Source organism: Leifsonia sp. 2MCAF36, assembly GCF_052115525.1.
Classification (GTDB): Bacteria; Actinomycetota; Actinomycetes; order Actinomycetales; family Microbacteriaceae; genus Leifsonia.
This window is the reverse complement of sequence record NZ_JBFRGV010000001.1, coordinates 1-55,619: the sequence shown is the minus strand read 5'-3', so window position 1 is coordinate 55,619 and position 55,619 is coordinate 1. Positions and strand designations below refer to the sequence as shown.

General features: G+C 69.2%; 54 protein-coding genes, 1 tRNA gene and 1 pseudogene. 36 read left to right on the top strand and 20 right to left on the bottom strand.

All coding sequences use genetic code 11. The features are described 5' to 3' along the window. Positions 1 to 205 precede the first annotated feature (205 nt). The gene (locus AB4079_RS00280) at positions 206 to 538 is read right to left on the bottom strand and encodes an SDR family oxidoreductase (protein WP_441785272.1); all 333 of its coding nucleotides are present in this window, start codon (positions 536 to 538) and stop codon (positions 206 to 208) included. Positions 539 to 903: 365 nt separating this feature from the next. Here AB4079_RS00280 and AB4079_RS00275 point away from each other — a divergent pair, with 365 nt between their 5' ends. From AB4079_RS00275 to AB4079_RS00245, 7 genes are all read left to right on the top strand, one after another. After that, positions 904 to 1,920, top strand: a complete 1,017-nt coding sequence (locus AB4079_RS00275) for a LacI family DNA-binding transcriptional regulator (RefSeq protein ID WP_441785271.1) — start codon at positions 904 to 906, stop codon at positions 1,918 to 1,920. A 210-nt stretch (positions 1,921 to 2,130) separates the two neighbouring features. Further along, positions 2,131 to 3,138 (top strand): LacI family DNA-binding transcriptional regulator, encoded by a 1,008-nt coding sequence (locus tag AB4079_RS00270; protein ID WP_441785270.1) that lies wholly within the window; start codon positions 2,131 to 2,133, stop codon positions 3,136 to 3,138. Between the two features lie 71 nt (positions 3,139 to 3,209). After that, positions 3,210 to 4,460 (top strand): sugar ABC transporter substrate-binding protein, encoded by a 1,251-nt coding sequence (locus AB4079_RS00265; RefSeq protein ID WP_441785269.1) that lies wholly within the window; start codon positions 3,210 to 3,212, stop codon positions 4,458 to 4,460. Between the two features lie 190 nt (positions 4,461 to 4,650). Then, entirely contained in the window at positions 4,651 to 5,487 is an 837-nt protein-coding gene (locus AB4079_RS00260; protein ID WP_441785268.1) for a carbohydrate ABC transporter permease, read from the top strand. Beyond that, entirely contained in the window at positions 5,484 to 6,302 is an 819-nt protein-coding gene (locus tag AB4079_RS00255; RefSeq protein WP_441785267.1) for a carbohydrate ABC transporter permease, read from the top strand. Before AB4079_RS00260 ends, AB4079_RS00255 begins: the two co-directional genes overlap by 4 nt. Before the next feature lie 6 nt (positions 6,303 to 6,308). After that, positions 6,309 to 8,042 (top strand): amylo-alpha-1,6-glucosidase, encoded by a 1,734-nt coding sequence (locus AB4079_RS00250; protein ID WP_441785266.1) that lies wholly within the window; start codon positions 6,309 to 6,311, stop codon positions 8,040 to 8,042. Then, positions 8,039 to 9,949, top strand: coding sequence for a glycoside hydrolase family 127 protein (locus AB4079_RS00245; RefSeq protein WP_441785265.1), 1,911 nt, complete (start codon positions 8,039 to 8,041; stop codon positions 9,947 to 9,949). Before AB4079_RS00250 ends, AB4079_RS00245 begins: the two co-directional genes overlap by 4 nt. Before the next feature lie 45 nt (positions 9,950 to 9,994). On the opposite strand, the gene AB4079_RS00240 is transcribed toward AB4079_RS00245, so the two are convergent. Continuing rightward, entirely contained in the window at positions 9,995 to 10,795 is an 801-nt protein-coding gene (locus tag AB4079_RS00240; RefSeq protein WP_441785264.1) for a LysM peptidoglycan-binding domain-containing protein, read from the bottom strand. Positions 10,796 to 11,223: 428 nt separating this feature from the next. Here AB4079_RS00240 and AB4079_RS00235 point away from each other — a divergent pair, with 428 nt between their 5' ends. From AB4079_RS00235 to AB4079_RS00220, 4 genes are all read left to right on the top strand, one after another. Further along, positions 11,224 to 11,670: an FAS1-like dehydratase domain-containing protein gene (locus tag AB4079_RS00235; RefSeq protein WP_441785263.1), complete on the top strand. Its 447-nt coding sequence runs from the start codon at positions 11,224 to 11,226 to the stop codon at positions 11,668 to 11,670. Then, complete coding sequence (locus AB4079_RS00230; RefSeq protein ID WP_441785262.1) at positions 11,670 to 12,095, top strand: MaoC family dehydratase; 426 nt, start codon at positions 11,670 to 11,672, stop codon at positions 12,093 to 12,095. Before AB4079_RS00235 ends, AB4079_RS00230 begins: the two co-directional genes overlap by 1 nt. After that, positions 12,092 to 13,231, top strand: a complete 1,140-nt coding sequence (locus tag AB4079_RS00225) for a UDP-N-acetylmuramate dehydrogenase (RefSeq protein ID WP_441785261.1) — start codon at positions 12,092 to 12,094, stop codon at positions 13,229 to 13,231. Before AB4079_RS00230 ends, AB4079_RS00225 begins: the two co-directional genes overlap by 4 nt. 122 nt (positions 13,232 to 13,353) lie before the next feature. Further along, positions 13,354 to 14,175, top strand: coding sequence for a hypothetical protein (locus AB4079_RS00220; protein WP_441785260.1), 822 nt, complete (start codon positions 13,354 to 13,356; stop codon positions 14,173 to 14,175). Positions 14,176 to 14,210: 35 nt separating this feature from the next. Here AB4079_RS00220 and AB4079_RS00215 read toward each other — a convergent pair whose 3' ends face one another. From AB4079_RS00215 to AB4079_RS00205, 3 genes are all read right to left on the bottom strand, one after another. Continuing rightward, on the bottom strand, positions 14,211 to 16,301 hold the full coding sequence (locus AB4079_RS00215; RefSeq protein WP_441785259.1) for a RecQ family ATP-dependent DNA helicase: 2,091 nt from the start codon (positions 16,299 to 16,301) through the stop codon (positions 14,211 to 14,213). A 396-nt stretch (positions 16,302 to 16,697) separates the two neighbouring features. Continuing rightward, entirely contained in the window at positions 16,698 to 17,000 is a 303-nt protein-coding gene (locus AB4079_RS00210; protein WP_441785258.1) for a hypothetical protein, read from the bottom strand. Between the two features lie 22 nt (positions 17,001 to 17,022). Then, on the bottom strand, positions 17,023 to 18,297 hold the full coding sequence (locus AB4079_RS00205) for a PspC domain-containing protein (protein ID WP_441785257.1): 1,275 nt from the start codon (positions 18,295 to 18,297) through the stop codon (positions 17,023 to 17,025). Between the two features lie 114 nt (positions 18,298 to 18,411). On the opposite strand from AB4079_RS00205, the gene AB4079_RS00200 reads away from it, so the two are divergent. The 9 genes from AB4079_RS00200 to AB4079_RS00160 all read left to right on the top strand — a co-directional run bounded on the left by AB4079_RS00200 (position 18,412) and on the right by AB4079_RS00160 (position 26,084). Then, positions 18,412 to 19,629, top strand: a complete 1,218-nt coding sequence (locus tag AB4079_RS00200; protein ID WP_441785256.1) for a PspC domain-containing protein — start codon at positions 18,412 to 18,414, stop codon at positions 19,627 to 19,629. After that, positions 19,626 to 20,315 carry a LuxR C-terminal-related transcriptional regulator gene (locus tag AB4079_RS00195; RefSeq protein WP_441785255.1) on the top strand — a complete coding sequence of 230 codons (690 nt, stop codon included), beginning with the start codon at positions 19,626 to 19,628 and terminating at the stop codon, positions 20,313 to 20,315. The genes AB4079_RS00200 and AB4079_RS00195 overlap by 4 nt, the downstream gene beginning before the upstream one ends. 196 nt (positions 20,316 to 20,511) lie before the next feature. Beyond that, positions 20,512 to 20,584 (top strand) — tRNA-Trp (locus tag AB4079_RS00190). A gap of 42 nt (positions 20,585 to 20,626) precedes the next feature. Then, complete coding sequence (secE, locus tag AB4079_RS00185) at positions 20,627 to 20,899, top strand: preprotein translocase subunit SecE (RefSeq protein WP_441785254.1); 273 nt, start codon at positions 20,627 to 20,629, stop codon at positions 20,897 to 20,899. Positions 20,900 to 20,972: 73 nt separating this feature from the next. Beyond that, a complete protein-coding gene (gene nusG, locus AB4079_RS00180) occupies positions 20,973 to 21,896 on the top strand; it encodes a transcription termination/antitermination protein NusG (RefSeq protein ID WP_441785253.1) in 924 nt (307 codons plus the stop codon). A gap of 139 nt (positions 21,897 to 22,035) precedes the next feature. Further along, the gene (rplK, locus tag AB4079_RS00175; protein WP_441785252.1) at positions 22,036 to 22,467 is read left to right on the top strand and encodes a 50S ribosomal protein L11; all 432 of its coding nucleotides are present in this window, start codon (positions 22,036 to 22,038) and stop codon (positions 22,465 to 22,467) included. A gap of 73 nt (positions 22,468 to 22,540) precedes the next feature. Then, positions 22,541 to 23,230 carry a 50S ribosomal protein L1 gene (rplA, locus tag AB4079_RS00170; RefSeq protein ID WP_441785251.1) on the top strand — a complete coding sequence of 230 codons (690 nt, stop codon included), beginning with the start codon at positions 22,541 to 22,543 and terminating at the stop codon, positions 23,228 to 23,230. A 236-nt stretch (positions 23,231 to 23,466) separates the two neighbouring features. Further along, a complete protein-coding gene (locus tag AB4079_RS00165) occupies positions 23,467 to 25,470 on the top strand; it encodes a S53 family peptidase (protein ID WP_441785250.1) in 2,004 nt (667 codons plus the stop codon). Between the two features lie 77 nt (positions 25,471 to 25,547). After that, complete coding sequence (locus tag AB4079_RS00160) at positions 25,548 to 26,084, top strand: GNAT family N-acetyltransferase (RefSeq protein ID WP_441785249.1); 537 nt, start codon at positions 25,548 to 25,550, stop codon at positions 26,082 to 26,084. A gap of 12 nt (positions 26,085 to 26,096) precedes the next feature. Here AB4079_RS00160 and AB4079_RS00155 read toward each other — a convergent pair whose 3' ends face one another. Next, the gene (locus AB4079_RS00155; protein ID WP_441785248.1) at positions 26,097 to 27,065 is read right to left on the bottom strand and encodes an NADP-dependent oxidoreductase; all 969 of its coding nucleotides are present in this window, start codon (positions 27,063 to 27,065) and stop codon (positions 26,097 to 26,099) included. A 204-nt stretch (positions 27,066 to 27,269) separates the two neighbouring features. On the opposite strand from AB4079_RS00155, the pseudogene AB4079_RS00150 reads away from it, so the two are divergent. After that, positions 27,270 to 27,827: pseudogene (locus tag AB4079_RS00150) on the top strand (DUF998 domain-containing protein); the annotation flags it as partial. Positions 27,828 to 27,877: 50 nt separating this feature from the next. Here the strand turns inward: AB4079_RS00150 and AB4079_RS00145 are convergent. The 5 genes from AB4079_RS00145 to AB4079_RS00125 all read right to left on the bottom strand — a co-directional run bounded on the left by AB4079_RS00145 (position 27,878) and on the right by AB4079_RS00125 (position 32,937). Further along, positions 27,878 to 28,711 carry a YqaJ viral recombinase family protein gene (locus AB4079_RS00145; RefSeq protein WP_441785247.1) on the bottom strand — a complete coding sequence of 278 codons (834 nt, stop codon included), beginning with the start codon at positions 28,709 to 28,711 and terminating at the stop codon, positions 27,878 to 27,880. Beyond that, a complete protein-coding gene (locus tag AB4079_RS00140) occupies positions 28,708 to 29,751 on the bottom strand; it encodes a Gfo/Idh/MocA family protein (RefSeq protein WP_441785246.1) in 1,044 nt (347 codons plus the stop codon). The genes AB4079_RS00145 and AB4079_RS00140 overlap by 4 nt, the downstream gene beginning before the upstream one ends. Positions 29,752 to 29,795: 44 nt before the next feature. Further along, on the bottom strand, positions 29,796 to 30,530 hold the full coding sequence (locus AB4079_RS00135; RefSeq protein WP_441785245.1) for a ThuA domain-containing protein: 735 nt from the start codon (positions 30,528 to 30,530) through the stop codon (positions 29,796 to 29,798). Next, positions 30,527 to 31,672, bottom strand: coding sequence for a Gfo/Idh/MocA family protein (locus AB4079_RS00130; RefSeq protein ID WP_441785244.1), 1,146 nt, complete (start codon positions 31,670 to 31,672; stop codon positions 30,527 to 30,529). The genes AB4079_RS00135 and AB4079_RS00130 overlap by 4 nt, the downstream gene beginning before the upstream one ends. A gap of 74 nt (positions 31,673 to 31,746) precedes the next feature. Continuing rightward, entirely contained in the window at positions 31,747 to 32,937 is a 1,191-nt protein-coding gene (locus tag AB4079_RS00125; RefSeq protein ID WP_441785243.1) for an ROK family transcriptional regulator, read from the bottom strand. Between the two features lie 166 nt (positions 32,938 to 33,103). Between AB4079_RS00125 and AB4079_RS00120 the strand changes: the two genes are divergently transcribed. Genes AB4079_RS00120 through AB4079_RS00105 form a run of 4 tightly spaced genes read left to right on the top strand, consistent with a single transcriptional unit; the run spans position 33,104 to position 37,113 of the window. Then, positions 33,104 to 33,826, top strand: a complete 723-nt coding sequence (locus tag AB4079_RS00120; protein ID WP_441785891.1) for a sugar phosphate isomerase/epimerase family protein — start codon at positions 33,104 to 33,106, stop codon at positions 33,824 to 33,826. Continuing rightward, positions 33,823 to 34,920, top strand: a complete 1,098-nt coding sequence (locus AB4079_RS00115) for a Gfo/Idh/MocA family protein (protein ID WP_441785242.1) — start codon at positions 33,823 to 33,825, stop codon at positions 34,918 to 34,920. Before AB4079_RS00120 ends, AB4079_RS00115 begins: the two co-directional genes overlap by 4 nt. 10 nt (positions 34,921 to 34,930) lie before the next feature. Continuing rightward, positions 34,931 to 36,085, top strand: a complete 1,155-nt coding sequence (locus AB4079_RS00110; RefSeq protein ID WP_441785241.1) for a Gfo/Idh/MocA family protein — start codon at positions 34,931 to 34,933, stop codon at positions 36,083 to 36,085. Continuing rightward, complete coding sequence (locus AB4079_RS00105) at positions 36,082 to 37,113, top strand: sugar phosphate isomerase/epimerase family protein (RefSeq protein WP_441785240.1); 1,032 nt, start codon at positions 36,082 to 36,084, stop codon at positions 37,111 to 37,113. Before AB4079_RS00110 ends, AB4079_RS00105 begins: the two co-directional genes overlap by 4 nt. A 3-nt stretch (positions 37,114 to 37,116) precedes the next feature. Here AB4079_RS00105 and AB4079_RS00100 read toward each other — a convergent pair whose 3' ends face one another. Together AB4079_RS00100 and AB4079_RS00095 are read right to left on the bottom strand one after the other, a co-directional pair. Continuing rightward, a complete protein-coding gene (locus AB4079_RS00100) occupies positions 37,117 to 38,118 on the bottom strand; it encodes a nitrilase family protein (protein ID WP_441785239.1) in 1,002 nt (333 codons plus the stop codon). 34 nt (positions 38,119 to 38,152) lie between these two features. After that, complete coding sequence (locus AB4079_RS00095) at positions 38,153 to 38,704, bottom strand: isochorismatase family protein (protein WP_441785238.1); 552 nt, start codon at positions 38,702 to 38,704, stop codon at positions 38,153 to 38,155. Positions 38,705 to 38,768: 64 nt separating this feature from the next. On the opposite strand from AB4079_RS00095, the gene AB4079_RS00090 reads away from it, so the two are divergent. After that, positions 38,769 to 39,365: a pentapeptide repeat-containing protein gene (locus AB4079_RS00090; RefSeq protein ID WP_441785237.1), complete on the top strand. Its 597-nt coding sequence runs from the start codon at positions 38,769 to 38,771 to the stop codon at positions 39,363 to 39,365. A gap of 72 nt (positions 39,366 to 39,437) precedes the next feature. Here AB4079_RS00090 and AB4079_RS00085 read toward each other — a convergent pair whose 3' ends face one another. Together AB4079_RS00085 and AB4079_RS00080 are read right to left on the bottom strand one after the other, a co-directional pair. Next, positions 39,438 to 40,109 carry an ABC transporter ATP-binding protein gene (locus AB4079_RS00085; RefSeq protein ID WP_441785236.1) on the bottom strand — a complete coding sequence of 224 codons (672 nt, stop codon included), beginning with the start codon at positions 40,107 to 40,109 and terminating at the stop codon, positions 39,438 to 39,440. Between the two features lie 29 nt (positions 40,110 to 40,138). After that, positions 40,139 to 41,689 carry an ABC transporter permease gene (locus tag AB4079_RS00080; protein ID WP_441785235.1) on the bottom strand — a complete coding sequence of 517 codons (1,551 nt, stop codon included), beginning with the start codon at positions 41,687 to 41,689 and terminating at the stop codon, positions 40,139 to 40,141. Positions 41,690 to 41,863: 174 nt separating this feature from the next. Here AB4079_RS00080 and AB4079_RS00075 point away from each other — a divergent pair, with 174 nt between their 5' ends. From AB4079_RS00075 to AB4079_RS00045, 7 genes are all read left to right on the top strand, one after another. Further along, positions 41,864 to 43,123 carry an NAD(P)/FAD-dependent oxidoreductase gene (locus tag AB4079_RS00075; RefSeq protein ID WP_441785234.1) on the top strand — a complete coding sequence of 420 codons (1,260 nt, stop codon included), beginning with the start codon at positions 41,864 to 41,866 and terminating at the stop codon, positions 43,121 to 43,123. After that, positions 43,120 to 44,016: an RNA polymerase sigma-70 factor gene (locus AB4079_RS00070; RefSeq protein ID WP_441785233.1), complete on the top strand. Its 897-nt coding sequence runs from the start codon at positions 43,120 to 43,122 to the stop codon at positions 44,014 to 44,016. Before AB4079_RS00075 ends, AB4079_RS00070 begins: the two co-directional genes overlap by 4 nt. An 86-nt stretch (positions 44,017 to 44,102) precedes the next feature. After that, positions 44,103 to 44,858 carry a response regulator transcription factor gene (locus AB4079_RS00065; RefSeq protein ID WP_441785890.1) on the top strand — a complete coding sequence of 252 codons (756 nt, stop codon included), beginning with the start codon at positions 44,103 to 44,105 and terminating at the stop codon, positions 44,856 to 44,858. After that, positions 44,855 to 46,462: a sensor histidine kinase gene (locus AB4079_RS00060; RefSeq protein WP_441785232.1), complete on the top strand. Its 1,608-nt coding sequence runs from the start codon at positions 44,855 to 44,857 to the stop codon at positions 46,460 to 46,462. Before AB4079_RS00065 ends, AB4079_RS00060 begins: the two co-directional genes overlap by 4 nt. Positions 46,463 to 46,728: 266 nt before the next feature. Next, a complete protein-coding gene (gene rplJ, locus AB4079_RS00055) occupies positions 46,729 to 47,244 on the top strand; it encodes a 50S ribosomal protein L10 (RefSeq protein ID WP_441785231.1) in 516 nt (171 codons plus the stop codon). Positions 47,245 to 47,311: 67 nt separating this feature from the next. Continuing rightward, a complete protein-coding gene (rplL, locus tag AB4079_RS00050) occupies positions 47,312 to 47,698 on the top strand; it encodes a 50S ribosomal protein L7/L12 (RefSeq protein ID WP_441785230.1) in 387 nt (128 codons plus the stop codon). A gap of 665 nt (positions 47,699 to 48,363) precedes the next feature. Further along, positions 48,364 to 49,011 carry a class I SAM-dependent DNA methyltransferase gene (locus AB4079_RS00045; RefSeq protein ID WP_441785229.1) on the top strand — a complete coding sequence of 216 codons (648 nt, stop codon included), beginning with the start codon at positions 48,364 to 48,366 and terminating at the stop codon, positions 49,009 to 49,011. A gap of 6 nt (positions 49,012 to 49,017) precedes the next feature. Here AB4079_RS00045 and AB4079_RS00040 read toward each other — a convergent pair whose 3' ends face one another. Then, on the bottom strand, positions 49,018 to 49,476 hold the full coding sequence (locus AB4079_RS00040) for an SRPBCC family protein (protein ID WP_441785228.1): 459 nt from the start codon (positions 49,474 to 49,476) through the stop codon (positions 49,018 to 49,020). Between the two features lie 86 nt (positions 49,477 to 49,562). Between AB4079_RS00040 and AB4079_RS00035 the strand changes: the two genes are divergently transcribed. From AB4079_RS00035 to AB4079_RS00025, 3 genes are read left to right on the top strand one after another with little or no spacing between them, the layout of a single operon-like run. Beyond that, positions 49,563 to 50,375 (top strand): metalloregulator ArsR/SmtB family transcription factor, encoded by an 813-nt coding sequence (locus tag AB4079_RS00035; protein ID WP_441785227.1) that lies wholly within the window; start codon positions 49,563 to 49,565, stop codon positions 50,373 to 50,375. Between the two features lie 36 nt (positions 50,376 to 50,411). Continuing rightward, positions 50,412 to 50,876, top strand: a complete 465-nt coding sequence (locus tag AB4079_RS00030; protein WP_441785226.1) for a MarR family winged helix-turn-helix transcriptional regulator — start codon at positions 50,412 to 50,414, stop codon at positions 50,874 to 50,876. A 58-nt stretch (positions 50,877 to 50,934) separates the two neighbouring features. Then, entirely contained in the window at positions 50,935 to 52,173 is a 1,239-nt protein-coding gene (locus tag AB4079_RS00025) for an MFS transporter (protein ID WP_441785225.1), read from the top strand. Positions 52,174 to 52,391: 218 nt separating this feature from the next. Here the strand turns inward: AB4079_RS00025 and AB4079_RS00020 are convergent, their stop codons facing one another. From AB4079_RS00020 to AB4079_RS00005, 4 genes are read right to left on the bottom strand one after another with little or no spacing between them, the layout of a single operon-like run. After that, complete coding sequence (locus tag AB4079_RS00020) at positions 52,392 to 53,399, bottom strand: LacI family DNA-binding transcriptional regulator (protein ID WP_441785889.1); 1,008 nt, start codon at positions 53,397 to 53,399, stop codon at positions 52,392 to 52,394. Between the two features lie 15 nt (positions 53,400 to 53,414). Beyond that, positions 53,415 to 53,654: a hypothetical protein gene (locus AB4079_RS00015; protein ID WP_441785224.1), complete on the bottom strand. Its 240-nt coding sequence runs from the start codon at positions 53,652 to 53,654 to the stop codon at positions 53,415 to 53,417. A 4-nt stretch (positions 53,655 to 53,658) separates the two neighbouring features. Beyond that, entirely contained in the window at positions 53,659 to 54,576 is a 918-nt protein-coding gene (locus tag AB4079_RS00010) for a carbohydrate ABC transporter permease (protein WP_441785223.1), read from the bottom strand. Beyond that, positions 54,576 to 55,616, bottom strand: a complete 1,041-nt coding sequence (locus AB4079_RS00005; RefSeq protein ID WP_441785888.1) for a carbohydrate ABC transporter permease — start codon at positions 55,614 to 55,616, stop codon at positions 54,576 to 54,578. The genes AB4079_RS00010 and AB4079_RS00005 overlap by 1 nt, the downstream gene beginning before the upstream one ends. Positions 55,617 to 55,619: the final 3 nt, after the last annotated feature.

The following is a 55,619-nucleotide window of genomic DNA, read 5'->3' as shown; positions in this document are numbered from 1 at the left end:
CCGGCCGCGGTGGGTCGGAAAATTCGGCGCGCTTCTCCGACCGTGGCGGCCGCGTCGCGCCGACCTCCTTGCGTCGGAGATTCGCGGGCTTGTGTCGGAGATGTGGATGCGGTGGGGCAGGTTTCTCCGACCGGCCGCGGTGGGTCGGAAAATTCGGCACGGTCGTCCGACGATGCTTCGGGAGATGGTCACGTCTGCCGGATGATCACCGCCTCGGGCGCAACGAGTACATGCCGCCGTCGACCGGCAGGATGACGCCATTGCTGGAGCCCGACGTCGGCGACGCGAGATACGCGACAGCTTCGGCGACCTCCTGCGGCCGCACGAGCCGACCGCTCGGCTGCCGCGCCTCCAGGGCCGTCCGCTCGGCATCCGGGTCGGTGGACGATTCGAGCTCGACCTCCCAGTCGGTGGTCGTCGAGCCGGGTCGCGGGATGTCGTCCTGCGGCCCGACCACCGTGCTCGGGTGCTTGTAGAAGACGACGATGTCGGTCGGCGGCTCGGACCCGGACTCGCGGGCGTGGGCTGCGTAGTTCATCCCGATGCAGATGACCGCCTGCGGGCGGCCGATCGGTGGGCCGATGCGGAGGCCGGACGGGTCCAGTTCGGGAAGCTCGCCGGCCCGGGCGGCGGCCTCGGCGCGGGCCAGGCCATCGGAGGAGGGAAGGCGCCGTCGACGTCGGCGGTGAGCGGGCGGAGGTCCCAGGTGGTGGTTCCGTCGCTGACCACGCCAACTTCCACCCCCGGCCGGCCGAGTCGCATGAAGCGCATCGAGGGTCCTTTCGCTCGCCTTCGGCCGAGCCTGCACATCGAACCGGTTCGACGAACGATAGAGCGAGGATCGTAAGAACTCAAGAGCGAGCCGGGTGCCCGTGCGACAATGGTCACGGCGAACGGAGGGCGATGGCGGCGACGATCCGGGATGTCGCGCGGGCAGCTGGCGTCACCGTGAGCACCGTGTCCTACGCCCTCTCCGGCAAGCGCGCCATCTCTGAGGAGACGCGGGAGCGAATCCAGCGCGCCATCGCCGAACTCGATTTCACGCCGAACGCCGGAGCCCGGGCGCTCGCCCTGTCGCAGACCAATGTCCTCGGGCTGTTCCTGCAGTTCGAGGAGGACGAGTTCGCACCCGCGATGCTCCAGTACGTGCTCCCCGTCTCGACGACGGCACGCACCCACGGCTTCGATCTGCTGATGGTCACCGACCCCGACGTCGACGCGGCCGTTCGGCGGACCACGTCCTCGTCGATGGTCGACGGCGTCGTGCTCTTGGACGTGACGTACGACGATCCGCGGCTGGAGCCGCTGCGGCAGACCCGCCAGCCGGTCGCCCTGATCGGCTACGCGCGCAATGCCGAGGGCTTCGATGCTGTCGATCTGGACTTCGGCGAGGCTGCGCGGATCGCCGTGGACCATCTGGTCGAGCTCGGCCACCGGGAGATCCTGCTGATCACGCCACCCCGGCACGTCTTCGAGCGCGGCGGCTCGTACGCCTGGCGGTTCCGTGATGCCGCAGCGGAGCGCGCCGCTCGCCACGGTGTCCAGCTGCATCCTGTCGAGGGCGACTCCCGCCAGCCGGCGCTCGGCGAGGCGCTGGCATCCGCCCTCGACCGCTTCCCCGACGTGACGGCCATGGTGGTGCACAACGACGCGACGATCGCCGCCCTCCCATCCCTCCTCCACGAGCGAGGGCTCTCGGTACCAGACGACCTGTCTGTCGTCGGCATGTTCTCGGCCGAGTTCGGAACGGCATTCTCACTGCCCTACACCTCGGTCGACACGCGACCCGAAGTGCTGGGGGAGTGGGCGGTCAACCGGTTGGTCGACCGCATCACGGACCCGGCAAGCGCCCAGGCGCCGCAGGTGCGGTTGATCGCGCCCGGCTTCGTCGACCGCGGAAGCACACAGCGCTTGTCCTGATGTGGCGCGGACCGTCGAAGCGGTTCGTTCGCGCCTCTTCGCGACCTTGAGAACCCTGGATCGCGGGCCAGGGGGCGCCGATCCGGGGTACAAAACCCGGGATTTTGGCAGAAGCGAAGCGGTTCGACTTGTTTTCGGGTTTCCGCTGCGCTAACTTCATCGAAGCGGTTCGACTTCGAGCCGCCTTCCCGACGGAGTGGAGGTGGGGCGATGGCCGTGACCATCACCGACGTGGCCCGTGCCGCCGGCGTCTCCACGAGCACCGTCTCGTACGCCCTGTCGGGAAAACGATCCATCTCCAGCGAGACCCGAAACCGGATCGACGAGGCCATCGCCTCCCTCGGCTTCATCGCCAACGCAGGGGCCCGCGCGCTCGCCACCGCTCAGACGATGGTCATCGGGCTGTTCACCCAGTTCCACGCCGACGAATTCGCTCCGGCGATGTTCGAGTACATCCTGCCGGTGTCCGACACCGCACGGGAGTTCGGCTACGACATCCTGCTGGTCACGGAGTTCGACAGCGTCCAGGCGCTGCGTCGGGTGACCAGTTCCGGGATGGTCGACGGCGTCGTGCTGCTCGATGTGGTCCACGAAGACCCCCGCCTCCCCGCCCTGCGACAAGCGGCACAGCCCGGTGCTCTCGTCGGCCTGCCCAAGCGCACGGAGGGCTTGGACGTGTTCGATCTCGACTTCGGGGAGTCGGCCCGGATGCTCGTGGACCATCTGCACGCACGCGGCCACCGCGAGATCATCGTCGTCTCCCCGCCACTGCACGTGTTCGAGCGCGGTGGAGCATACGGCTGGCGCTTCCGCGACGCCGCCCTCGAACGCGCGGCGCGCTACGGGCTGCAAATGCATCCCTACTACGGAGAGTCGCGCCAGCCCGAGATCGGCCGCAGCATCAACGCGATTCTCGACGCCCGCCCGAACGCCACCGCGATCATCGTCCACAACGACGCCACCATCGCCGCGCTGCCGTCGGTCCTCACCGCACGCGGCGTGCGGGTGCCGGACGACCTCTCGGTCGTCAGCCTCTATGCCACGAACTTCGGTCGGGCGTTCTCGCTGCCCTACACGGCAGTGGAGAGCTCACCGAACGAACTGGGCCGCAGCGCGGTCCGGCAACTCGTCCAGCGGATCGGCTCACCCGATCTCGCCGGCCCCGCGGTGACGAGGTTCGTCGCCCCGGAAATCACCGACCGTGGGAGCACCCGATGAAAACGTCCCACGCAGCTTACTCAGCGCTCACGGCCGCACACTCAGCAATGCACGATTCAAGGAGGAATACTGTGATCACCAAGAAAGCCACGCGCCTCGTCGGCGCGGTCGTCGTCGCCGCGGCGGTCGTCGGTGGCGTCGCCGCCTGCTCGAGCTCGGGTTCCGGCTCCAGCAGCAGCGCAGGCGGCACCTACACGTTCTGGGACCCGTACCCCCAGTTCGACGCCTCTGCCGACTGGACCAAGCTCGTCGAGCAGTGCGGCACCGACGCCGGCGTCACCATCAAGCGCACGGGCTACGACACCAGCGACCTGACCAACAAGGCACTGCTCGCCGGGCAGCAGGGAAGCTCGCCCGACCTGCTCCTCGTCGACAACCCGGTCGTCTCCACGCTCGCCGAGGCGGGCATCCTGACCAGCACCGCCGACAACAAGCTGGACACCTCCGAGATCCAGAAGAACATCCTGGCGGCGGGCGAGCTCGACGGAAAGACCTATGGCGTCCCGATCGGCGCCAACACGCTGGCCCTCTACTACAACAAGACCGTCCTGAACGGGGCCGGCGTCGACATCGCCACCGTGAAGGACTGGAGCAGCCTCACCGACGCGCTCGCCAAGGTCACCGCCGCGGGCAAGAAGGGCATCACCTTCTCCGCGATCGGCACCGAGGAAGGCAGCTTCCAGTTCCTGCCCTGGTTCTGGGGCTCCGGCGCCAACCTCAAGCAGCTCGACTCCGCGAAGGCACAGCAGGCGCTGAGCCTCTGGACGGACTGGGTGAAGAAGGGCTACGCCCCCAACTCGGTCATCAACAACACCCAGACCACCAGCTGGCAGGAGTTCGCCACCGGCGACTTCGCCTTCGGTGAGAACGGCACCTGGCAGCTCGGCAACGTCAAGAAGGCCGGGATCGACTACGGCATCCTCTCCATCCCCGGCGTGGACGGCGGAGCCGCCGCCGCACCGACCGGTGGAGAGTTCATGACGATCCCCGTCCAGAAGGACACCGCCCGCTACGCCACCTCCAAGAAGATCGCCGAGTGCCTGACCAGCACGAAGAACTTCGTGAAGACGGACACCACCCTCTCCTACATCGCGCCGACCGCGGCCGCGCAGAAGGAGCAGGTCGCCGCGAGCCCGGAGCTGAAGCCGTGGGTGGATGCGGTCGCCGCCGCAAAGGGACGCACCAGCGACAACCTGGGCACCAAGTACCCGAAGATCTCGCAGCAGCTGTGGGGTGCGGTGCAGAATGCCCTGAGCGGTGCTCAGACGCCGGAGGCCGCCCTCAAGACGGCGCAGTCGGCAGCGGCAGCAGCAACCAAGTAACCGAACCAAAGCACTGAAGGTACAACCGATGACAACCACCCGAACAGTGCCGCAGGGTTCTGTCGGACCCCGTGATGGGGCGGCGGCCACCGCCGCCCCATCACGGGCAAGGCCGCACCCCGGGCCGGGCTCCAAGACCCGGTCCAGAAGGTCGCCGCAGTGGGCCGCCTGGGCGTTTCTCGCTCCGGTCGTGATCTACCTGGCCGTCTTCTACGCCTACCCCCTCTACCGCAACCTCGAGCTCAGCCTGCGCGACTACACCGTCCGGTCCTTCGTGCAGGGCGGAGCGCCGTTCGTCGGATTCGACAACTACATCAAGGTGTTCCAGAACCCCACCTTCGGGCCGGCGTTCCTGCACACCGCGCTGTTCACGATCATCTCGATCATCTTCCAGTTCACGATCGGCATGGCCCTTGCGGTGTTCTTCTACCAGAACTTCCGCCTCTCGGCGACGCTGCGGGCGCTCTTCCTCGTCCCGTGGCTCCTCCCGCTGATCGTGTCGGCCTCCACCTGGTCCTGGATGCTGAACAGCGACTCCGGCGTCGTGAACGCGGCGCTCAACGCCTTCGGGCTGCCGGGGATCAACTGGCTCACCTCGCCGGACTGGGCGCTCACCAGCGTGATCATCGCCAACATCTGGATCGGCATCCCGTTCAACCTGGTGATCATCTACTCGGGACTGCAGAACATCCCCACCGAGCTGTACGAGGCAGCTTCGCTGGACGGCGCCAACGGCTGGCAGAAGTTCTGGCGGATCACCTTCCCCCTCCTCAAGCCGGTGTCGGCGATCACCATCCTGCTCGGCCTGATCTACACACTGAAGGTCTTCGACATCATCTGGATCATGACTCGCGGCGGCCCCGGCACGTCGTCGACGACGTTCGCGACCTGGTCCTACCAGCTCGGGTTCGCGTCCACGCTGCCGGACTTCAGCCCGGCGGCCGCGGTGGGCAACGTGCTCATCGTCATCGCGCTGATCTTCGGCTTCATCTACATCCGCACCCAGCGAAAGCAGGACATCGCATGATCGGGAAGCGACCGTGGTGGAAGACCGTCGTCGGGGTCGTGCTGACCCTGATCATGCTCTTCCCCGTCTACTGGATGATCAACGTCTCCCTCACCCCGGCCACCGAGATGCGGAAGAGCCCGCCGAACCTGTTCCCGATCCACGCGACGTTCGAGGGCTACCAGGCCGTCCTGAGCCAGCAGCTCCCGTACCTCGGCACCAGCCTGCTGATCGGCCTGGGCACGGTGATCCTGACCGTCGCCCTCGCCGCGCCGGCCGCGTACTCACTGGCCAAGCTGCGGCCCAAGGGTCGGGGCGCGCTGAATTTCGTGCTGCTGATCGCGCAGATGATCCCCGGGATCATCATGGCGATGGGGTTCTACGCGATCTACCTGAACGCCGGCATCCTCAACACGCTGTGGGGTCTGATCATCGCCGACTCCACCCTCGCCGTGCCGTTCGGCGTCCTGATCTTCTCCGCGTTCATGGCGGGAATCCCCGACGAACTGATGAGCGCGGCCAAGATCGACGGCGCTGGCCCGTGGCGCACCTTCCGCTCCATCGTGCTGCCGGTCAGTCGCAACTCGATCGTCACCGTCTCGCTGTTCGCGTTCCTGTGGGCGTGGTCGGACTTCATCTTCTCGTCCACGCTGAACAGCGGCGGGAGCCTGCAGACCATCACCCTCGGCATCTACAAGTACATCGGCAACAACAACCAGGAGTGGAACGCCATCATGGCCACCGCCGTCGTCGCCTCCATCCCCGCAGCCGTGCTGCTGGTCGTCGCCCAGCGGTACGTCGCCGCCGGTGTGACCGCCGGCGCTGTGAAGGACTGATCCGGGGTGCAGCCGACCGAACTGGAACTCGACATCGACGAGGTCCCCTTCTCCGTCCGCGGCGCCTGGATCGACCTGTCCCGCATCGTAGGTCTCCACCGGCGCGCCGATGAGGTGCACCTGGTGACCCACCAGACGGGGATGCATCCGATCTTCGCTCTCGTCCCGCACGCGGGCGGCGAGGCGGTCAACACCCGCACAGTCGCCAAGCCGCACATCCTCTCGTGGATCGCGGAGGAGGGAACGGTCGAGGCGGTCTTCGACGGAACACGGGCCATCCGCGTCCGCGGCAGCGGTCTCGGGATGCGCTTCGAGGCTTCCTCGGAGCTGACCCCGTTCTCCGGCGGTTACCTGTTCCGGGACCCGTTGGACGGGTCCATCGTGCTCACCAGCTATGAGTCCGGGCGGCGCTACCGGCTGACGGTGCTGGACGGCGACGTCTCCGTCGCCGGCGCGGGCGTGGTCGGAGCGGCCGAACGAGCGGTCTCCCTGGACGGCGCGGCGCCGTGGGAGGTGGCGGTGGAGGAACTGGGAACGGCGGCTGTGCCCTACGACGCCGGCACCCCCTTCGACGAGCTGGTGTCCCGCCGTGAGACGGAGTTCCGCGACTATGCGCGCGCGATCGCCGGAGACGCTGACGGAGATGTGCGGGCCGATGCGGCGGCCCTCAAAGCCGCGTACGTGCTGTGGTCCGCGACGGTGTCGCCCTCCGGGTTCGTCGGGCGGGAGGCCATCCTCATGTCCAAGCACTGGATGGACAAGGTGTGGAGCTGGGACCACTGCTTCAACGCACTGGCGCTGGCCGAAGCCGACCCGGACGCGGCTCTGGCGCAGTTCCTCCTCCCGTTCGACCACCAGGATGCGTCCGGCGCCCTGCCCGACTCGGTGACGCACTCGGAAGTGCTCTACAACTTCGTCAAACCGCCGATCCACGGCTGGGCCTTCGCCCGGCTGCGGGCGCGGTCGTCGCGCACCTTCAGCACCGCCGAACTCCGGGAGGTGTACGAGCGGATGGCCGCGTGGACCCGGTTCTGGCTGGACTTCCGTCGCGCGCCAGGGCAGCCGTTGCCCTACTACCAGCACGGGAACGACAGCGGGTGGGACAACGCGACCATGTTCGACACCTCCCGTGTGGTCGTCGCGCCGGACCTCGCGGCGTTCCTCCTGCTGCAGCTGCGAGAGCTGCGCGACCTGGCCGACCTCCTCGGCGAGTCCGGCCAGCAATGGGACACCGAAGCCGCCGCGCTGGAGGCCGCCCTGTTCGCGCGGCTGTGGGCCGGCGACCACTTCACGGCCGTCGACGCGACCACCGGGCAGCCCGCACCGGCGACCAGCCTGCTGAACTCCCTCCCGATCGTCCTGGGGGAGCGGCTTCCGGACGACGTCGCCTCCGCGCTCGCCGCCACGATCGCGGAACACCTGACCGAGTGGGGTCCGGCCACGGAGCCTGTCGACTCACCCCTCTACGAGAGCGACGGCTACTGGCGTGGACCGATCTGGGCCCCGTCAACCGTGCTGATCGAGGACGGACTACGTCGAGCAGGACACCACGACCTGGCCGACCGCGTGAGCGCGAGCTTCCGTGCCGCCTGCGAGCGCTCCGGATTCGCGGAGAACTTCGACGCCGTCACCGGCGAGGGGCTCCGCGACCGCGCCTACACCTGGACGGCGAGCAGCTACCTTATCCTCAGCATCGACGCCGCCCGGCGCAGCCGAGCCGACTCTTCAGGAGAACGATGACCGACACCCTCGACGCCACCAGTACGGGAGGCCCGGTGCGGCCTTCGCGGTCCCGTCTCCGCCCGCTCGGACCCGACGAAGTGCGCATCGTCGGCGGCTTCTGGGAGGCCAAGCAGACACTGAACGCCACCGCGATCATCGACCACTGCCTGACGTGGATGGAGCGGATCGGCTGGATCGGAAACTTCGACCGCGCCGCCGCCGGAACGGTGGCCGAGCACCACGACGGCATCGAGTTCGTCGACTCGGAGGTGTACAAGCTGCTGGAGGCCATGGCCTGGGAGCTCGGCCGCACCCAGGATCCGGACCTCGAGTCGACCTACCGCTCTCTGGTCGCCCGGGTCGCCTCCGCCCAGGAACCCGACGGCTACCTCCACACGTCCTTCGGTCGGGAGGGGCAGCGACCGCGCTTCTCCGGCCTCGAGTGGGGTCACGAGCTGTACTGCTTCGGCCACCTGTTCCAGGCCGCCGTCGCCCGCGTGCGCACCGGACACCTCGACCTCATCGTCGATGTCGCGCGCCGGCTCGCCGACCTCGTCTACACCGAGTTCGGGCCGGACGGGCGTGACGCCATCTGCGGGCACCCCGAGATCGAGCCGGCACTCGCCGAACTGGGACGCGCACTGTCGGAGCCGCGGTACCTGGAGCTGGCCAGGATCTTCGTCGAGCGCCGCGGTCGCAAACGCCTGAAGACGAACCTGTTCCAGTCGAGCGAGTACTTCCTGGACGACGTCCCGGTTCGGGATGCGGACGTCCTGCGCGGCCACGCGGTGCGAGCAGAGTACCTCGCTGCAGGCGCCGTGGACGTGGCCACCGAGTTCGGCGACACCGGCCTGCTGGACGCGGTGAAACGTCAGTGGACGAACACCCTGGCGGCGCGGACCTACCTGACCGGCGGGGTCGGCTCCCACCACCAGAACGAGGAGTTCGGAAGCGACTACGAGCTGCCGGCCGACCGTGCCTACGCGGAGACGTGCGCCGCCATCGGCTCGGTCATGCTGAGCTGGCGGCTGCTGCTGGAGAGCGGCGAGGCGAAGTACGCCGACCTCATCGAGCGCACCCTGCTCAACGCAGTCCTCGTCTCGCCGAGCGAGGAGGGCACGGCGTTCTACTACGCCAACACCCTCCACCAGCGCACGCTCGGGTCCGTCCCGGCCGCGGACGAACTCAGCGAGCGGGCGGAGGCGAGTCTCCGGGCGCCCTGGTTCGAGGTCTCCTGCTGCCCGACGAACGTTGCCCGCACCCTGGCCAGCGTCCAGTCCTACTTCGCGACCGCGTCGACGGACGGCATCCAGATACACCAGTTCGGTGACCTGGACATCGCAACCACCGTGAGCGGTGCGCCGGTCCGCGTGCGCGTCCGGAGCGGCGGCTATCCGTTCGACGGCCGCATCTCGATCACGGTCGAGGCGGACGACGAGCTGGAGTTGAGCGTCCGCATCCCCTCCTGGGCGGACGGTGCCGTCGCGTCGATCGGCGACGAAACGCTGCAGCCTGAGGATGGCAACGTCCGGTGGCGAGGAACCTTCGCCCCGGACGAACCCCTCCTGCTGGACCTGCCGATGGCGCCGCGGGTCACCTACCCGGACCCCCGGATCGATGCGCTGCGCGGTACCGCGGCCGTCGAGCGCGGTCCGCTCGTGCTGTGCGCCGAATCCACCGACCTCCCGGACGGCACGCACGTGGATGCGATCCGCCTCGACCCGGCGAACCCGCCGACTGCGACCGCCACCGGGTCATCGGCGTCGGTCTCCATCGTGGCGCCGCCGTCAAGCGGTTGGCCGTACGGCTCGGCTCCGGATGCAGACGTCCGGTCGTCGACCGTCGTCGAGCTGCGTCCCTACTTCCGGTGGGCGAACAGGGGGCCGAGCACCATGCGGGTGTTCATCCCGCTGGACGGCGAATGACCCCTGGCCGCCACCGAAGTCATCGGCGGTGGCGGCCAGGCACCCTCACTGTCTCCAGCTGGGAGCCGCGCCCCGATCGGCCGGGGAGAGGTTGTAGACCGTCCCGTACCGCAGGTCGGGTGTCTCAACGGCGCCGTCGTACGGATTGAGATAGCCGAACTGTTCTCGCGTGAGTGCGAAGCGCGCCAGGATGGCCTCGACGGTGTCGCCGGGTGCCACAGTGTAGGTCGAGGGATGGCCGCCCGTGGTCGTCACGGCGCCCTCGGCGTGCGCGCGCCGGCCGTGGTCGCTGACGGTCAGCTCCGCGTGCGTCGGCGGAATGCTCCAGTTGAGCGTTGCCGCCGCCAGCACGGGGTAGACGCACCCGTCGTCGTTCGGTTTTCCGGCATCCGCATCTACGCGGAGTACGGCTGTGTGCAGGTAGGTCGGGTCGACCTCGAACGGGCCGCCGGCGACCCCGATCGGCAGCGACCAGGCATCCTGCTCGCCCTCGACGGCGTTCATCACGAACGACCAGGAGTCGGCGGCGCACTTCGCCGTGACCGGGTTGGGGCTCAGCTGCAGGTCGAGCTGACCGGTGGCGCTGGAGTGGAAGTCCGTCAGCGTCGCTCTCACCCTGTTGCCCGTGGCGGTCAGGGTGATCCGACCTGTGGCTTCGCCGGTGGCCGACGGGAGGGTGCCCGTCGCGATGACGCCGTCAAGCATGGGTTGATCGGCCGTGGCGTCCACTGTGGTGCTCGAGGGTGAGGGCGTTGCCTGCGCTCGGTGACCGGGGCTGGTACATGCTGTGAGACCGAGTGCGAGCAGGGCCGCTGCGAACATCGCGACGACGGGGTGGGATCTCACAGCCAGAGCCTACTGGGGGCTGTCATTCAGGCGAGTCGATCTGCGACGGGATGGTCGGTCGGGGGCGCGACACGCCGGTGAGTCGCAGCACGTGCGAACTCAAAATGTCGGTGGTCGCCCGTAATCTCGGGGCAGAGAGAAAAAACTCCAAAACACAACATGTAGTGGAATGACAATCGTGTCATTCGGGTTATATAGTGGGTGAACACCGCAGGACGCGGTAACCAAGACTTCTAGGGGAGGCCATCATGGACTACGAAAACGACAGCGTTGGCGGCTACTCGGTTCCCGTCGACCCCATGGACCTGCTGCAGTGTGACAGCTGCCAGTAAGGCGCTAGCACCGAGCACGAAGACCCCGGAGGCCACTGGCCTCCGGGGTCTTCCGCCGTCCGGGCGGCGTGCAGCGCCGATCGTTAGAATCGACGGGTGCCAGTGAATCCAGAGCTGCAGGGGCGGGAGTTCCCGCCCACCCGGCCGTACCTCGTGGGGCGCGAGAAGGTGCGCGAGTTCGCGCGGGCCGTCTTCGCGACCGACCCCACCAACCTCGACGTTGACGCGGCCCGGGAGGCCGGCCACCCCGACCTGGTCGCGCCGCCGACCTTCCCGGTGGTGGTGCAGGAGGCGACCCTCGCGCAGCTCCTCGCCGAGCCGGATGCGGGCATCGACTTCAGCCGCGTCGTCCACGGCGACCAGCGCTTCACCTTCAGCCGCCCGGTGTTCGCCGGCGACGAGCTGACGGCGACGCTGCGCGTCAGCTCGGTCAAGTCGCTGGGCCCCCACTCGATGGTTACGGCCGAGTCGACCATCGTCGACGCGGACGGTGCCCACGTGGTGACCGCCACATCCACCCTGGTCGTGCGAGGAGACGAGTGATGGCCGCGCCGGACTTCGACAGCCTGAGTGTCGGCGATGTGGTCGCCGAGCGGTCGTTCGAGCTGAGCCGCGACTCCCTGGTCCGCTATGCCGGAGCCTCGGGCGACTTCAACCCGATCCACTACCGCGACGACGTGGCCACCTCGGTCGGCCTCCCCGGCGTGATCGCCCACGGGATGCTGACCATGGGTCTCGCCGTGCAGCCGGTCGTCGACTGGGTCGGCGACCCGGCGCTCGTCGCCGACTACCAGGTGCGCTTCACCCGACCCGTTGTCGTCGACCCGTCCGACGGTGCCACCGTCTCGGTCTCTGCCAAGGTCGGTCAGCTGGACCCGGAGGCTCGCGTCGCCCGCATCGACCTGACGACCACCTTCGGCGGCGAGACGGTGCTGGGTAAGGCGCAGGTTCGCGTCCGTTTCGCATGACCGGCGACATCCCGGCGCTGGCCGAGCTCACCACGATCCGTGTCGGCGGTGTCCCGGCGGACTTCGTGGCCGCGGATGACCGCGGTGCCCTCATCGAGGCCGTCCGGACCGCGCGCGCCTCGGGCGAGGGCTGGCTGCTGCTCGGCGGCGGCTCGAATACGGTCGCGAGCGACGAGGGCTTCGACGGGACGGTGATCCACGTCCGGACGCGGGGCGTCGACCGTCTGCCTTCTGCCGAGGGCCGCATCCGCATCCGGGTGCAGGCCGGCGAGCCGTGGGACGAGTTGGTCGCGCTCACCGTGCGCAACGGCTGGTCGGGTGTCGAGGCGCTCTCCGGTATCCCCGGTTCCACCGGCGCCGCTCCCGTGCAGAACATCGGGGCGTACGGCCAGGAGTTGGAGTCCGCGCTCGTCGGGGTCGAATTCCTCGACGACGGCTCGGGCGAGGTGGTGTACCTCACGCGGGACGAGTTGGGCCTCGGGTACCGGACGTCCGTGCTCAAGCGCGGCCGACTGGGCGTTGTGCTCTCCGTCGATCTGGAACTGTCCGACGGCACCGTCCCCGGTGATGTGGGCGCACCCCTGAGTGCACCGGTGGCGTACGCGCAGCTCGCCGACGCGCTCGGCGTCTCGCTCGGGTCGCGCGTTCCCGTGGCTGAGCTCCGGCGTGCGGTGCTCGCCCTGCGCTCCTCGAAGGGCATGGTGCTGGACCCGGGCGACCCCGACTCGGTCAGCTCGGGATCGTTCTTCACCAACCCGATCGTCTCGGAGAGCTTCGCCCGGTCGCTGCCGGCGAATGCGCCGCGATGGGCCCAGGAGCCCCCGGAGCCGGACGCCGTGATCAGCATTCCGCCCGGCGGCGTGCACCCGCTCGACGTGCCGCCGCTCGCCGCGAGCGAGTACACGGTGAAGCTCAGTGCCGCGTGGCTGATCGAGAACGCGGGGATCCGCCGCGGGTTCGCGCTGCCGGGATCCGGCGCCGGGATCTCGTCGAAGCACACGCTCGCGATCGTGAACCGCGGGGGAGCGACGGCGGCGGACGTGGTGCAGTTGGCCGACTTCATCCAGTCGCGGGTCCAGGCCGAGTTCGGTGTGATGCTGCAGGCGGAGCCGGTGCTCGTCGGACTGTCGCTCTGACGGCTGCCGTCCACCGTTCGTGAGGGTGACACCCGGCCGACTCTGAGAGTATTCACACGCTGGTATCCATAGGCTGAAGGCACCGCGGCGCGCTCGTGCCGATACGGAGCAAAGGGGACGACATGGGATTCCTTGACCGCCTGCTGGGACGCGAGGAGCCGCGCCCGAACGGCTCTCAGACGCAGAACCCCACCTATCCGCCATCCGACGCCGGCGCCAGTGCTGGCGCGCAGACTGCTGGACACGCGCGCAGCGCGGACGAGATAGCGGTCGAACGGTATCGTTACCTGCTGCGCACCGCTCCGCCCGAGACGATCGAGCAGGTCCATGAGGAGGCGTTCGCGAAGCTGTCGCCGGACCAGCGCCGCTTGCTGTTCCAGCAGCTCAGCGCGGCCGCGCCGGCGGGGGAGCAGCCGCGCGGCGACGACCCGCGTTCGCTCGCGCAATCGGCCACCCGGTCGGAGCTGCGCCAGCCCGGGACCCTCGAGCGTGCCCTCGGCGGCGGTCCTCGGGGCGGCGGCTACGGCGGGATGGGCTTCGGCAGCATGTTCGCCAGCTCCCTCCTGGGGAGTGTCGTGGGCTACGTGATCGGGTCTGCTCTGGTCGGCGCGTTCCTTCCCGGTCCGGGCGACAACCAGGCGGATGGCGGCTCCGGCGACCAGAACGGCGATAACCAGAACGCCAACGACCAGAACGGTGACAACCAGAACGCCAACGACCAGAACGGTGATGGTGGCTCCGGTGATGGCGGCCAAGGCGGTGATTCCGGCGTGGAGAACGCCTCCGGCAACGACGGATCCGTGGACGCGGCCGGCTGGGACGGCGGCGGTGACCCCTCCGGTGGTGGCGATGCGGGAGGCTGGGGCGGCGGCGACTGGGGCGGATTCGGTGGTGGCGGCGACTTCGGTGGTGGCGGCGACTTCGGCGGCGGCGACTTCATCTGACGGCTGCGGCGGGCGGCGCATGGTCGCTGCCCTGCCTAGCTGCGGAGCGCGGCGGCGAAGGGCAGCACCGATGACGCACCGGCGCGAAGCAGCTCCTGCCCGGCGACGGTGAGCGTCCAGCGGCTGTCGACGAGATCGTCCACGAGCAGCACCGGAGCGCCGGCAGGCACCTCCAGTCCGTCCGCGGAGAAGTGGTCCCAGACGGACCCGAGTCGGAAGGCGCTGTTCCCTCCGGGCTCGCCGGACGGCGGGCCACCGCGCCATGCCAGCGTCCCGACGAACGGCAACCGGCCGACCGTGGCAAGTCCTTGTGCGAGCGACTCCACGAACAACGGCCGGCGTCGTGACGGCATCGCCGCGATCGCGCCAGGGCGCGTGACCCAGTCCCAGTCGGCCAGGACCCGGATGCACGCATCGAGCACGGCCGGCGGGATCGGCTGGTCCGGCGCACCGTCTGCCAGCAACTCACGGAGCCGTCCGCCCCAGCCGAGATCGGTGAGGCGCGCCAACGCACGGCCGGGCTGCAGCTGCTGCTCCGGACGCAACTTGCCCTTGACCGCCACACCGAGCCGGTCGGCCCCGGTCGGCCACAGCTTGCGCGGCTCGATCTCCACACCCACGCGATCGAGCAGCGAGCCGACCTCGCCAGCGGTCGCACCATCCACCTCGGAGGGGTACCAGACGCCCGCGCAGTTGTCGCAGCGGCCGCAAGGCCCCGCAGCTGGGTCGTCGAGCGCCCGCTGCAGAAACTCCATGCGGCAGCCGGTCGTCGATTCGTACTCCAGCATCGAGCGCTGTTCGGCTTCCCGGGCAGTGGCGATCCGGGCGTAGCGTTCCTCGTCGTACTGCCAGGCAGCGCCGGTCGCGACCCAGCCTCCGCTCACCCGCCGCACGGCGCCGTCGACGTCGAGCACCTTCAGCAACAGTTCGAGCGTGGACGCCCTGAGGTCCACCCTGCTCTCCAGGACACGGGTCGATTGCGCCTGGCTGCCGAGCGCCTCCAACACCGCTGCAGCCTTCTCCCGTGACGGCATCGACGCTGTCGCGAAGTACTGCCAGATAGCGCGGTCCTCCGGCCCGGGCAGGAGCAGCACATCCGCGTTCTCGGTCGCTCGCCCCGCTCGCCCGACTTGCTGGTAGTACGCCACCGGTGACGATGGTGCACCCAGGTGCACGACGAACCCGAGGTCCGGCTTGTCGAAACCCATGCCGAGAGCGCTGGTCGCGACCAGCGCCTTGACCTCGTTGCGCTTCAGCCGACCCTCCAGGTCTTCCCGCTCGGCGGTGTCCGTCTGTCCGGTGTAGGCGTGCGCCTCATGGCCGGCGCGCCGGAGCACCCGCGCGGTGTCCTCCGCCGCCGATACCGTCAAGGTGTAGACGATGCCGCTCCCGGGAAGGTCGGCCAGGTGCCCGGCCAGCCACGCCAGCCGGGTGGTGGCGTCGGGCAGCGGCAGTACGCCGAGTCGCAGCGAGCGCCGGGCGAGCGGTCCCCGGATCGTCAGCACCTCGCCGTCGCGACCGGAGCCCAGCTGCTCCACCACGTCGGCGACGACGCGCTCGTTGGCGGTCGCGGTGGTGGCGAGCACGGGAACGCCCTCCGGGAGGAGCGCGATCAGGTCGCGCAGCCGCCGGTAGTCGGGGCGGAAATCGTGGCCCCAGTCAGAGATGCAGTGCGCCTCGTCGACGACCAGCAGGCCACTGCGCTCTACGAGCGCGGGAAGTTGGGTATCGCGGAACTCCGGGTTGTTGAGCCGTTCCGGAGAGACGAGCAGGACATCCACCGAGTCGTCTCGCAGGCGAGCGGCTACATCGTCCCATTCGTGCCGGTTGGCGGAGTTGATGGTGACGGCTCGGACGCCCGCGCGTTCGGCGGCCGATACCTGATCGCGCATCAAGGCCAGCAACGGTGACACGAGGATGGTCGGGCCGGCCCCACGCGCCCGGAGCAGCATGGTGGCGACGAAGTACACGGCCGACTTGCCCCACCCCGTCCGCTGCACGACCAGAGCACGTCGGTGATCGTCGACCATAGCGGTAATCGCCTCGAACTGCCCATCGTGGAATTCCGCATCCGGTCGCCCGACGAGGGCGCGGAGGCGGACGAGGGCGTCGGTTGCTGTGGTCATAGAGCCATCGTCTCAGGGACGCCCGACGCCCAGCCCGCTGCGGCGGAAATCAGTGGACAACCCCCACCTGGCCGAGGTTGTGGACGGTCGTCTCGGGGGCGTGGCGAGCGCGTCGGAGATCTGGGCCCGGATCTCCGACTGGCCGCGGCCCGTMGGACGCCGCCGCCGGGCCACGGCCGAATCTCCGACACAAGCGCCGGAATCTCCGACCCAACCGCCCCCGCCGAGCTGCCTGCCCGCCGCGCCCATCCGCACCCCGTCGGCCCGCCGCTCCCATCCGCCCGTCCGCCCGTCCGCGAGTCGTGACTACATGTCGCAACTCGTCAATCTTTAGGGCAACGAGTCACGACTCGCGCGCCGTGCGGCTAGCGCCGACGGGGCGGTCGGGAGGTACTGCTACCGGACGCGGCGACGCTGCGACGCGCGGATGCCGCCGAGAAGCGCCGACACCACGATGATCAGCCCCAGCAGGGCCGCCCCGAGCGCCCAGGCCGAACCGGGCTCCAGGGAGGCTATCCACGCCCGGGTTCCGGCCGCGCGCTCCGGCGACGACACGATGGAGAGCGTCACGGCGGCGAAGGCGATGAGGACCACTCCCCACACCACGCCTCCCCAGCGGATGGCAGCGTGCGCCACCGACGGGGCAGTCGAAATACGTGTGGTGGATGCTGGGTCGGTCGTGTTCTGCGGTTCGGTCATTTCCGTGGCTCCTTGTCGGATCTCAGTACTGGAGGAGGGCGGGGACGCCCTCCGTGGTGATGCGGAGCCCGGCGAAACCGTCGCCCGTCAGGAACAGGGCCACCCCGGTAAGCACGGCGAGCAGGATCCCGAGGAAGATGAGGAAGCCGCTGCGGCGACGGGCGAGCCCGGCGATCAGCACGACCACCCCGACGATCAGGGTCGCCGCCGCGAAACCGGCGGCCGTGGTGTAGCGGGCGACGCCCTCCAGCTGCGGCCAGACGATGGCCACGACGGAGCCGGCGACAAGCGCAAGGCCGACGGTGAGCCAGCCGATGGCGGCACCCAACCGCGGGTTCGCCGCACGGTACGCTTCCCGGCGGGCGGCCGCCTCTGCGGTGGCGACTGCGACCTGGCTGCGGAGCTCGGCGGACCGCTGAGCCTTCACCGCCCGCATGTCGGCGGCGAGGCGCTGCTTCCAGGCCGCATGGTCCGCCCGCCATTGCGCCTGACGCTGCCGCCAGTCCGCGAGCTCATCCGTCGAGGCGCCCTGCGGCGGCGCGGGCGGCGCTGTCGGCTCGGCCGCGACGTCGAGCTGCACCGTATCCGCGGGCTCCGCCGCATCCGGAGCCGCTGTCGCCGGCACGGTCGAGGCGCCGGCAGCCGAGGCGCTGGCGGCCGACGCGCCGGCAGCTGAGGTCCCGGGAGCCGAGGCCCCGGCAGGAGATGCCTCCGCAGTCGCGCCGCCCGGCGCTGACCCCATCGCCCATGCTCCCTGCCCGCTGCGCGACGCCGCTGCCCGGGCTTCGGAGTTGCGCACCGCGACGACGATGAGCGCGATCACCGCACCGATCACCACGAGAGTCCACACCACCCGGCCGATGACGTCGCCCCAGGCGGAGGCGTCCCAAAATGCTCCGTGCGCCCACCAGAGTCCGCTCGTCCACGGCAGCAGCGACAGCAGCACCATCACACCGATGGCCACGATCGGCGGCTCGAAGTCGTTCTCGAACAGGTTCTGCAGGTGGATGCGGCCGTCGCGGTCCGGGAGGAGGGCCCATGCCGCCGCGTACAGCAGCAGCACCGGGGCGCCCAGGACGCCGGCGACGAGGACGATGCCGCGCACGATGAGCGGATCGATGCCGAGCCGGTACGCGATCCCGGCGCACACTCCGCCGAGCCAGCCGTCGGCGCGCACGACGCCGAGCCCGCGCATCCAGTCGAAGAACCGGGTCCCGCGGCCGGCGAAACCGGACTGCGGGCCCCCGTAGGGGTTGCCGGGTGTCCCCACCGGCCGGGTCGATTCGTTCTGTGACATGCTCCCCATCGTGGCGGCGCGCCGGTTCGGCCGGTATCGGGTGAACCCCTGACCGAACCCTGATTCCGGACGCCTCCTGGTGCGGGCCGGTTCGGGGTCTGCTTGGATGCTGGCATGGCCTCCACAGTGCCCGCCGGGCCGCACGCGACGCACGAGCGCGCTTCGCACCCGCCGCTGGCGCGCCCGCGGTCGTGCGTGGTCAGCGGAGTGTCCGTCGCGCTGGCCGATCACCTGGGCTGGCCGGTCGCCGCGGTTCGCTGGGCTTTCGTCGGTGCCACCTTCCTGGGCGGGGGCGGCATCCTGCTGTACCTCTGGCTCTGGGCGCTGACGCCGTTGCGCGCGCCGGAGGCGGACGACCCGCCGGAGGGTGTCCGCCGTCGCGTGAACGTGCCGTGGGTGCTCGCCGGAGCGGGGGCGGCCGCGGGGATCGCGGCGGTCGTGCTGGCAGCGGGCGGCGCCTTGGGAGCCGGTTTCGGGGCGCTCATCGCCGCGGCCGGGCTGGTGGTGGTCGCGGTCGCCTGGGAGCAGCTGGCGGACGAGGAGCCGGCCGCCTTCGCCCCGCTCACCCCGACCGTCTTCCGCATCGCGTGCGGTGCCTTCCTGGTGGTGGTCGCGCTGGCGCTCGCTCTGACGCAGGATGCCGGTGGTCCGGGGATCCTGTGGCTGGGCATCCTGATCACCACGTTCGCCGGCGCTGCCGTGCTGGTGGCCCCGTGGGGACTCCGGCTGTGGCGTGAGCTCATCTCCGAGCGGACCGCACGAATCAAAGAGGAGCAGCGTGCCGAGATGGCCGCGCATCTGCACGACTCCGTGCTGCAGACCCTCGCGCTCATCCAGAATCGTGCGGGTGCGTCCAGCGAGGTGGGGAGGATCGCGCGGGCGCAGGAGCGGGAACTGCGCGACTGGCTCTACGCCGACGCCGCCGCGGTTTCCCGGCAGGAGGAGCGGGACCTGGCCGGCGAGCTGCGCGAGATCGCTGCGGCCCTGGAGGTGGACCACGCGGTGCACTTCGAGGTGGTCTCCGTCGGCGAGCCGGTGCGGGGGGCGCCGTCCGAGCTGGGGTCGGCCGCTCGGGAGGCGATGCTGAACGCGGCGCGGCATGCGGGCGGAGAGGTCTCGGTCTACATCGAGCACACGGCGGAGCGCGCCGATGTGTTCGTCCGCGACCGCGGGCCGGGTTTCGACGTGCGGGCGCTTCCCGACGGGCGGCTCGGCGTCCGAGAATCGATCATCGGGCGGATGCGGCGCGCCGGCGGCCAGGCGACGGTCACCGCGCGCGACAGTGGCACCGAGATCCACCTGAGTATCGAGATTCCGAGTGAGGCGACATGAGTGAACCGACCGGCACCTCCGGGACCGTCACCGTCGTGGTGGTCGACGACCACTCCATCTTCCGATCCGGCCTCCGCGCCGACCTCGATCAGCGGCTGGATGTGGTGGGCGAGGCCGCCGACGTGGATGCTGCGGTCGCGGTCATCCTCGAGACGCGGCCGGAGGTGGTGCTCCTCGATGTGCACCTGCCGGGCGGCGCGGGCGGCGGGGGAGCCGAGGTGATCCGGCGCGTCGGCGCCGACACCAACGCCCCAGAGGCCGCGGCCACCCGGTTCCTGGCGCTGAGCGTGTCGGATGCCGCGGACGATGTGGTCGGGGTCATCCGCGCCGGTGCCCGCGGCTACCTGACGAAGGGGAGCTCAGGACGGCAGGTGAGCGACGCGGTACTGGCCGTCGCGGGCGGCGACGCCGTGTTCTCGCCGCGGCTCGCCGGCTTCGTCCTCGACGCTTTCGGCGCCGCGTCCGGGGAGCAGGCGGAGTCGACCGACGAGTTGGACCGCCTGTCGGCACGCGAGCGCGAGGTAATGCGGCTGATCGCCCGCGGCTATGCGTACAAAGAAGTGGCCTCCGAACTGTTCATCTCGATCAAGACCGTCGAGACGCACGTCTCGGCCGTGCTCCGCAAGCTGCAGCTGTCGTCCCGGCACGAATTGACCGCATGGGCACTGGAGCGGAAGCTCCTCTGAACGGCCGCTTTGCGGGTGACCGTCGGCGTCCCGTACACTTGACGCGGTGGTTGAATCTGCCAAGCTTTTCTGCGCCCTTTTTTGAGGTCGGCGACGGCAGCCCTACTGCCCTCGGCCGGGCATCCGCAGCACGTTCGGATGTTCGATCGGCTAGCCTTGAGACCGGAAGCAGAGAGCTATGACGGTTCGCTTTCCTAGGGCGGTAGCTCAATTGGCAGAGCAGCGGTCTCCAAAACCGCAGGTTGCAGGTTCGATTCCTGTCCGCCCTGCAAGTCGGCATTCCGATGTCGATCCACGAAAGGTGTAACGAGGTGGCCCGAAAGGTAATCGACGAGCCGAGCGAGGAGATCGTCGCCAACGCGAAGAAGGACAGCGCCGCGCGGCGCAACCCCTTCGCGCGGATCGCCCTGTTCATCAGGCAGGTCATCGGCGAACTCAAGAAGGTCGTCACGCCGACCCGCAAAGAGCTCTTCAGCTACACCGGCGTCGTGCTCGTATTCGTGATCATCATGATGGCTCTCGTGTCACTCCTTGACTGGGTGTTCGGCATGGGTGTCGTCTGGGTCTTCGGAAACCCGAAGTAGACGACGTCGACCGGGCCGCGCTGGACCTTCCGGCAAACATCTGGCCCTCCCGACAAGAAATGGAATGAATTCAGTGTCTGAGACGAATCGCGACGACGTGGACTGGGCTCCTGCTGCGGAGCAGTCCTCCGAAGACGACGAGGCGCAGACCGGCAACGTCCTCGCGAGCGAGGACGAGGCGTCCGACGCCGCCGAGCACGAAGCGCTGCACGTCGTCGCCGACGACGGCACCGAGATCGACCTCGACGCCGTGCTGGACGCGATGGCGGAAGCGGTCGACCCCGAGGCCGACCGTGCCGTCGATGAGGCCCTCGAGGTCGACGACGAGGACGAGGCAGAGGCTGCCCAGCTCGCCGTCGAGGACGAGGAGGACGAGGCCGTCGCCGACCCGTACGAGGCGTTCCGCACGGAGCTCCGCTCCAAGCTGGGCAAGTGGTACGTCATCCACTCCTACGCAGGCTTCGAGCGTCGGGTGAAGTCCAACATCGAGAACCGCATGGTCTCGATGAACATGGAGGACTTCATCTACGAGGTCCAGGTCCCCATGGAGGACGTGGTCGAGATCAAGAACGGCCAGCGCAAGATGGTCAACCGCGTGCGCATCCCGGGCTACGTGCTCGTGCGCATGGATCTCAACGAGGACAGCTGGTCGGTCGTCCGCCACACGCCGGGCGTCACCGGCTTCGTCGGCAACGCGCACAACCCGACGCCGCTGCGTTTCGAAGAGGCCTTCTCGATGCTGAAGAGCCTCGTACAGGTCGAGGCGGCGCCGGCCAAGGGTGCAGCGAAGGGTCAGAAGTCCACCGCACGCGTCATCCCCGCCGAGGTCGACTTCGAGATCGGCGAGACGATCACCATCAAGGAGGGCTCGTTCGCGGGCCTGCCGGGGTCGATCAGCGAGATCAAGCCGGAGAGCGGCAAGCTCACCGTCCTCGTCTCCCTGTTCGAGCGCGAGACGCCGGTCGAGCTCAGCTTCGACCAGGTCACCAAGCTCTAGGGAACATCCAGAGCCTCCCCGCTGTTTTCCAACAGATCCCCACAGATTTCACTATCACCGGGTCTCGGAAGGGCCGAGAAACCGGGAGAGCGCCAGGGCTGCGGCCTGAACCGCTCGAATACATAAAGAAGGAAGAGACATGGCACCGAAGAAGAAGGTCACCGGTCTGATCAAGCTTCAGATCAACGCCGGCGCTGCCAACCCGGCCCCGCCGATCGGCCCGGCCCTGGGTCAGCACGGCGTGAACATCATGGAGTTCTGCAAGGCGTACAACGCGGCCACCGAGTCGCAGCGCGGCAACGTCATCCCGGTCGAGATCACCGTCTACGAGGACCGCTCGTTCACGTTCGTCCTGAAGACGCCGCCGGCCGCCGAGCTGATCAAGAAGGCCGCAGGCGTGCCCAAGGGCTCCGGCGTCCCGCACACCAACAAGGTCGGCAAGCTGACCCAGGAGCAGGTGCGCGCCATCGCCGAGCAGAAGATGGTCGACCTCAACGCCAACGACATCGACGCGGCGTCGAAGATCATCGCAGGCACCGCCCGTTCGATGGGCATCACGGTCGAGGCCTGAGGCCCCGACTCCACCAGACACTTCGTGGAAGAGCCGGCCAGGCTCGCACCACATTCTCGTTAGGAGAAATCACATGGCACAGAAGTCAAAGGCCTACCGCGCCGCGGCCGACAAGATCGAGGCCGGAAAGTTCTACACCCCGGAGGAGGCTGTCGCCCTCGCCCGGGAGACCGGCTCCGCCAAGTTCAACTCGACCGTCGAGGTCGCGCTGAAGCTCGGTGTCGACCCCCGCAAGGCGGACCAGATGGTCCGCGGCACCGTCATCCTCCCTCACGGTACGGGGAAGACCGCCCGCGTCATCGTGTTCGCGACCGGCCCCGCGGCCGACGCGGCCATCGCGGCCGGTGCGGACGAGGTCGGCGGCGCCGAGCTGATCGAGAAGGTCGCCGGTGGCTACACCGACTTCGACTCGGCCGTCTCCACTCCGGAGCTCATGGGTCAGGTCGGACGTCTCGGTAAGGTGCTGGGCCCGCGCGGCCTCATGCCGAACCCGAAGACCGGCACCGTCACCCCGGATGTGGCCAAGGCCGTCTCCGACATCAAGGGCGGAAAGATCGAGTTCCGCGTCGACAAGCACGCCAACGTCCACTTCGTCGTGGGCAAGGCCGGCTTCACCGCCGAGCAGCTGAACGACAACATCACGACCGCCCTCGAAGAGGTCGTGCGTCTCAAGCCGTCCGCCTCCAAAGGCCGCTACATCCAGAAGGGCGCCGTGTCGACCACGTTCGGCCCGGGCATCCCGCTGGACGTCAACGCCATCTGAGTTCGTTTCACGAACATCCCGACGGGGTCGGGGCCGCCTGCCGGCCCCGGCCCCGTCGGCGTTTTCCCGGGCGGGGCGGGGGCTTGCGCAGTGAGAAATCTTCATCCGAGCAACGAACGCAACAGCGGTGTCTACCCCCTCTTGTGGTGGTAGAACGCCCTGGTCTAGGGTCGCTCCTGTCGCGCAAAGCGCGGCGGCTCAGGGTTGAGCCCGTCCGATTCGAAGGATGACACTTCATGGCATTTCGCACCACTCGAACCTTCCACAAGAGGGCTCTCGGGATCATCGCCACCACCTCCGCCGTGGTGGCTTTGTCATTGGCGGGAGCGTCCGCTGCCGGCGCCGCGGACCGCGTGACCTACGCCGGCTCCGTCCCCGCCTGGGCCACCGCCGCCAACGACGCAGGCGCCGCCCCGGCCACCGCCACCGTGCAGGGTGAGATCTACCTGCCCCTCCGCGACCAGAAGGGCGCTGAAGCCCTCGCCAAGGCCGTCTCCGATCCGTTCGACCACAGCTACCGCAAGGCCCTGTCGCCGCAGCAGTGGATCAACCGCTTCTCGCCGACGAAGGCCGACTTCCAATCGGTCGTCAACTTCATCACGGCTGCGGGACTGACCATCCAGGGCGTCCCGGACAGCCGCCAGTACGTCGTCTTCCGCGGAACGCCGGACCAGCTCGGTTCCGTCTTCGGCACCTCGCTGCACAGCTTCACGCACGGCGACCGCACGCTCATCGCCCCGGCCTCCGCACCGTCGGTCCCCGCCTCCATCGCCGCGAATGTCTCGGCCATCAGCGTGGAGCAGTCGCGGACGACGACGCGTCCGGACTCGATCAAGCAGGGCGACCTCGGCCCGACCGGTGACCCGCAGACGTCGCGGAAGATGGCGGCTGCAGCGCCGGTCATCGACGCTCCGTGCTCGCACTACATCGGCGAGAACACCGTCACGGTGCCGCCCGCGTACAACGGTCAGACGCAGTACAGCACCAACAACTGCGGCTACACCCCGCAGCAGCTGCGCAGCGCTTATGGCCTGAACGACCTCGCCGCGAAGGGTGTCAACGGAACCGGCCAGACCGTCGCGATCATCGACGCGTACGCCAGCCCGAGCATCCTGAAGGACGTCAACTCGTACTCGCAGCAGAACGGCGAGCCGGGCCTCACCAACTCCAGCTACCAGCAGCTGGTGCCGAAGCCGGGCGAGTTCACCGACCAGGACCTCTGCCAGCAGCCGAGTGGATGGCAGGGCGAGCAGACGCTCGACGTCGAGTCGGTCCACGGCATCGCTCCGGGGGCGCGCATCCTCTACGTCGGTGGGACGGACTGCTCCGGCGGCCTGGACATCGCGATGTCGAAGATCCTCGACAACAAGCTCGCCAACATCGTCAGCAACAGCTACGGCAACGTGGGCGAGGCTGTTCCCGCCGACGTGATCCAGGGTGAGGTGAACCTGCAGCTCCAGGCCGCGGGCGAGGGCATCGGCCTGTACTTCTCGAGCGGCGACAACGGCGACGAGGCAGCCCCCACGCAGCTGGGCTACGCTTCGCCTGACTTCCCGGCGTCCTCCCCCTGGGTGACCTCGGTCGGCGGCACTAGCACCGCAATCGACAAGAACGGCAAGATCGCGTGGGAGACCGGTTGGGGCGACCAGTTCGACCAGATCCTCAAGAACGGCAACGGCACCCTGAGCTACATGCTGCCGCTGCCGGGTACCCGGTTCGTCGGCGGGGCGGGTGGCGGCGTCAGCGCTGTCTTCGCCCAGCCGGACTACCAGCGGGGCATCGTTCCGGCGGCGCTCGCCCAGGGCAAGCGCGTCTCGCCTGACGTCGCCGCGCTGGCCGACCCGTACACCGGCTTCCAGATCGGGATCCGGCCCATCGTCGACGACAGCACGCTGGCCACCGGTGACTATATCAACGAGACCTACGGCGGTACGTCGCTGGCCTCGCCGATCGTCGCCGCGCAGATCGCGATCGTGCAGCAGGCCACACACTCGACGATCGGGTTCGCCAACCCGACGCTCTACGGCGTGAAGCGCATCCTGCCGAACGCGTTCCGCGACGTTCAGCCGCAGAACCCGCCGCAGGCGTTGGTCTACACGAGCAAGATCAGCGGCAACAGCTACCTCGTGACGATGGATCAGGACACCTCGCTGAAGACCGCGAAGGGCTACGACGATGTCACCGGCCTCGGCGGCGTCTCCTTCGACGTGCTCGGCTGGGTCGCCCAGGGCCGGCACTAGCCGCACCAGAACACGGACCGGCCGTCTTCCTGCGGGGAGGCGGCCGGTCCGCTGTGCGCGGGCCCTAGGCTGGATGGATGACCGTCACCATCCGCCGGGCCGCCGCCGGCGACGCGGCCGCACTGGCCGCCGTCGCGGCCGCGACTTTCCCGCTCGCCTGCCCTCCGCACACGACCGAGGACGCGAAAGCGGCCTTCATCGCCACGGTGCTGTCGGAGCAACGGTTCGTGGAGTACCTCGCCGACGACTCGCGTCGCCTGCTGGTTGCGGAGGAGGGCGAGGGCTTCGTGATCGGCTACACCATGGTGAACCTGGGGGAGCCGGCGGATGAGGATGTACGCGGCTGCATCGGCATCCGTCCGACTGCCGAGCTGAGCAAGTGCTACGTCCTCCCGGGCCACCAGGGTGCCGGTGTGGCGGGGCGGCTGATGGAGGAGAGTCTGCGTGTCGCCACGGACGCCGGGGCGAGAGGGATGTGGCTCGGCGTCAATGAGCAGAACTCCCACGCCCAGCGCTTCTACGGCAGGCACGGGTTCGAGCGCGTCGGCGCGAAACACTTCCTGGTCGGCGACCGGTACGAGGACGACTGGGTGATGGAGCGACCGCTCGCCTAGGGGCCGACCGGGCTAGCCCTCCGCCACCTTCACCACGATCTTCCCCCGGGTGTGGCCGCCCTCGATCGCCGCATGAGCGTCGCCGATCCGCTCCAGAGGGAAGATCTCGTCGACGTGCACCCGCACATTCCCCGCTTCGAGAAGTCGGGCGATGACGGCAAGCGTGTTGCCGTCGGGCGCCACCTTGTAGTCCGTCCCGCGCAGGCCGGCGGCCGCGACGTCGTCCGCGAAGCTCGGCCAGCTGCCCGTGGGCGCATTGACGATCAAGCCGCCCGGACGAAGCACGGAGAGCGAGCGCGTTCCCGTCTCGTCGTGGACGTTGCCGATCAGGTCGATGACCACGTCGGCGCCGTGCACCACCTCCTCGAACCGTGTGGTGGTGTAGTCGATGACTTCGGCCGCCCCGAGGGAGCGCAGCCACGACGTCTTCGCGCCGGAGGCGGTCGCGATGACATGGGCGCCGAAGTACGAGGCGAACTGCACCGCGAAGTGCCCGACTCCTCCGCTGCCGGCATGGATGAGCATCCGCTGCCCCTCGTGGGCCTTGGCGACGTCGACCACCATGCCCCACGCGGTCAACGCTGCGAGCGGTGCGGCCGCCGCCTCGATGTGCGAGAGGGTCGCCGGCTTGCGTACGACGCTCAGGGCCGGCACCGAGATGTACTCGGCGTAGCTCCCGCCGTATCGCGGAACGGGCACCATCCCGAAGACCTCGTCGCCTGGCCGGAGGGGATGCGCGCTGTACGGCGACTCGACCACCACGCCGCTGAAATCGTGACCCAGCACCACGGGGAAGGAGTGGACGGCCCCGAAGACGCCCCGGCCGGCGCGGGTCTTCGCGTCGATCGGGTTGACGCTGGAGGCGACCACCTTGACCACGAACTCGGCGTTGACCCTGTCCGGGCGCGCCGTCTCACCGATGCGCAGGGCTTCGGGTCCACCCGCGGCGTCCAGAAGCGCGGCCCGCATCGTCTTCGGCATCCGTGATCCCCTCGTCGGTGGCCGTCGCGGCAGGCGCGGCCGTGCTCGGTCGGTTCCGTTAGTCAATCCTGCCCGTGAGTCCCCGGTGTTACGGTCGGGTCACCACATGTGAACAGTCTGTTTCCGATACCCCCAGGTCGTTCCCAGCGACAGGCCGGTTAGGATGCTGCGACCCGGATCGACCTCGCCCGAGGGGCCGGAGCCATGACGGGACGATCCGAGGAGCGACAGGTGCGACGACTGCTGCTGGCCACCGGTACGCTCTGTGTGCTCGGCGGTCTCGCGGTCATCTGGGCGGCCCGGCTGACCGTGCCGTACCCGGTGTACGTGAGCGAGCTCGGTGCGCTCGGCGCACCGACCGCGGGGGCATTCGCGGTCGCGCTGCTGCTGATCGCCGCCGGAGGCCTCGCCATCGCGATCGCCAGCGGTCATGTCCGCTCGTCCGCGCCGCTGCTCGGCCGCTGGGCGCCCGCGCTGACACTCGGCTTCGCGTCGATCTGCTTCGTGCTCGCCTCGCAGGTGACCTGCTCGGCGTACTGCCCCGTGCCCCTGGTGAACCCGAAGTCGACGCCGCAGGACCTCATCCATACGGTCTCGGCCGTACTCGGCTTCGCGGCGGCCTGCTTCGCGATGCTGCAGGTCGGCTTCAGCCGGGGCCTCCCGCGGGTGTCTCGACTGTCGCGGCTGAGCTGCGCAGCGGTGGCGGTCATCACGATCGTCGGCGGCCTGCTGGCCATCGTGCGCGTCGGATCGGACGTCGGCGCCTGGCTGGAACTGGTCGGAACGACCGTCGCGGTCGGTTGGATCGCCGTCTACGCGGTCGCGCTGACGCGCATCCCACCGGGGACCGCCGTCACCGTGACCGATGCGCCCGTGGATGCCGGAGCAGGCGTCGTCGTGCCGGATGCCGGCCCGGCGGCCGAGGTCGCCTGACGCAGCAGCTCGATCAGGTCGGTCGCGAGGGCGACCAGCTTGCTGATCTCCGCGTCGTCGCGGTCGACCCAGCGGCACTCCGGCTCGTCGCGCATCGGGACGAAACCGTCGTGCTGCTCCCAGACGAACAGGGTGCGCTCTGCACCGAGCACGTACTGCTGCCACCAGATCTGGCGGAGGTACTGGCGCGGGATGCTGCGGAACGGCTTGTTCGTGGTCTTGATCTCCGCCAGCTCGATCCGTCCGCCGGTCCGCAGGATGAGACCGTCCGGCGTCGCGAGGTGGCGCCGATCCCGCTCCGCGTGGAAGAGCAAATCAGAGGGCTCGATGCCATGGGTGGCGGCCACCCAGGCCGCGATTTCGGGCTCCCGCGAGCGGCCGTGCTGCGTGAACACGTTGCCGCTGAATCCCGTGCCGTGCAGCTTGTCGTAGGCCGCAGCCCGGACGGATCGGGGGGTGGACAGCTTGGCCACGTCCGTCGCCGTGATGCCGCGACTGCGGGCGCGCAGCCAGCCCGCCCGGTCGGCCGAACTGGCGACCACACGGGCCAGGTGTCCGGTCTGGCCGGGAACCGCAGGGATGACGGGCACCGGCGCTGGGCGAGCCGGGCTCAGATCCGCGAGGACACCCGGCCGGTAGAGGTCGGCCGTGCGGTACGGAGCGGAGTCGAGCACCTCTCCATTGTGCCGCGTCCGGCCGACGCTGGCCGTCACTCCACGCGCGTCGCCCCGAGTTGCCTGCGCGCCTCGTCGATCGTCGCGAGCGTGTCGACTGCCTCGGCCAGGGGATGGAGCGGCGACTCGGTCCGTCCCTCGCCGACATAGCGGGCGAGGGCTGCTGCCTCGTACGCCATGCCGTCGCGGTGCGGACGGCCGTAGGGGTCGCGCCAGTGTGCGGCGAGGGTGCCGTCGGACCGGAACACGCGCAGGCCGCTCGGGCCCCAGAACGGGCTGTCGGTCTCGATGCGGGCCGCGCTGCCGCTGATGGTGGCGAGGGACGGCGTCCCGGCCAGGAGGCTCGTGCTCAGCAACGCTTGCGCGCCGCCGGCGGAGGACAGCAGGAGCGCGGCCTGTTCGTCCACGCCGCTCGGCGCGAGCGTTCCGGCGGCGATGATGCCGGCCGGGGCGCCCAGGGCGAACGACGCCCAGGACACCGTGTAGACGCCGAGGTCGAGCAGCGCGCCTCCGGCCAGCGCCGGGTTCCAGAGCCGGCTCTCCGGCTGGTAGGGCACGTGGCCGCCGAAGTCGGCCGTGACGACACGCAGTTCGCCGAGCGCCTCCCGCTCGAGCAGCTGCCGGATGATGTCGGTCTGCGGCAGGTAGCGGGTCCACATGGCCTCCATCGCGAAGACTCCCGCCTCGCGTGCCGCCGCCACGATCCGCCGCGCCTGCTCGGCGGTCACCGCCATCGGCTTCTCGATGAGGATGTGCTTCCCGGCCGCGATCGCGAGCAGCGCGTGCTCGAGGTGCTCACTGTGCGGGGTCGCGATGTAGACGACGTCCACGTCCGGGTCGGAGACGAGTGCCTCGTAGGAGCCGTGGGAGCGCTCCACCCCGTGCGCCGCTGCGAACGCAGCGGCGCGCTCGGCCGACCTCGACCCCGCGGCGACCACCCGCTGGCCGGTGTGGCGGTGCAGGGCGTCGGTGAAGTCGGCCGCGATCCCGCCCGGGCCGAGCACGCCCCAGCGGAGCGCCGGCGCATCGGCGGGATCGGGATGGCGCGGTGCGGGCAGCGTCGCGAGGGCGTCGGTCATTGTGTCTCCTTGGGAGGCGGTGGGTCGGTGTTGCTCAGTGTTGCTCAGACGGGCTGCGGGTTGGAGACCTCAGGCTCCTGACGGACTCCTGCGACCGGCGCCGCCCAGCGGACGCCATTGGCCAGCACCTGCCGGATCTGCGGGTGGAAGTACACCGGATACTCCTGGTCGCCCGGGCTGAAGTAGAAGATCTTGCCGCGGCCGCGCGTGAACGTCACGCCGGAGCGGAACACCTCGCCACCGGTGAACGAGCTGATGAACACCAGGTCGTCCGGCGTGGGGATGTCGAAGAACTCGCCGTACATCTCCTGGGCCTCGATCACGATCGGCTGCTCCACGCCCGCGGCGATCGGGTGCGTCGGGTTGACGTTCCAGACCAGTTCGCGCTCGCCGCCCTCCGGGTTGCGCCAGCGGAGGGAGCAGGTCGTGCCCAGCATCCTGATGAAGATCTTCGAGAAGTGACCGGAGTGCAGCACGATGAGTCCCATTCCACCGAGCACGTGGTGGCGCACCCGCTCCACCACTTCGTCCGACACCCGGTCGTGGGCGATGTGCCCCCACCAGAGCAGCACGTCGGTCTCGGCGAGCGCCTGCTCGCTGAGGCCGTGCTCCGGGTCGTCGAGCGTTGCGGTGCGGACGCTGACATCGTCGCCGAGAAGGTCGCGCAGTCCCTCAGCGATGGCTCCGTGGATGCCGTGAGGGTAGATCGCGGCGATCTCGAGCTGGGTCGCCTCATGGACGCCCTCGTTCCAGACAGTGACGCGCAGGGTCATGGTCATGCTCCTTTCGTGGCGGTCGACCCGACGACGGACGCCGAATCGGTCACAGCGTCCAGACGGACCTCTGCGCCGATGCGGGCTGATTCGTAGGCCGCGTCGATGATGCGGGCCCGGTCGAGCGCGAGCGCACCGTCCCAGTTCGACCAGTCCGCGGGCTCGGCGACGTGCTCGAGGAACGTCTCGACGACCGCGAGGTGGCCCCGGCCGGGGTCGGCGGTGACCGTGATGTCCTGGCTCTGCTCGCCGTCGCCGGTGAAGATGGTCAGCTCGCCCGACGGCGCGTAGTCGACGACCCGCAGGTCCGCTCCGCCCTCTGTGCCGTACAGGGTGATGCCGAACTCGTCGCCGGCCGGCCGGTAGGCCGCCCAGCTCGTCTCGATGACGATCGAGCCGCCGCCCTCCAGGCGCAGCAGCAGGCTGGCCAGATCCTCGACCTCGTAGTCGGAGCCGACATTCTGCTTGGCCGCGGTCGCCCCACCACGACCCCGGATCCCGAGCTCTGCGTGCGTGACTGCGGAGACAGCCTCGACGCGCGGCTCACCGAAGAGGTGGAGGGCGTAGTCGAGCACGTGCACGCCGATGTCGATCAGCGGCCCGCCTCCCGCCATCTCGCGGTTGGTGAACCAGCTGCCGAGCGCGGGGATGCCCGCGCGGCGCAGCCAGATCGCCCTGGCGTGATACGGACGACCGATCTGCCCCTCGTCGATGGCCGCCTTGAGCGCCTGGATGTCGCCGCGCCGCCGGTGGTTGAACGCCACCTCCAGCACCCGGCCCGCTCGGTGCGCCGCCTCCACCATGGTCTGCGCCTCCGCGGCCGTGCGGGCGATCGGCTTCTCGCTGAGCACATGGATGCCCGCGTCCAGCGCGCCGACGGCGATCGGCGCGTGCAGGAACGTGGGAACGGCGACGCTGACCACGTCGAGGCCGCCCTCGGCGATCAGCTCCTGCCAGTCGCGGTGGAGGCGGTCGATGCCGTACTTCTCGCCGAGTTCGGCACGCGGGACGTCCTCCATTCCGGCGATGGCGACCAACTCGACACCGGGGAGGGCGTCGTACGCGGCCATGTGCTGCTGGCCGGCCCAGCCCAGGCCGATCACTCCGGCGCGCAGGGGGCGCCCGAGGGGTTCGCTGTTCGTGCTCACGGCATTCCTTTCAGGGGATTCGAATCGATTCGAGTTTATTCAGGATGTGATGGTGTTGGGACGTATCGGACGGTCTAGCGGAACAGGGAGCGCGGCGTTCCGGACTCCGGATCGAGCGCGCGGTGCACCACCATGATGGCGGCCCCGATCACGCCGCCGGTCTCACCGGAACGCGACTGGGTGATCGTCAGATGCTGCGTCGCGAGCGGCGTCGACCGCTGGTAGACGACCTCGCGCATTCCGGCGAGGAGTTGCTCGCCGACGCGGGAGAGGCTGCCGCCGACGACGATCATCGACGGGTTCAGGAGGTTGACGCAGGTGGCGACCACCGCCCCGAGGTCGCGGCCCGCCTGGCGGATGGCTCCGTGCACGTGCGGGTTGCCGCTCCGGGCCAGGGCCACCACGTCGTCGCTCGTCTCGGCCGGGAATCCGGCGGCGCTCAGCGCCCGCGCGATGGCGGGGCCGCTCACGAGGGACTCCAGGTCGGCATCCTGCTCGCCGTGACTCGGCGTGTCGGATCCGAACGGAACGCGGACGTGCCCGAGGTCGCCGGCCGAGCCGAGCGCGCCGCGCTGAAGGCGGCCACCGCTGATGATGCCGGCGCCGACGCCGGTCGCCACCTTGATGAACAGCAGATCGGTCTCGTCCGGCCACATCAACGCCTGCTCCCCGAGCGCGAGCAGATTGACGTCGTTGTCGACCAGCACGGGCACGTCGAACACGCGGCGGATGTAGGCGGGGATGTCGAAGCGGTCCCAGCCGGGCATGATCGGCGGGTTGACCGGGAGACCGGTGGAATGCTCGACCGGCCCGGGGACGCCGACGCCCACGCCGATGAGCTCCTCCGGCTGGCGCCCGGACGCGATGTAGAGCTCGCTCGCGACGTCGAGCGCCCAGTCCAGAATCAGCTCGGGGCCGTCGGCGATGCTGAGGCGCCGGGACTGGCTCGCCGTGATGTTGCCCGCCAGGTCCGCGAGGGCGACCACGCCGTGCGTGGCGCCCAGATCGATCGCAACGACCACGCGCGAGTCCGGGTTGAAGCGGATGCGTGCGGGAGGTCGCCCCCCGGAGGACACATCGTCCCCGGCGGGAGTGACGAGGCCGGCGCCCATGAGGATGTCGATACGGCTCGCGATGGTCGAGCGGGCCATGCCGGTCAGCTCGGCGAGCTGCGCGCGTGTGCGGGGGATGCCGTCGCGCAGGATCGCCAGCAGTTCCGCGGCGTCTGCGGCGACGAGCACCGAGTCTCGCACGCTGTCGGTCATGAGGGTATTGAACCACAGTGTCGTGTCCGCGTTCAAAGATATGCAGGCATCAGTCGACTTTTGTTTGACATCCGGCAGAAGCGTCTATTGAATAGAGCTACGCCACCCGGCGACCACAACCCCAATGAACTCGACGAGGAGAACAGTGTCGACGTCAAAAGTCTCCGTGCAGCTGTACACGGTCCGGGAACTCCTGACCGAAGACACGGTCGGAACCCTCAAGCGAATCGCCGACATCGGCTTCACCCAGGTCGAGCCGTTCGCCTTCCTCAGCTTCGGTGATGCGCTGCGACAGGGCCTCGCCGAGGCCGGCCTCTCGGCCCCCACCACCCATCAGGGCTTCCTCGGGGGCGACCTGGACGAAGTGTTCGGAGCCGCGAAAGAACTGGGCGTCCAGACGGTGATCGACCCGTTCGTCGCCCCTGACCGCTGGCAGACGGCGGACGATGTGGCGCAGACGGCCGAGCAGCTGAATGCGGCGGCCGAGGTCGCCGCCCGCCACGGCATCCGGGTCGGCTACCACAACCACGACCACGAGATCTCGAGCACCATCGAGGGCGTCACCGCGCTGGAGTTCCTCGCGGGCAAGCTCGCCCCGGAGGTCGTCCTCGAGGTCGACACCTACTGGGTGGCGGTCGGCGGCGCCGACCCGGTGACCTTCCTCCCGAAGCTCGGCGACCGCGTCGTCGCGCTCCACGTCAAGGACGGCCCGGGCACCCACGACAACAAGGACCAGGTCGCTGTCGGCCAGGGCTCGCTGCCGATCGAGCAGATCATCGCCGCCGCGCCGGATGCGCTGCGCGTCATCGAGCTCGACGACTCGCGCGGGGACCGCTTCCAGGCGGTCGCCGACAGCTTCGCCTTCCTCACCTCCAAGGGTCTGGCATGAGCGGCGGTCCGGTCGGCGTCGGCGTCATCGGTGCCGGAGTCATCAGCAACCAGTACCTCGAGAACCTGACGGCGTTTCCCGACCTCGACGTACGCTTCGTCGCCGACATCGACCTGGAGCGTGCGAAGGCGCAGGCCGACAAGTTCGGCGTCGCGAACTCCGGCACGGTCGAGGAGCTGCTGGCTGACGAGGGCGTCGAGATCGTCGTCAACCTCACCATCCCGAAGGTGCACGTCGAGGTGGCGCTTCAGGCGCTGGCCGCGGGCAAGAACGTCTGGAGCGAGAAGCCCTTCGCCCTCGACCGCGCCAGCGGCCGCGAGCTGCTCGAGGCGGCACAGTCCAAGGGCCTGCGCGTTGCGACCGCTCCCGACACGTTCCTCGGCTCGGGCATCCAGTCGGCTCGTCGCCTCATCGAGAACGGCGACATCGGCGCTCCGCTGACCGCGCTGACCCTCATGCAGAGCCCCGGGCCGGAGTCGTGGCACCCCAACCCGGACTTCCTGTTCCAAGAGGGTGCCGGCCCGTTGTTCGACATCGGCCCGTACTACCTGACGGCGCTGGTGCAGATCTTCGGACCGGTGGCCCGCGTCAGCGCGAGCGCTTCCAAAGCCCGGGAGAGCCGCGTCATCGGCTCCGGCCCGCGCGAGGGCGAGGAGTTCGTGGTGACCGTGCCGACGCACGTCAGCGCCCTCTACGAGTTCGAGACGGGCCAGACGGCGCAGGCCGTCTTCAGCTTCGACTCGAAGCTCAAGCGCACCCAATTCGAGGTCGCCGGAGTGGAGGGCACCCTCGAGGTGCCAGACCCCAACATGTTCGAGGGTGACCTGCAGGTCCACGGCGCCGACGGCATCGAGACCTTCCCGTCCACCGGGACCACGGACGGTCGTGGCATCGGCGTGGTGGAGCTGGCCCGTGCCATCCGTGCCGGGGTGCCCGAGCGGGCGTCCGGCGAGCAGGCGTATCACGTGCTCGACATCATGGTGTCGACCATCGAGGCCGGCGAGTCCAAGACCCCGGTCGAGGTCGAGAGCACGGTCGAGGTGGCACCGGCGCTGCCGGAGGACTGGGACCCGCGCGCGGCGACCCTGGCGTGAGGACGACGATATGACCGACGGCAACGACCCGAGCGCCGCCGCAACCAGTGGCGGCCTCACCCGCCGCGACGGCAGCGCTGCAGGAGCCCGGCTCCGCGTGGCGATCGTCGGGGGCGGCTTCATGGCAGAGGTGCACTCCCGCGCCGCGAGAGCTGCACGGGCGGAGCTGGTGGGCATCGCCTCGTCGACTCCCGAGCGCTCGGCCGCCGCGGCGGAGCACCTCGGCATCGGCCGGGCGTACGGCTCGCTCGACGAGCTTCTGGCGGACGACTCCATCGACGTCGTGCATGTCACCACCCCCAACGCGCTGCACGCGGAGCAAGCGACCGCCGTGCTCGCGGCCGGCAAAGACGTGGTGTGCGAGAAGCCGCTCGCGACCTCCGTGCCGGACGCCGAGACGCTGGTCGCCGCGGCCGAGGGCCGTACTGCGACCGTCCCGTTCGTCTACCGGTTCCATCCGCTCGTCCGCGAGGCACGTTCGCGCTTCGCCTCGGGGACGGCAGGCCGCGTCCTGAGCATCAATGCGTCCTACCTCCAGGATTGGCTGCTCGCGGCAGGCGACGACAACTGGCGGGTGGACGCGCACCAGGGCGGCCGCTCGCGAGCGTTCGCCGACATCGGGTCGCACCTCGTCGACCTCGTCGAGTTCGTCAGCGGCGACCGGGTGAGCCGGGTCTCCGCGACCAAGCGCACGGTGTTCGCCGAGCGTGCCTCGCACACCGGGATCACCACCGAGGATGCGGTCGCCGTCGTGATCGAGACGCGCTCCGGCGCGCTCGGCACCCTCCTGGTCTCGCAGGTCGCTCCTGGACGGAAGAACCGGCTCTGGCTGGAGATCGCCGGAAGCGAAGAGAGCCTCGCCTTCGACCAGGAACAGCCGGAGACGTTGTGGGTCGGCCGCCGGAAGGGCAGCCAGGTGATCCCCCGAGACGCCGACCAGCTGAGCGAAGACGCCGCGCGCCTCTGCGTCGTGCCGTCCGGGCATCCGCAGGGGTACCAGGACGCCTTCAACGCCTTCGTCGCCGACAGCTACGCGGCGGTCGCGGGTGAGAGCCCGGACGGCTTGCCCCGCTTCACCGACGGCCTGCGGGCCGTGCGGATCACAGACGCGGTGATCGACTCGGCCGAGTCGGGCACCTGGATCGAGATGGGAACGAACGAATGACTGACGCCGCCGAATCGGGTCGAACCCACCCGGTCACTCTCTTCACCGGCCAGTGGGCCGACCTCACCCTCGAGGAGGTGGCGAAGTACGCCGCCGACTGGGGCTACGACGGCCTCGAGATCGCCTGTTCGGGCGAACACCTCGACGTCTGGCGGGCAGCGGAGGACGACGCGTACCTTCAGGGTCGGCTCGACATCCTCGATAGGTACGGCCTGAAGGTCTGGGCCATCTCCAACCACCTCAAGGGCCAGGCGGTCTGCGACGACCCCATCGACTTCCGCCACCAGGCGATCGTCGGCTCGAAGGTCTGGGGCGACGGCGACCCGGAGGGTGTGCGCCAGCGCGCCGCCGAGGAGCTCAAGCTCACCGCCAAGGTCGCCCGCAAGCTCGGCGTCGACACCGTGGTGGGCTTCACCGGCTCGAGCATCTGGCCGTACGTCGCCCAGTTCCCGCCGGTCCCCGCCGAGGTGTTCGACCGCGGTTACCAGGACTTCGCCGACCGCTGGAACCCCATCCTCGACGTGTTCGACGGCGAAGGCGTCCGGTTCGCGCACGAAGTGCACCCGTCCGAGATCGCGTACGACTACTGGACCAGCGTCCGCACCCTCGACGCGATCGAACACCGCGAGGCGTTCGGGTTCAACTGGGACCCGTCGCACATGATGTGGCAGGACATCGACCCGGTCGGGTTCATCGTCGACTTCCAGGATCGCATCTACCACGTCGACTGCAAGGACACGCGTCTGCGGCCGAAGAACGGCCGCGCCGGGGTGCTCGGCTCGCACCTTCCGTGGGGCGACCCCCGCCGCGGCTGGGACTTCGTTTCCACCGGCCACGGCGACGTTCCGTGGGAGGACGCCTTCCGCGCCCTCGAATCCATCGGCTACACGGGCCCGATCTCCATCGAGTGGGAGGACGCCGGGATGGACCGTCTGCACGGCGCGAAGGAAGCCGTCGGCTACATCCGTTCACTCCTCTGGAAGCAGCCGACCGCATCCTTCGACGCGGCCTTCAGCAACCAGGACTGACCATCATTCGCCGGTGTCGACGCGGAAGTCCGTCGGCACCGGCTCGCTGGAGTGGCGCGCGGTCCGGGCGTCCCGCTCCAGACCGGAACGCTGGGTGAGGATGCCGTAGAGCTCGGGTCTGCGGCCGAGCATCCACCGCCGTCCCGTCGCCAGGGGCAGCAGTTCGAAGTCGAGGTCGGCGCTGACAACGGCCTCGTCCGCCACCGGGGTCTCCGCGACGATCCGGCCGTACGGGTCGAGGATCATCGCGTTGCCGGTGCGGATCTCATCGTCGTCGGTCCCGATGCCGTTGGCGAACAGCACGAAGATCCCGTTGTCGTGCGCCCGGGCAGGCAGCCAGCGCATGAGCCACCCCCGGCCCGACGGGCCGTTGACGGCCTCGTCGAGCGCCTGCGGGTCCTCGTGCCGGTTGTGCCACAGCTCGGCGGGGATCACGCGCATCCCGTGCGGGCTGCGGGAGTCGGTGCCGCCGGTCTGATGCGGCGCAATCAGCACCGTCGCGCCCTGAAGAGCGACAGCCCGCACGTTCTCGACCAGGTTGTTGTCCCAGCAGATGAGGATCGCCATCCGCACACCCCACGGTGTGTCGAACACGGTGAAGCGGTCGCCGCTGGCGATCGCCTCATGCTCGAACGCATGCAGCTTGCGGTGGATGTGGACGGCGCCGTCGGGCAGGCACACCGCGTACGAGTTGAACAGCCGGTCGCCGTCCACCTCGAGGAAACCGGCTCCGATACCGGCGTCCAATTCACGCGCCAGCGCCGAGAGTTCCGTCACCAGCGCACCGTCGGCCGGCTGCGCTAGCGCGAACAGCTGCTCTGTGGTCATCTTCGTGAGGTGCCAGTAGCCGAGCAGGCACATCTCCGGGAAGACGACCAACCGGCTGCCGTCCGCCACGGCAGCCGCGGCCAGCCTGCGGACAGTCTCCAGATTCTGTGCCGTGTCGCTCGGCACCGCTTCGAACTGGACGACCGACGCGCGCAGCGAGTCGGGGAGCTCTACCATGACGGTTCCTTTCCGGGGCGGCCCGGAGACTGTATCAGCGGAAGGCGACCCTGGCGGCGTCGACGACTTCGGCCGTGCGCCCGGGTGCCCGCTGGTTCGACCAGTAGAGGTTGGTGTGGGCGATCACCAGGTCGGGTGTCGGCGCGCCCCACTCCGAGAGGTCCTCGGTGGTGTGCGCATCGCCGACCAGGGTCACGTCGTAGCCGCGGGTCAGGCCGCTGTGGATGGTGGAGCGGATGCACTCGTCCGTCTGAGACCCGGTGACCACGATCCGGCCGACTCCGGCGTCCGCCAGCACCGCCTCGAGCTCGGTGTCTTCGAACGCGTCCGCGTAACCCTTGGGTACGAGCGGCTCGCCCGCGGCGCGGGTCAGCTCGGGCACGTACTGCCAGCCGTCACTGCCCGCGGGGAGGTTCTCGTCCGAGTGCTGAACCCACACCACGGGGACGTGCTCGTCGCGTGCGCGGTCGACCAGCTCACGGATGGTCGCGACCACCTCATCCCGACGGTGGGCGCCCCCGACGACGTCGTTCTGCACGTCGATCACCAGCAGCGCCGTCGCGGTTCGTCCTTCGAGCGTCGTCATCGTGCTCCCCTCGCGAGGGATGCTACTCCGCGTCGGTCGACGTGCGCGCAGCTAGGCTCGCCGTGTGACGAGCATCCCGGACGCCATCAAGGGCGAGGACTGGTACGGGCGCGACCTCGACGGCGCGGAGTACACCGGCGTCGTCTTCGACGACGTGGACATGACCGAGGTGCGCAGTTCCGGCGCGACATTCACCGACTGCGTGTTCCGCAAGGTGAGGTTCAACGTCAGCGAGCACAGCGACTCCGCCTTCGTGAACTGCCGGTTCGAGTTCTGCAACTTCTTCGATGCCGCTTTCCGACGGTGCAAGCTGACCGGGAGCACGTTCCAGGGCTGCGAGTTCGCGCTGCTGAAGGTGGAGGGCGGCAACTGGTCGTTCACGAGCCTGCTGCGGGCGGAGCTTCGCGGGGCGTCGTTCGAGGGGGTTCGGCTGCGCGAGGCCGACCTGACCCAGGCGCGCTGCCAGGAGGCCACTTTTGCGGGATGCGATTTGAGTGCCGCGACGCTGACCGGCGCCGACTTGACGGCGGCGACGATCGCGGGGAGCGACCTCACCGGCGTGGACCCGGCCGAGGTCGTGCTGCGGGGGACCATCATCGACGAACGGCAGGCGGTCGTGCTCGTCGAGGCGCTCGGGATGGTCGTCGTACCGGTCGCGTGAGACCCGTCTGTCGCCGAGCACGACGATGCCCGCCCCCGGTGTCGCGGGAGCGGGCATCCGTCGTGGTGGCCGCTAGGCGACCTCGCTCACCTGGCCGTGCTTGATGTGCAGCCGGCGCTGCGCGCGTTTGGCGACGGCCGTGTCGTGCGTGACGATCACCACGGTGAGGCCGCGGTCGCGCCAGAGTCCTTCGAGGAGGTCCATGATCTCGTCACGGGTCTCCTCGTCGAGGTTGCCGGTCGGTTCGTCCGCCAGCAGTACTTCAGGGTTCTTCACGAGGGCGCGGGCGATGGCGACGCGCTGCTGCTGTCCGCCGGAGAGCTCGGACGGCAGGTGCTCGCCCCGGTCCGCCAGCCCGACCGAGGCCAGCGCCTCGGCCGCGCGCTGCCTCCGCTCGGCGCGGCTGACACCGAGCGGAGCGAGGGCGGTCTCGACGTTCTCCTGGGCGGTGAGGGTCGGGATGAGGTTGAAGCCCTGGAAGACGAAGCCGATCTCCTTGGCGCGAACCTTCGCGAGCTTCGCGTCGCGCTGAGTGGACAGGCTGTGCGTGCCCAGTTCGACCGAGCCGGAGCTGGGGCGGTCGAGGGCCCCGAGCATCTGCAGGAGAGTGGACTTGCCGCCTCCGGTGGGTCCCTGGATGGCGACCAGCTGGCCGTCCGGGATCTGCAGGCTGACGTCCTTGAGGGCGATGACCTGGCGCTTGGACTGGGTGTACTTCTTGGTGACGTCGGTGAGGGTGTACATCGTGACTCCTTGTGGTCGCTGGGCCGGGTTCAGGCGACCGAGCGCAGGGCTGCGGCCGGGCGGAGACGGGACGCGCGCCATCCGCCGATGGCTCCGGCGAGGAGGCCGCCGAGGATGGCGAGCGCGACAGCGCCGACGATGATCCACGGGGTGACCGGGGCGTGCAGTGCGATGGTCGCCGAGGAGGTGGCCGCCTGTCGGGCGGCGCCGAACGTCCCGCCGCCGAAGCCGCCGCCCGCGAATCCACCGCCACCGGTGCCGCCCCCGGCGCCGCCGGTACCGGCCGCACCGGCACCCCGACCGGCAGCATTGCTGAAGCCATGGCTGATGCTGCCGGTCAGAGTGGGCGCGATCAGGTTGACGACGAGCACTCCGAGGAGGCCCACCGCAACGCCGATCACCCCGCCGATGACACCCTGCACGACGGACTCGCCGGCGACCTGGCCGACGACGCGGCGGTTGGACCAGCCGATCGCCTTGAGGGTGCCGAATTCGCGGGTGCGCCGGGTGACGCCGGAGATGGTGAACAGGATGGCGATCAGGAAGGCGGCCGCCAGCACGATGACGGACAGCCAGGTGCCGAGGTTGGCGATGAGTGCGCCGGCGCTGCCGAGGGATCCGGACACCGTGGACGCGAGGTCGGCCTGCGTGCTGACCGTGGCGCCGGAGACCGTCTTGGTGAGGTCGGACTTGATCTGGTCGATGTCGCCGGCAGAGGCTGCCTTCACATAGACGAACGAGACCTTGCCGGTCTGACCGGAGAGGGTCTGGGCGACGTCGAGTGGAATGTAGGCGTTGGCGGCCGTGGTCGCGTCCGAGCCGGTCGCCTCGACGATCCCGATCACGGAGAAGTCGGTGCCGCCGATGGTGATCGTGTCGCCCACGGCCTTGCTGGCCGTCTTGGCGTAGCTCGCATCCAGCACCACCACGTCCTTACCGGCATCGGCCGCGGTGAAGCTGCGCCCTCCGCTGAGGGTCACCGAAGCGAGCGGTCCGACCGACTTGCCCGCGGGGTCGAGCCCCAGCACCGAGAATGAGTCGACCGTGAACGAGCTGCCTCCCGCGCCGTCGGAACCGCCCGTGGGCGGCGCGGTCGGTGCGGCGGCCTGGCCGTTCTGTCGCTGCTCCCGCAGCTGCTGGAAGTTGGGCAGGGTGCCGCTGAAGCTGGTGTTGGTCAAGGACAGCACCGCGGCGGCGGAGGCTACATTGTCTACGTTCTTCACGGTGCTGAGGGTGGAGGCGTCCATCACCGTCAGGCCGCGGGTCGGCTGGAGACGGGACGTGTTCACCTGACGACCGGTTCCGGTGTCGGTTCCGGCCTGCGCCCCGAAGTCGAACCGCGGGCCGCCGCCAGCTCCCTGCTGCGCCGAGGCGTTCTGCGCGGTCGCGGGCTGGCTGACGGTGATGTCGGTCCCCACCCCGTAGACGGACTGCAGGACGCTCTGCTGCGCCTGGCGGACACCGCCGGAGACGGCGTCGACGATGATGACGAGGGCGATCGCGAGCGCCATGCCGATCGCGATGATGATCGTCTGCTTGCGGCGGTTGATCAATTCGCGCCGCAGATAGGTCCCGAACATTGGCTTCCAAACTGTGCTGTCGGATGAACTTCTTGACGGAGGCTAAGGACCGCCGTTTTCGGGATGCTGTGGCGAAGCTATGCATCCGCCGTGTGCCCGTTCGGGACGGGATGTCACAGCCGCTGCTTCTGCGGTGTCTGGTGTTCGACAGCATCCCGAGCGAAGGAGATACTCATGCAGCACGCGGTCCAGGTCGTCGTCGTCGGCGGAGGCTACGCCGGCGTCACGGCAGCCAATCGCCTCACCGGTCGCGCGGACCTGGAGGTGACCCTGATCAATCCCCGTCCGGTGTTCGTCGAGCGCATCCGGCTGCACCAGCTGGTCGCCGGTTCGGACGACGCGGTCGCCGAGTTCTCCCGAGTGCTGGCGCCGTCGGTGCGGCTGGTGGTGGACACGGTGGAGCGCATCGACGCTCCCGGCCGTCGCGTGCTCCTGGCCTCGGGTGACTCGCTGGCGTACCACCACCTGATCTACGCCGCCGGGAGCGGCCGGGCCATCGCCGACGTGCCCGGAGCCGCCGAATACGCTTACCCCATTGCGGATCTCGGTCAGGCGGAGCGGCTGCGCGCGGCGCTCGCGGGAGCCGGACCCGCGGCACCCGTCTCGGTGGTGGGCGGCGGCCCTGCCGGCATCGAGGTGGCGGCGGAGCTCGCCGAGCAGGGCAGAGCGGTGACCCTGCTCTCCGCGGGGCGGCTCGGGCCGTCACTGCACCCGCGGGCCCGGCGGTCCGTCGCCCGCAGGCTGGAGTCGCTCGGGGTGAGCGTCGAGGACGGCCCCGGCTCGCGCGTGATCGCCGTCCGCCCTGGGGAGATCGAACTCGCGGACGGCCGGGTCCGCCCCAGTGCGATCACTGTCTGGGCGACCGGCTTCGGTGTGCCCGACCTCGCCCGCACCAGTGGCTTGAGCACTGACGCGATCGGCCGCCTGCTCACGGACGAGACGCTGACCAGCGTCGACGACGACCGCATCGTGGCGGCGGGGGACTCGGCTGCCCCCTCCGGGCTCCCGCTCCGGATGAGCTGCCAAGCGGCCGGCCCGCTCGGTGGGCACGCCGCGGACACGGTCCTTCGTCGAATCGACGGCCGACCGCCGACGCCGTTCGTCATGGGCTTCGTCGGCCTGTGCCTCAGCCTCGGCCGGCAGCACGGCATCTTCCAGGTCGAGCACCGGGACGACACGGCCACTCGTTCGTACATCGGCGGGCGAGCGGGAGCGCTCGTCAAGGAGGTCATCTGCTGGGGGACCGTCGAGGCGCTCGTCGTCGAAGCGCGGCATCCGGGCGCGACCCGTCTTCCTGCGGCGTTCGGGGATCGTGGGCGCCGACGTATGCTCGCTACGAGTGCCGTCGGAGACGGAACGGCCGCAGTCGGTACGGCCGCAGGTGGTCCGGATGCGCGGGCGACGGCGACCAGGGAGGACGCGGAGCGGTCATGAGTGCAGACCGAGCGGATGCGGCGACCGAGATCTTCGTCGCGCATCGCAACCTCCTGTTCACGGTCGCCTACGAGATGCTGGGTTCGGCCGCGGACGCGGAGGACACCCTCCAGGAGACCTGGCTGCGGTGGGTGAAGGTGGACGTCGCCGACGTGCGCGAGCCGCGCGCCTATCTGGTCCGGATCGCGACCCGCGTCGCCCTCAACCGTCTGCGCAGCGCTCAGCGCCGGCGCGAGGCGTACGTCGGGCCGTGGCTGCCGGAGCCGCTGCTGACGTCGCCCGACGTCGCCGACGATGTCGAACTGGCCGAGAGCGTGTCGATGGCGCTCATGGTGGTGCTCGAGACGCTCGGTCCGACGGAGCGTGCGGTCTTCGTGCTGCGTGAGATCTTCGGGTTCGAGTTCGATGAGATCGCCGCGACGCTGGAGAAGACGCCGGCGGCGGTTCGCCAGATCGCCCATCGTGCTCGGCAGCATGTCGATGCACGGCGTCCCCGGGTCGCGGTCTCGGCAGCCGAGGCACGTGCCGCGCTGGAGGGTTTCCGCATCGCCGTCGAGACCGGCGACCTGCAGGCGATTCTCGGCGTGCTCGCCCCGGATGTCGTCCTCGTCAGCGACGGCGGAGGTGTGAAGCAGGCGGCACCGCGGCCGATCAGGGGAGCGGACAAGGTCTCGCGGTTCATCGTCGGCGGCATCCGCAAGACGGGCGCTCAGGTCACGGCCGAGGCGACGGTGATCAACGGCTCGCCGGCGCTGGCGCTCAGTGTGGGCGGCGAGCTCGACGGGGTGCTCGCGGCGCGCGTTCAGGACGGCCGGATCATCGGCCTCTACTTCGTCCGGAACCCGCAGAAGCTGACCCGGGTCGGCACGGAGACCACCCTGTCGCTGCGTTGACCGGAAGCTGATCCGATTCACTCAGACAGTTCATAGCTTCCGCAAAGACAGCGTCCATCCCCCTCCTCATAATGAGAAGGGTGACCATGAACGCGCGCGCCGCCACCGGCTCCTCCAGTCAGCCCCGTAGTCTCCTGCGCCGGGCGGACGGCAGCGCCATCCGGGTGCTCGTCGTCGACGACGAGGCGACCCTGACCGACCTGCTGGCCATGGCATTGCACTATGAGGACTGGGATGTGAAGACCGCATCCAACGGGCAGCAGGCCCTCCAGCTCTCCCGCGAATTCAAGCCGGACGTCGTCGTGCTCGACATCATGCTCCCCGACATCGACGGACTGCAGGTCCTCTCCCGGATGCGCGCCGACGGCAACGAGGCTCCCGTGCTCTTCCTCACCGCGAAGGACTCGCTCGACGATCGCATCGCGGGCCTGACCGCGGGCGGCGACGACTACGTCACGAAGCCGTTCAGCCTGGAGGAGCTGGTGGCCCGGCTCCGCGGGCTGCTGCGCCGCTCCCGCGCTGCGGTCGCCGACCAGGACGACCCTGTGCTCATCGTGGGCGACCTCGTCCTGGACGAGGACAGCTACGAGGTGCACCGCAACGGAGAGCTCATCCAGCTGACGGCCACCGAGTTCGAGCTGCTGCGCTTCCTCATGCGCAACCCGCGTCGGGTGCTCAGCAAGGCGCAGATCCTCGACCGGGTGTGGAGTTACGACTTCGGCGGCTCGTCGAGCGTCGTCGAGCTGTACATCTCGTACCTCCGCAAGAAGATCGACGCCGGCCGCCCGCCGATGATTCACACGGTTCGCGGCGCCGGGTACATGGTGAAGGCCGCGCAATGACCTCAGCCCGCACCGCGGGCGCCCCCCAAACCGATCAGGCGACCGATCACGCGACCGGTCGCACGGGTGGCCGGTCCCGTCGCATCCGTCCGTTCCGCTCCTGGACGCTGCGCAGCCGCGTCGTTCTCGTGGTCGTGGCGATGCTGGCGGTGCTGGGCGCGGTGATCGGGACCGTCAGCGTGTTCGCGCTGCAGAGCTACCTGATGCAGCGGCTGGATGGGCAGCTCACCTCCGCCCTGGAACGCGGCCAGCATGCCGCCGACCGGATCAACGGCGGCGGGCCGACGGTGCCGGAAGCCGCCGGAGTGGTGCAGACCCCTGGCCAGCCCACCGGAACCCTGGGCGCCGTCCGGAGCGCCGACGGTGGACTCCTGTTCCCGCCGGTCGTTCTCGCGGACCGGCCGTCCAGCCCGACCGCCAACCAGCCGCTCGGCCCGAAGCAGGTGACGATCAACGGCCTCGCCCTGCTGAGCGTCCCGGCCGATCAGAAGCCGCGGACCGTGGACCTGGGGGAGTCCCTGGGTTCGTACCGCATCGCGGCGGCGGAACTCACCAACGGCGACAGCGTGATCATCGGCCTTCCGCTCAGCGATGTGAACGCGACGGTCGCGCGGCTCACCGTCGTGATCGGGCTGGTGACCCTCGCCGGCCTCATCTTCGCCTTCCTGCTGGCGAACGTCGTGATCCGCCTCGCCATGCGTCCGCTGGAGCGGGTCGCGGGCACGGCCGAGCAGGTCTCGTTGCTGCCGCTCGACCGCGGCGACGTCGCGCTGTCCGTCCGCGTCCCGGAGGCCGACACCGACCCGCACACCGAGGTGGGCACAGTGGGCTCGGCTCTGAACCGGATGCTGGGGCATGTCGCCTCTGCACTGACCGCCCGCCAGGCGAGCGAGCAGAAGGTCCGCCAGTTCGTCGCAGACGCCAGCCATGAGCTGCGGACGCCGCTCGCGTCCATCCGCGGGTATGCCGAGTTGACGCGGCGCGCGCCGCACGAGCTGCCGCCCGACGTCACCCGGTCGCTCGGGCGCATCGAGTCCGAGGCGACGCGCATGACCTCGCTGGTCGAAGACCTGCTCCTGCTCGCTCGGCTCGACGAGGGCCGGGAACTCGACCGGGAGCCGGTGGATGTGACGCTCCTGCTGATCGACGCGGTCAGCGACGCGCACGCGGCCGGCCCGGAGCACGAATGGACGCTGGACCTGCCGGACGAGCCGGTCGAGGTGGTCGGCGACGCCCCGCGCCTGCACCAGGTGCTGATGAACCTGCTCGCCAACGCGCGAGTGCACACTCCAGCAGGCACCAAGGTCACGGCCGGGCTGCGCGCTGACGCGGCGACCGGTCAGGCGGTGATCACCGTCGCGGACGACGGCCCCGGCATCCCGGAGGAGCTCCAGTCGACGCTGTTCGAGCGCTTCGCCCGCGGAGACGGCTCCCGCAACCGCGCCACCGGCTCGACCGGGCTGGGGCTGGCGATCGTGCAGGCCGTGGTCCTGGCGCACGGGGGAGAGGTGGCCGTGGCGAGCGAGCCCGGCAGCACGGTGTTCACGGTGACGCTTCCCCTGGTCCCGGCGCTTCCCCTGGTCCCCGCCGAGCGCGCCGGCTGAGCCGATTTGCGTGCGGCGGCGTCCATCCCGTAACCTGTACGGAGCCAAAGACCGCTGGTTGTCGTGCGTGCACGACCGAAGATCCACTCAGGTGGGGCCCGCGCAGGTGTGTGAAGCAAGTCCGCAGTCCCGTCCAACGGGTTCCGCGTCACCAGCTCCGTGCCCTGTGCTCCGTCCCTTTGGGCCGGAGCTTTTTTCTTTGCCCGGCGGCCTCTGGTGGCACAACGCTCCCGCGTTGTGCGACGAACATTATTGAGGAGTAGGCCATGGCGAACAAGGAAGCCGCGGTTGCCGAGCTCGAAGGACTTTTCGAGAGCTCGACCGCCGTTCTGCTGACCGAGTACCGCGGTCTCACTGTTGCTCAGCTCAAGACGCTGCGCAAGTCCATCAGTGAGCACGCGACCTACGCCGTGGTGAAGAACACGCTGACCAAGATCGCGGCCAACAAGGCGGGCATTTCGTCGTTCGACGACGAGCTCGCCGGGCCGTCCGCGATCGCCTTCGTGCACGGTGACCCTGTCGCCGTCGCGAAGTCGCTGCGTGACTTCGCCAAGGCAAACCCTCTGCTGGTGGTCAAGGGCGGTTACTTCGACGGTAACGCCCTGACCGCAGAAGAGGTAGGCAAGCTCGCCGACCTCGAGTCCCGTGAGGTGCTGCTGGCCAAGCTGGCCGGCGCCTTCAAGGCCTCGCTGTTCGGAGCCGCATATCTGTTCAACGCACCGCTGTCGCAGGCCGTTCGCACGGTCGACGCGCTGCGTGAGAAGCAGGAGTCCGCTGCGTAGGTCCTTCGGGATCGCGGCCCCCGGGCCACGCCAGCGGTGAGTAACCACACACACTAAGGAGAGAACAATGGCAAAGCTGTCGACTGACGAGCTGCTCGACGCGTTCAAGGAGCTCACGCTCATCGAACTGAGCGAGTTCGTGAAGAAGTTCGAGGAGACCTTCGAGGTCACCGCCGCCGCCCCCGTCGCAGTTGCTGCGGCCGGTGCCGGCGCTGCCGCCCCCGTGGAAGAGGTCGAGGAGAAGGATTCCTTCGACGTCGTCCTCGAGGCTGCCGGTGACAAGAAGATCCAGGTCATCAAGGAGGTGCGCGCTCTCACGAGCCTCGGCCTCGGTGAGGCCAAGGCCGTCGTCGATGGTGCTCCGAGCACCGTCCTCGAGGGCGCCAACAAGGAGACCGCCGAGAAGGCGAAGGCTCAGCTCGAAGAGGCTGGCGCCACCGTCACCCTCAAGTAATTCGCGCCCCATCGGGGCTCTTCTTACGACAGGCTGACAAGCTCCCTGCGTCTAATAGACGCAGTCGCGACGCGGACTCCTCTTTCAGAGAGTATCCGCGTTGTGGAGGGCGTCGCCCCCGCAACGGGGCGACGCCCTCCGTGCGTTTAACGACGCGCGGGCGCGGATGCTCACCCATCCACCGCGTCCGATCGCGCCTGCCCGCGTGCATCGGTGTGCAAGGACGCACCACCGGAAGAAGAACCACGATGAGTACCAGCAGATGGCGTTCGTACGCCGCAGCACTGCGCGGCTTCGGTCACGCGATGCTCCACGGGGAGGACCGCGACAGCGGTTGCCACCCGCCGGATCTGTGCCGCAGGACCCTCCTCTATGACAGGTACCTGCGGTAACACCCCTGAAGCGCCCCCAGCCGCCCGGCCGGGGGCGCTTCGTCGTCGTCCGCGGGAAACGGAGGAACAGGGAATGGATGCCGTGCGGCCCATCCTCCGTCTCCTGCCCTGCCCCGGCGTGTCGGAGCACATCTCCTCCTTCCCCGCCGCCGACGGAAAGGGAGGAGGACGCTCGCGACACGCCGCTCGGAGGCCGGGATCGGAGGAGATTCGGCTCTGAGAAGGGCGGAACTCCTCCGCGTCGGTTGCGAGGCACGCCCTACGATGGGCGGCATGGTCGAACCCGCCGATGTGACCGAGACGCGCGCAGCATACGACCTGGTCGCCGAGGACTATGCGGACCTGCTGCGCGACGAGCTGACCGGCAGCGAGTACGACCGGGCCATGTTGGGGGTCTTCGCCGAGCAGATCGCCCGCGCGGGCGGTGGCCTGGTCGGCGACCTGGGGTGCGGGCCGGGGCGGATCGCCGGGTACCTGTCGCGGCTCGGGATGGACGTAGCCGGCGTCGACCTGTCCCCGCGGATGGTGGAGGTGGCCCGCCGCGACCACCCCGGCGCCCGGTTCGAGGTCGGCTCCATGGCGGCGCTGCCCTTCGCGGATGCGGAGCTCGCGGGCGCTCTCGCCTGGTACTCGATCATCCACACACCGGAGGAACGGCAGGGCGACCTCTTCGCCGAGTTCGCTCGCGTCGTGCGGCCAGGAGGCGTCATGCTGCTGGCTTTCCAGGTCGGCGACGACGTGGTGCGCATCACCCACGCCTACGGGCACGACGTGGAGCTGAGCGCCCGCCGGCAGGACCCCGATCGGGTTCGCGTGCGGCTGGTGGACGCGGGCTTCACTCCCACCGCGGACCTGATCCGGAGTCCGGTGCCGCCGGAGAAGGTGCGGCAGGGCTACCTGATGGCCCGGCGCGACGGTTGACGCCCGTCAGCCGACGAGGCGTGCGAGATTCTCGAGCTCGTTAGCGCGCCCGGCCAGGAGACGCTCGGTCCACACATCGTCGTGCATCGGCTCCACCCGCATCACGACACGGGTTCCGTCGCCGGTCGGCTCGAGATCGATCACGGTGAGCTGCTCGTACGGCTCGTGGTCGGGTACGAAGTCCACCATCGAGCGGTAGGCCAAACGGCGTGGGCGGCTCAGTTCGGTGAACACTTTGCGCGACTCTGTGCTGAGCGGGATCCCGTTCTGCTGCAGGAACTGGACCTGCTCCGGCGCGGTGGCGGTCATCGTATAGACGAGTTCGCCTCCCTCGGTCAGGTCGAGACGGTCGACGTCGGTTCGGAAGCCGTCCGGCGCCCACCATTGCGAGATTCCCTCCGGTGTCGTCCAGAGTTCCCAGACCCGCTCGGGTGAGGCGGCGACGGTGCGTTCGATGATGTTCATGGGGTCTCCTCAGTTCGGCTCAGTGGTTCTGTTGGTCTCGACAATATATTCGTCACGACGAATGTGTCAAGCACTATCCTGGATGCGTGACGACCGACATCCAGCAGGCGCTCGCCGTGATCGCCGAGCCGACGCGCTTCCGCATCGTGCGCCTGCTCGCGGAATCTCCGCGAACCGTTGGCGATGTGGCCTCTGCGCTGGGTGCGCTTCAGCCGCAGACCACCAAGCATCTGCAGGCCCTCGAGGCGGCCGGCGTGATCCGCATCCACCGGCTCGGGAGGCGGCGGGTGGCGAGCCTCGATCGCGAGACGCTCCGATCCCTCGCCGCGTGGTTCGGTCAACTGGCCGAGACCACGGACGAGGATGACGTGCTGAACCGGTATGCGGGGGCTGTGACCGAGGCTGAGGCCCGGGCGGCAGCGGGTGAGGCTCTGTCATTGGGGTTCGAGTTCAGTCGAGTACTCCCCGCTCCACCTCCTCACGCGTGGCGCGCCTGGACGGATCCGGCGATCGCCGCGCGCTGGTGGGCTCCGGCACACTTCGACGTTGTGGAGTGCTCGCTGGATCCGGTGCCCGGTGGTCGGGTGTCGCTTACTCTCCGCGAAGGGGATGGGGCCGAATACCGGTCGGCAGGCACCATGCGGGAGATCGAGGCAGGGCGCCGACTGGTCTACGAGCTTTCGCCCCTCGACGCGGACGGCCGCCCGCTGTTCGAGGTGGTGCACAGCGTCGAATTCGAAGCGGGACCGACATCCCCCACCACGGCGTTGCGGTTGTCGGTTCGGGCCTCCGGCGCGGACCAGCGGGCGGCTGCCATGATCGCCGGTCTGGAGCCGGGGTGGCAGCAGTTGCTGGATGCGCTGGAAGGGGTTCTCGGGGCCGACGAACCGACGCTCTGACTTGATTTATATAGGCAAGCTATATATAATCGACGGGTGCCAGAGACTCCCGAACTCCATCAGATCCTCGGCGACCTCGTCGTCGCCGCACACCGCCTCACCCGCCTGGCCGCCCGCGTCACCGGCAGCACCGAGTCGCCCGCGACCTGGCGCACGCTCAGCGTGCTGCAGACGGTCGGCCCGATGCGGCTCGGCGAGCTCGCCAGTCACAGCCGGGTCTCCCAGCCCACGATGACGAAGCTCGTGCGCAACCTCGTCGACGCCGAATGGGTCAAGCGGATCGCCGACACCGACGATGCGCGCGCGTGGCAGATCGCCCTCACGCCGAAGGGCGCCGACGCGCTGCAGACCTGGCGTGACGAGTTATCGGCCGCACTGGTCCCGATGTTCGCCGACCTGAGCGAAGACGAGCTGGCCGCGATGCGGTCCACCGTCGAGATAATCGGCTCCCGGGTCGACCTCTCCACCGCGACCTCCGCCGCGCTCGCCGGCAGCCGCTGAGCGACTCCCGACCGCATCCACCCCCTCACCAGAACCAGCAAGGAGCCGACGCCTCTCCATGTCGCATGATCGTTCCACCAGCATCCTGAAACAGCCGACCGCCGTCTGGGCCGTCGCCTTCGCCTCCGTCATCGCCTTCATGGGCATCGGACTCGTCGACCCGATCCTCCCGGCTATCGCGAAGAGCCTGCAGGCCACACCGACCCAGACGGAGATGCTCTTCACGAGCTACCTGCTGATCACCGGCATCGCCATGTTCTTCAGCAGCTGGATCTCCAGCCGCATCGGGGCCAAGAAGACCTTGCTGATCGGCCTGGCGCTGATCGTGGTCTTCGCCACGGCGGCCGGTCTCTCGCAGAACGTCGAGTCGATCATCGGCTTCCGCGCCGGCTGGGGACTCGGCAACGCCCTGTTCATCTCCACGGCGCTGGCCACGATCGTCGGCGCAGCCTCCGGCGGCACGTCGTCCGCCATCATCCTGTACGAGGCGGCCCTCGGCCTCGGCATCGCGATCGGTCCGCTGCTCGGTGGGCTGCTCGGCAGCTGGAGCTGGCGCGGTCCGTTCTTCGGCACGGCCACGCTGATGGCGGTCGGTTTCGTGGCGATCGTCTCTCTGCTGAAGAAGAATCCCGAGAAGCCGCAGCCGACGCGGCTGTCCGCGCCGTTCCGCGCGCTCGGAAAGCCGGCGCTGGGGTTCCTTGCCGCCGCCGCCCTCTTCTACAACATCGGCTTCTTCGTGCTGCTCGCCTACACTCCGTTCGCGCTCGTGCCGCTGGGCGTCGACGATGCGATCACCCTGGGTCTGATCTTCTTCGGCTGGGGCGTCGCTCTGGCGGTCACCTCGGTGCTGGTCGCTCCACTGCTGACGGCGCGGATGCCGCGCACCCGGGTGCTGTGGCTGGTCCTGCCGCTGCTCGGGCTGGACCTCCTCGCGGCCGGCCTCTTCGTCCGTTCGCTCGCCGCGCTGATCGTCTGCGTGGTCGTCGGCGGACTGTTGCTCGGCATCCTGAACACGGTGCTCACCGAGTGCGTGATGGAAGCGACCGACCTGCCGCGGTCCGTGGCTTCCAGTGCCTACTCGGGGGTCCGGTTCCTCGGCGGCGCGATCGCCCCGCCGGCCGCGACGCTGCTCGCCGATACCGTCGGCCCGGCGATGCCGTTCTACGCCGCGTGTGTGTCGGTGCTCATCGCTGCCGCGCTCATCGTGATCGGCCACAAGCACCTCAAGCGAGTGGATGCTCCGCACGAGACGGCGCAGCAGGAGGCCGAAGTGCTGGCCCTGGCCGACGCGGACTGAATCGGCAACGATTCCACGCTGCGCACAAGACGGAGATGCGCACCGAAACGAAGAGCACAGAGACGAAGAGCCGCCCTGTCCTAGTCAGGGCGGCTCTTCCCGTCTGAGGCCCGAAGGCCCGACGGACGACCTCGTCGGCGGACCGTGCCTACCCGAAAGGCGCGCTCTGCCGGACATCGCACTCTCATTGTCTCAGACTGTGGGAGCGTTTCCTCACATCACCGCGGCGGCGCGGTCGACGCCCGGACCACGAGGCTCACGGGGGAGCGGACGGAACTGGTGGACGGTTCCGCGCCGGCCAGCTCCTCCAGCAGGATGCGAGCGGCGGTCGCACCCTGATCGAACGGGTCCTGCGCCATCGTCGTGAGGCCGAAGCCGGCCGCGTAGTCGTGGTCGTCGATCCCGATCACGGAAAGATCGTCCGGCACGCGCAGGCCCTGGTCCCCGGCGGCCAGGATGGCGCCGAACGCCATCTCGTCCGAGCCGGCGAACACGGCGGTCGGTCGGGGTCCCGACTGGTCGAGCAGGCGGTTCATCGACGCGCGGCTCTCCGGAAGGGAGAACCCACCCGGGATGACCCACTCCGGTCGGACGGGGAGGCCTGCGTCGCGCATCGCATCCCGGAACCCGCGCAGCCGGCCGATCGGCACCTGGCTGTTGAGCCCTTCTTCGTCCTCCCCGCCCAGGTGCGCGATGGCGGTGTGTCCGAGCGAGATGAGGTGCGAGGTGGCCGTGTAGGCGGTCGAGTGTTCGTCGATTCCGACGTTCCGCAGGCCCTTCACCGGGCCGCCGACCACGATCGTCGGGTGACTCAGCGTGGACAGCTGCTCCCGCTCTTCCCTCGTGAAGTCGAGGCAGAGGGCCAGCAGCGCGTCCGTCCGCTTGCGCAGGATGCTGCGGTGGAAGACGCGTTCGCGGTCGCCGCGGTGCCCGCCCAGGTTGAACAGGATCATGTCGTAGCTCGCCGCCCGGAGTTCCGAATCCACCCCCTCGAGCACCTGGGTGTAGAACCAGCGACTCACGGACGGGACGACCACGCCCATGGCCAACGTGCGTCCACTCGCCAGTCCGGATGCGCTCGACGACGCGACGTAGCCGAGTTCGTCCGCGGCGCGGCGCACGGCGGCGCGGGTCTTGTCGGACACGTTGGGGAGGCCGCGCAGGGCCCTCGAAACCGTTGCCGTCGAGACGCCGGTCGCGCGCGCGACCTCCTCGATCCCGGCCACCATGGCGCGCTCCGTTCAGGAGTCCTGGTGCTCGAGCCGCGCCTCCTCGGCCTCCTGCCGCCGCGCGATGATGCGGCGGCGCAGCTGCAGGAGACCGATGAAGGCGAGCACGAGCACGAGCAGGGTCAGCGCCCAGCCGAGCGCCGGCTGGCCGGTCAGCTCGCAGAAGAGGGTGATCCCGAGGAAAGCGACGGCGAAGAACCCGACGAAGCCGAGGCCGACGTCGACGACCTCGCGGGAGTCGCTGAATCGCATCGGATCAGCCCTTCACCCCGCCGGCCGTCAGACCAGCGACGATGCGACGCTGGAAGATCAGCACGAGGATGATCAGCGGGACGACCACGATGGTTCCGGCCGCCATGATCGCCGTGTACGGCTCCTGGTGCGGCTGGCTGCCGGTGAAGGAGGCGATGGCCACGGTGACCGGCTGCGTCCGGTCACTGGACAGCTGGCTGGAGATCAGGAACTCGTTCCATGACGAGATGAACGCGAGGATCGCTGTCGTGAAGACCGCCGGTGCGGCGAGCGGCAGGATGACCTTCCGGAAGGCCTGCGCCTGGGTGCAGCCGTCGATCCGCGCCGCTTCTTCGAGGTCCCACGGCATTTCGCGGAAGAACGAGTTGAGCGTGTAGACCGTCAGCGGCAGTGCGAACGAGATCTCCGGGATGATCAGCGCCTGGTACGTGCCCATCCAGCCGATGTTCGTGAACAGCTGGAACAGCGGGGTGATCAGCGCGACGCCCGGGAACATCGACGCGGCCAGGATGACGCCAAGCACGATGCCCTTGAACTTGAAGTCGAGGCGGGCGAGCGCGTACGAGGCGAAGATGCCGACCACCAACGAGATCAGCGTGACGCAGATGCCGATGAACAGCGAGTTCAGCAGTGCGCCCGGCAGGTTGTTGCCGAGCTTCGTGGAGAGTGCCGTCGCGTAGTTGTCCAGCGTGAAGTGGGTGATCCACGGCGTGTTGTCGTTCGTGAAGCCGACCTCGCGGAACGACGTGACGACCATCCAGTAGAACGGCAGGAGACACCAGATCACGATCACGATCGCCTGGATGCCCGTGCGGGTACTGGCATTGCGGAGGCGCCGTTGCCCCGGGCGTCTCTTGGGCTTGGTTCGGGGGAGAGCGCCCGCTTCGGCGGTCGCTGCGGCCTGTCCGGCGACGGTGGTCATCACTTCGCTCCCTTCTGCTGAGTCTCCTGCGTTCGGACCACGTTCGTGCCGAGCAATCGGACGAAGATGAAGGCGATCAGGAAGATGATGATGAAGGTGATGGTGGAGAGAGCGGCGGCGCTGTTGAACCCTTGCCTGATCTGGTCGACGACGAGTATCGACAGGGTCGTCGTGGCATGGCCTGTGCCACCACCACCGCCGGTGAGGATCTGCGGCAGGTCATAGATGCGGAGTGCATCCAGCACCCGGAACAGCACCGCGACCATGAGCGCTGGCCTCAGCAGCGGGAGTGTCACGCGCCAGAAGCGCTGCAACGTGCTGGCGCCGTCGACCTTCGCCGCCTCGTAGACGTCCTCCGGGATGACCTGGAGACCGGCGAGGATGAGCAGCGCCATGAACGGCGTGGTCTTCCAGGTGTCGGCGATGATGACTGCGAACCGGGAGGCCCACTCGTCACTGGTCCACAGGATGTGGGCGCCGATGACGGCGTTGGCGACGCCGGCGACCGAGAAGATGAAGAACCACAGCTTCGCGGTGACGGCGGTCGGGATCGCCCACGGGATGAGGATCGCCGCGCGGACGAAGCCGCGGCCGCGGAAGGCGCGGTTCATGATGAGCGCGAACCAGAGGCCGAGGATGGTCTCCAGGACCACGGTCGTCACGGTGAAGAAGAAGGTGACGAAGACGGCGCCCCAGAACGTGGAGCCGAGGTTGCCCGGAGGGCAGCTGATGGTGGTCCCGTTCGGGCCTTGGCACTGCTGGAACAACCAGTGCGCGTAGTTCTGGAAGCCGGCGAAACCGCCCTGGACGAACAGGCCGGTGGCGGGGTCCAGACCGGCGTCCTTCTGGAAGGACATGACGATCGCGGTGACCACCGGGTAGCCGATGACGATCGCGAGGAGGACCAGCGTGGGGATGATCAGGTACAAGGCCCAGCGGCTCTGCTGGCGGCGTTGGTGCTTCACGCCGGCGCGGACGGGGCGATTCCCGTTGGGGCCGGTCTGGGTGGATGAGGGGGCGACGACGTTCGACGTTGACATGTG

Bases quoted from the DNA above. Each gene is read 5' to 3' on its own strand.
- AB4079_RS00280 (WP_441785272.1), bottom strand. From the start codon at position 538: ATGAACTACGCAGCCCACGCCCGCGAGTCCGGGTCCGAGCCGCCGACC.
- AB4079_RS00275 (WP_441785271.1), top strand. From the start codon at position 904: ATGGCGGCGACGATCCGGGATGTCGCGCGGGCAGCTGGCGTCACCGTG.
- AB4079_RS00270 (WP_441785270.1), top strand. From the start codon at position 2,131: ATGGCCGTGACCATCACCGACGTGGCCCGTGCCGCCGGCGTCTCCACG.
- AB4079_RS00255 (WP_441785267.1), top strand. From the start codon at position 5,484: ATGATCGGGAAGCGACCGTGGTGGAAGACCGTCGTCGGGGTCGTGCTG.
- AB4079_RS00245 (WP_441785265.1), top strand. From the start codon at position 8,039: ATGACCGACACCCTCGACGCCACCAGTACGGGAGGCCCGGTGCGGCCT.
- AB4079_RS00230 (WP_441785262.1), top strand. From the start codon at position 11,670: ATGGCCGCGCCGGACTTCGACAGCCTGAGTGTCGGCGATGTGGTCGCC.
- AB4079_RS00225 (WP_441785261.1), top strand. From the start codon at position 12,092: ATGACCGGCGACATCCCGGCGCTGGCCGAGCTCACCACGATCCGTGTC.
- AB4079_RS00220 (WP_441785260.1), top strand. From the start codon at position 13,354: ATGGGATTCCTTGACCGCCTGCTGGGACGCGAGGAGCCGCGCCCGAAC.
- AB4079_RS00215 (WP_441785259.1), bottom strand. From the start codon at position 16,301: ATGACCACAGCAACCGACGCCCTCGTCCGCCTCCGCGCCCTCGTCGGG.
- AB4079_RS00210 (WP_441785258.1), bottom strand. From the start codon at position 17,000: ATGACCGAACCGCAGAACACGACCGACCCAGCATCCACCACACGTATT.
- AB4079_RS00205 (WP_441785257.1), bottom strand. From the start codon at position 18,297: ATGTCACAGAACGAATCGACCCGGCCGGTGGGGACACCCGGCAACCCC.
- AB4079_RS00200 (WP_441785256.1), top strand. From the start codon at position 18,412: ATGGCCTCCACAGTGCCCGCCGGGCCGCACGCGACGCACGAGCGCGCT.
- AB4079_RS00195 (WP_441785255.1), top strand. From the start codon at position 19,626: ATGAGTGAACCGACCGGCACCTCCGGGACCGTCACCGTCGTGGTGGTC.
- rplK (WP_441785252.1), top strand. From the start codon at position 22,036: ATGGCACCGAAGAAGAAGGTCACCGGTCTGATCAAGCTTCAGATCAAC.
- rplA (WP_441785251.1), top strand. From the start codon at position 22,541: ATGGCACAGAAGTCAAAGGCCTACCGCGCCGCGGCCGACAAGATCGAG.
- AB4079_RS00165 (WP_441785250.1), top strand. From the start codon at position 23,467: ATGGCATTTCGCACCACTCGAACCTTCCACAAGAGGGCTCTCGGGATC.
- AB4079_RS00160 (WP_441785249.1), top strand. From the start codon at position 25,548: ATGACCGTCACCATCCGCCGGGCCGCCGCCGGCGACGCGGCCGCACTG.
- AB4079_RS00155 (WP_441785248.1), bottom strand. From the start codon at position 27,065: ATGCCGAAGACGATGCGGGCCGCGCTTCTGGACGCCGCGGGTGGACCC.
- AB4079_RS00140 (WP_441785246.1), bottom strand. From the start codon at position 29,751: ATGACCGACGCCCTCGCGACGCTGCCCGCACCGCGCCATCCCGATCCC.
- AB4079_RS00135 (WP_441785245.1), bottom strand. From the start codon at position 30,530: ATGACCATGACCCTGCGCGTCACTGTCTGGAACGAGGGCGTCCATGAG.
- AB4079_RS00125 (WP_441785243.1), bottom strand. From the start codon at position 32,937: ATGACCGACAGCGTGCGAGACTCGGTGCTCGTCGCCGCAGACGCCGCG.
- AB4079_RS00115 (WP_441785242.1), top strand. From the start codon at position 33,823: ATGAGCGGCGGTCCGGTCGGCGTCGGCGTCATCGGTGCCGGAGTCATC.
- AB4079_RS00110 (WP_441785241.1), top strand. From the start codon at position 34,931: ATGACCGACGGCAACGACCCGAGCGCCGCCGCAACCAGTGGCGGCCTC.
- AB4079_RS00105 (WP_441785240.1), top strand. From the start codon at position 36,082: ATGACTGACGCCGCCGAATCGGGTCGAACCCACCCGGTCACTCTCTTC.
- AB4079_RS00100 (WP_441785239.1), bottom strand. From the start codon at position 38,118: ATGGTAGAGCTCCCCGACTCGCTGCGCGCGTCGGTCGTCCAGTTCGAA.
- AB4079_RS00095 (WP_441785238.1), bottom strand. From the start codon at position 38,704: ATGACGACGCTCGAAGGACGAACCGCGACGGCGCTGCTGGTGATCGAC.
- AB4079_RS00085 (WP_441785236.1), bottom strand. From the start codon at position 40,109: ATGTACACCCTCACCGACGTCACCAAGAAGTACACCCAGTCCAAGCGC.
- AB4079_RS00080 (WP_441785235.1), bottom strand. From the start codon at position 41,689: ATGTTCGGGACCTATCTGCGGCGCGAATTGATCAACCGCCGCAAGCAG.
- AB4079_RS00075 (WP_441785234.1), top strand. From the start codon at position 41,864: ATGCAGCACGCGGTCCAGGTCGTCGTCGTCGGCGGAGGCTACGCCGGC.
- AB4079_RS00070 (WP_441785233.1), top strand. From the start codon at position 43,120: ATGAGTGCAGACCGAGCGGATGCGGCGACCGAGATCTTCGTCGCGCAT.
- AB4079_RS00065 (WP_441785890.1), top strand. From the start codon at position 44,103: ATGAACGCGCGCGCCGCCACCGGCTCCTCCAGTCAGCCCCGTAGTCTC.
- AB4079_RS00060 (WP_441785232.1), top strand. From the start codon at position 44,855: ATGACCTCAGCCCGCACCGCGGGCGCCCCCCAAACCGATCAGGCGACC.
- rplJ (WP_441785231.1), top strand. From the start codon at position 46,729: ATGGCGAACAAGGAAGCCGCGGTTGCCGAGCTCGAAGGACTTTTCGAG.
- rplL (WP_441785230.1), top strand. From the start codon at position 47,312: ATGGCAAAGCTGTCGACTGACGAGCTGCTCGACGCGTTCAAGGAGCTC.
- AB4079_RS00045 (WP_441785229.1), top strand. From the start codon at position 48,364: ATGGTCGAACCCGCCGATGTGACCGAGACGCGCGCAGCATACGACCTG.
- AB4079_RS00040 (WP_441785228.1), bottom strand. From the start codon at position 49,476: ATGAACATCATCGAACGCACCGTCGCCGCCTCACCCGAGCGGGTCTGG.
- AB4079_RS00025 (WP_441785225.1), top strand. From the start codon at position 50,935: ATGTCGCATGATCGTTCCACCAGCATCCTGAAACAGCCGACCGCCGTC.
- AB4079_RS00015 (WP_441785224.1), bottom strand. From the start codon at position 53,654: ATGCGATTCAGCGACTCCCGCGAGGTCGTCGACGTCGGCCTCGGCTTC.
- AB4079_RS00010 (WP_441785223.1), bottom strand. From the start codon at position 54,576: ATGACCACCGTCGCCGGACAGGCCGCAGCGACCGCCGAAGCGGGCGCT.
- AB4079_RS00005 (WP_441785888.1), bottom strand. From the start codon at position 55,616: ATGTCAACGTCGAACGTCGTCGCCCCCTCATCCACCCAGACCGGCCCC.